This is a genomic window from Winogradskyella sp. PC D3.3 (assembly GCF_054366245.1).
Map to the genome: position 1 here is coordinate 70,172 of NZ_CM135962.1, position 57,671 is coordinate 127,842.

Annotated in this window: 58 protein-coding genes and 1 pseudogene (2 of these 59 running past the window's edge); 11 read left to right on the plus strand and 48 right to left on the minus strand. The window is 33.7% G+C overall.

The genetic code is table 11. The features are described from left to right. From paaZ to ACXGSQ_RS00380, 14 genes and pseudogenes are all read right to left on the minus strand, one after another. Window positions 1-2,111: the 5' portion of a phenylacetic acid degradation bifunctional protein PaaZ gene (gene paaZ / locus ACXGSQ_RS00315; RefSeq protein WP_458627678.1), read on the minus strand. The gene continues 391 nt to the left of window position 1, outside the view; the window shows 2,111 of its 2,502 coding nt (coding positions 1-2,111); it begins with the start codon at window positions 2,109-2,111; its stop codon lies off the left edge, out of view. 213 nt (window positions 2,112-2,324) lie between these two features. Next, a complete protein-coding gene (gene pcaF, locus ACXGSQ_RS00320) occupies window positions 2,325-3,539 on the minus strand; it encodes a 3-oxoadipyl-CoA thiolase (RefSeq protein WP_458627679.1) in 1,215 nt (404 codons plus the stop codon). Window positions 3,540-3,623: 84 nt separating this feature from the next. Continuing rightward, complete coding sequence (locus ACXGSQ_RS00325; RefSeq protein ID WP_458627680.1) at window positions 3,624-3,986, minus strand: four helix bundle protein; 363 nt, start codon at window positions 3,984-3,986, stop codon at window positions 3,624-3,626. Between the two features lie 92 nt (window positions 3,987-4,078). Next, window positions 4,079-4,492, minus strand: a complete 414-nt coding sequence (locus tag ACXGSQ_RS00330) for a PaaI family thioesterase (RefSeq protein WP_458627681.1) — start codon at window positions 4,490-4,492, stop codon at window positions 4,079-4,081. A 64-nt stretch (window positions 4,493-4,556) separates the two neighbouring features. Beyond that, the gene (locus ACXGSQ_RS00335; RefSeq protein WP_458627682.1) at window positions 4,557-4,886 is read right to left on the minus strand and encodes a four helix bundle protein; all 330 of its coding nucleotides are present in this window, start codon (window positions 4,884-4,886) and stop codon (window positions 4,557-4,559) included. Between the two features lie 38 nt (window positions 4,887-4,924). Next, window positions 4,925-6,112, minus strand: a complete 1,188-nt coding sequence (locus ACXGSQ_RS00340) for a 3-hydroxyacyl-CoA dehydrogenase NAD-binding domain-containing protein (protein ID WP_458627683.1) — start codon at window positions 6,110-6,112, stop codon at window positions 4,925-4,927. Between the two features lie 101 nt (window positions 6,113-6,213). Next, window positions 6,214-7,149, minus strand: a complete 936-nt coding sequence (locus tag ACXGSQ_RS00345; RefSeq protein ID WP_458627684.1) for a pyridoxal-phosphate dependent enzyme — start codon at window positions 7,147-7,149, stop codon at window positions 6,214-6,216. Window positions 7,150-7,203: 54 nt separating this feature from the next. Next, a pseudogene (locus tag ACXGSQ_RS00350) lies at window positions 7,204-7,985 on the minus strand (enoyl-CoA hydratase-related protein). 51 nt (window positions 7,986-8,036) lie between these two features. Beyond that, on the minus strand, window positions 8,037-8,537 hold the full coding sequence (gene paaD, locus ACXGSQ_RS00355) for a 1,2-phenylacetyl-CoA epoxidase subunit PaaD (RefSeq protein WP_458627685.1): 501 nt from the start codon (window positions 8,535-8,537) through the stop codon (window positions 8,037-8,039). Window positions 8,538-8,691: 154 nt separating this feature from the next. Continuing rightward, the gene (gene paaC, locus ACXGSQ_RS00360; protein WP_458629295.1) at window positions 8,692-9,453 is read right to left on the minus strand and encodes a 1,2-phenylacetyl-CoA epoxidase subunit PaaC; all 762 of its coding nucleotides are present in this window, start codon (window positions 9,451-9,453) and stop codon (window positions 8,692-8,694) included. Between the two features lie 83 nt (window positions 9,454-9,536). Further along, window positions 9,537-9,821: a 1,2-phenylacetyl-CoA epoxidase subunit PaaB gene (paaB, locus tag ACXGSQ_RS00365; protein ID WP_195871423.1), complete on the minus strand. Its 285-nt coding sequence runs from the start codon at window positions 9,819-9,821 to the stop codon at window positions 9,537-9,539. A 79-nt stretch (window positions 9,822-9,900) separates the two neighbouring features. Next, entirely contained in the window at window positions 9,901-10,857 is a 957-nt protein-coding gene (paaA, locus tag ACXGSQ_RS00370; protein WP_334467678.1) for a 1,2-phenylacetyl-CoA epoxidase subunit PaaA, read from the minus strand. A gap of 134 nt (window positions 10,858-10,991) precedes the next feature. After that, window positions 10,992-12,071 carry a 1,2-phenylacetyl-CoA epoxidase subunit PaaE gene (gene paaE, locus ACXGSQ_RS00375; RefSeq protein ID WP_458627686.1) on the minus strand — a complete coding sequence of 360 codons (1,080 nt, stop codon included), beginning with the start codon at window positions 12,069-12,071 and terminating at the stop codon, window positions 10,992-10,994. A gap of 68 nt (window positions 12,072-12,139) precedes the next feature. Further along, window positions 12,140-12,709, minus strand: coding sequence for a TetR/AcrR family transcriptional regulator (locus ACXGSQ_RS00380; protein WP_334467674.1), 570 nt, complete (start codon window positions 12,707-12,709; stop codon window positions 12,140-12,142). 111 nt (window positions 12,710-12,820) lie between these two features. Between ACXGSQ_RS00380 and ACXGSQ_RS00385 the strand changes: the two genes are divergently transcribed. After that, the gene (locus ACXGSQ_RS00385; protein ID WP_458627687.1) at window positions 12,821-13,129 is read left to right on the plus strand and encodes a rhodanese-like domain-containing protein; all 309 of its coding nucleotides are present in this window, start codon (window positions 12,821-12,823) and stop codon (window positions 13,127-13,129) included. 2 nt (window positions 13,130-13,131) lie between these two features. On the opposite strand, the gene ACXGSQ_RS00390 is transcribed toward ACXGSQ_RS00385, so the two are convergent. Then, the gene (locus tag ACXGSQ_RS00390) at window positions 13,132-13,755 is read right to left on the minus strand and encodes a DUF4230 domain-containing protein (RefSeq protein ID WP_458627688.1); all 624 of its coding nucleotides are present in this window, start codon (window positions 13,753-13,755) and stop codon (window positions 13,132-13,134) included. Window positions 13,756-13,986: 231 nt separating this feature from the next. Between ACXGSQ_RS00390 and ACXGSQ_RS00395 the strand changes: the two genes are divergently transcribed. Continuing rightward, a complete protein-coding gene (locus ACXGSQ_RS00395; protein WP_458627689.1) occupies window positions 13,987-14,757 on the plus strand; it encodes a hypothetical protein in 771 nt (256 codons plus the stop codon). A 277-nt stretch (window positions 14,758-15,034) separates the two neighbouring features. Further along, complete coding sequence (locus tag ACXGSQ_RS00400) at window positions 15,035-15,910, plus strand: hypothetical protein (RefSeq protein WP_458627690.1); 876 nt, start codon at window positions 15,035-15,037, stop codon at window positions 15,908-15,910. Between the two features lie 6 nt (window positions 15,911-15,916). Here the strand turns inward: ACXGSQ_RS00400 and gldC are convergent, their stop codons facing one another. Both gldC and gldB read right to left on the minus strand, forming a co-directional pair. Next, on the minus strand, window positions 15,917-16,252 hold the full coding sequence (gene gldC / locus ACXGSQ_RS00405) for a gliding motility protein GldC (protein WP_458627691.1): 336 nt from the start codon (window positions 16,250-16,252) through the stop codon (window positions 15,917-15,919). Beyond that, the gene (gene gldB / locus ACXGSQ_RS00410) at window positions 16,252-17,220 is read right to left on the minus strand and encodes a gliding motility lipoprotein GldB (RefSeq protein WP_458627692.1); all 969 of its coding nucleotides are present in this window, start codon (window positions 17,218-17,220) and stop codon (window positions 16,252-16,254) included. Before gldB ends, gldC begins: the two co-directional genes overlap by 1 nt. Window positions 17,221-17,304: 84 nt before the next feature. Here gldB and nadE point away from each other — a divergent pair, with 84 nt between their 5' ends. Together nadE and ACXGSQ_RS00420 are read left to right on the plus strand one after the other, a co-directional pair. Beyond that, the gene (gene nadE / locus ACXGSQ_RS00415) at window positions 17,305-18,093 is read left to right on the plus strand and encodes an NAD(+) synthase (protein WP_458627693.1); all 789 of its coding nucleotides are present in this window, start codon (window positions 17,305-17,307) and stop codon (window positions 18,091-18,093) included. Between the two features lie 151 nt (window positions 18,094-18,244). Continuing rightward, window positions 18,245-18,874, plus strand: a complete 630-nt coding sequence (locus ACXGSQ_RS00420; protein WP_458627694.1) for a response regulator — start codon at window positions 18,245-18,247, stop codon at window positions 18,872-18,874. A 12-nt stretch (window positions 18,875-18,886) separates the two neighbouring features. On the opposite strand, the gene dnaG is transcribed toward ACXGSQ_RS00420, so the two are convergent. From dnaG to ACXGSQ_RS00450, 6 genes are all read right to left on the minus strand, one after another. Then, the gene (dnaG, locus tag ACXGSQ_RS00425; RefSeq protein ID WP_458627695.1) at window positions 18,887-20,860 is read right to left on the minus strand and encodes a DNA primase; all 1,974 of its coding nucleotides are present in this window, start codon (window positions 20,858-20,860) and stop codon (window positions 18,887-18,889) included. A 359-nt stretch (window positions 20,861-21,219) separates the two neighbouring features. After that, a complete protein-coding gene (locus tag ACXGSQ_RS00430; protein WP_458627696.1) occupies window positions 21,220-22,317 on the minus strand; it encodes a hypothetical protein in 1,098 nt (365 codons plus the stop codon). 78 nt (window positions 22,318-22,395) lie between these two features. Continuing rightward, complete coding sequence (locus tag ACXGSQ_RS00435; protein WP_458627697.1) at window positions 22,396-23,190, minus strand: hypothetical protein; 795 nt, start codon at window positions 23,188-23,190, stop codon at window positions 22,396-22,398. Continuing rightward, the gene (locus ACXGSQ_RS00440) at window positions 23,177-23,740 is read right to left on the minus strand and encodes an RNA polymerase sigma factor (RefSeq protein ID WP_458627698.1); all 564 of its coding nucleotides are present in this window, start codon (window positions 23,738-23,740) and stop codon (window positions 23,177-23,179) included. Before ACXGSQ_RS00440 ends, ACXGSQ_RS00435 begins: the two co-directional genes overlap by 14 nt. A gap of 148 nt (window positions 23,741-23,888) precedes the next feature. Beyond that, a complete protein-coding gene (locus tag ACXGSQ_RS00445) occupies window positions 23,889-24,677 on the minus strand; it encodes a hypothetical protein (RefSeq protein ID WP_458627699.1) in 789 nt (262 codons plus the stop codon). Between the two features lie 83 nt (window positions 24,678-24,760). Then, the gene (locus ACXGSQ_RS00450; protein ID WP_458627700.1) at window positions 24,761-25,738 is read right to left on the minus strand and encodes a polyprenyl synthetase family protein; all 978 of its coding nucleotides are present in this window, start codon (window positions 25,736-25,738) and stop codon (window positions 24,761-24,763) included. A gap of 135 nt (window positions 25,739-25,873) precedes the next feature. Between ACXGSQ_RS00450 and ACXGSQ_RS00455 the strand changes: the two genes are divergently transcribed. From ACXGSQ_RS00455 to ACXGSQ_RS00465, 3 genes are all read left to right on the plus strand, one after another. Further along, window positions 25,874-26,707 (plus strand): T9SS type A sorting domain-containing protein, encoded by an 834-nt coding sequence (locus ACXGSQ_RS00455; protein ID WP_458627701.1) that lies wholly within the window; start codon window positions 25,874-25,876, stop codon window positions 26,705-26,707. A 101-nt stretch (window positions 26,708-26,808) separates the two neighbouring features. Further along, window positions 26,809-28,143, plus strand: coding sequence for an aryl-sulfate sulfotransferase (locus tag ACXGSQ_RS00460; RefSeq protein ID WP_458627702.1), 1,335 nt, complete (start codon window positions 26,809-26,811; stop codon window positions 28,141-28,143). A 245-nt stretch (window positions 28,144-28,388) separates the two neighbouring features. Next, the gene (locus ACXGSQ_RS00465) at window positions 28,389-28,478 is read left to right on the plus strand and encodes a hypothetical protein (RefSeq protein WP_458629296.1); all 90 of its coding nucleotides are present in this window, start codon (window positions 28,389-28,391) and stop codon (window positions 28,476-28,478) included. 163 nt (window positions 28,479-28,641) lie between these two features. Here ACXGSQ_RS00465 and ACXGSQ_RS00470 read toward each other — a convergent pair whose 3' ends face one another. The 14 genes from ACXGSQ_RS00470 to ACXGSQ_RS00535 all read right to left on the minus strand — a co-directional run bounded on the left by ACXGSQ_RS00470 (window position 28,642) and on the right by ACXGSQ_RS00535 (window position 45,093). Beyond that, window positions 28,642-29,703: a T9SS type A sorting domain-containing protein gene (locus ACXGSQ_RS00470; RefSeq protein WP_458627703.1), complete on the minus strand. Its 1,062-nt coding sequence runs from the start codon at window positions 29,701-29,703 to the stop codon at window positions 28,642-28,644. Window positions 29,704-29,777: 74 nt separating this feature from the next. After that, window positions 29,778-30,818, minus strand: a complete 1,041-nt coding sequence (gene rlmN, locus ACXGSQ_RS00475; protein ID WP_458627704.1) for a 23S rRNA (adenine(2503)-C(2))-methyltransferase RlmN — start codon at window positions 30,816-30,818, stop codon at window positions 29,778-29,780. A gap of 93 nt (window positions 30,819-30,911) precedes the next feature. Then, window positions 30,912-31,961 carry a tRNA preQ1(34) S-adenosylmethionine ribosyltransferase-isomerase QueA gene (gene queA / locus ACXGSQ_RS00480; RefSeq protein WP_458627705.1) on the minus strand — a complete coding sequence of 350 codons (1,050 nt, stop codon included), beginning with the start codon at window positions 31,959-31,961 and terminating at the stop codon, window positions 30,912-30,914. A gap of 68 nt (window positions 31,962-32,029) precedes the next feature. After that, window positions 32,030-33,256, minus strand: coding sequence for a 3-phosphoshikimate 1-carboxyvinyltransferase (locus ACXGSQ_RS00485; protein WP_458627706.1), 1,227 nt, complete (start codon window positions 33,254-33,256; stop codon window positions 32,030-32,032). A gap of 32 nt (window positions 33,257-33,288) precedes the next feature. After that, entirely contained in the window at window positions 33,289-33,615 is a 327-nt protein-coding gene (locus ACXGSQ_RS00490; protein ID WP_458627707.1) for a nucleotide pyrophosphohydrolase, read from the minus strand. A 2-nt stretch (window positions 33,616-33,617) separates the two neighbouring features. Continuing rightward, the gene (locus tag ACXGSQ_RS00495) at window positions 33,618-35,570 is read right to left on the minus strand and encodes a transglutaminase domain-containing protein (protein WP_458627708.1); all 1,953 of its coding nucleotides are present in this window, start codon (window positions 35,568-35,570) and stop codon (window positions 33,618-33,620) included. A 40-nt stretch (window positions 35,571-35,610) separates the two neighbouring features. Beyond that, the gene (locus ACXGSQ_RS00500) at window positions 35,611-37,407 is read right to left on the minus strand and encodes a DUF3857 domain-containing protein (protein ID WP_458627709.1); all 1,797 of its coding nucleotides are present in this window, start codon (window positions 37,405-37,407) and stop codon (window positions 35,611-35,613) included. Between the two features lie 365 nt (window positions 37,408-37,772). Beyond that, on the minus strand, window positions 37,773-38,225 hold the full coding sequence (gene dtd / locus ACXGSQ_RS00505) for a D-aminoacyl-tRNA deacylase (RefSeq protein WP_458627710.1): 453 nt from the start codon (window positions 38,223-38,225) through the stop codon (window positions 37,773-37,775). A gap of 37 nt (window positions 38,226-38,262) precedes the next feature. Next, window positions 38,263-39,216, minus strand: a complete 954-nt coding sequence (gene rsgA / locus ACXGSQ_RS00510; protein ID WP_458629297.1) for a ribosome small subunit-dependent GTPase A — start codon at window positions 39,214-39,216, stop codon at window positions 38,263-38,265. A gap of 89 nt (window positions 39,217-39,305) precedes the next feature. Beyond that, window positions 39,306-40,952, minus strand: a complete 1,647-nt coding sequence (locus ACXGSQ_RS00515; RefSeq protein ID WP_458627711.1) for a hypothetical protein — start codon at window positions 40,950-40,952, stop codon at window positions 39,306-39,308. 166 nt (window positions 40,953-41,118) lie between these two features. After that, window positions 41,119-42,201: a chorismate mutase gene (locus ACXGSQ_RS00520; RefSeq protein WP_458627712.1), complete on the minus strand. Its 1,083-nt coding sequence runs from the start codon at window positions 42,199-42,201 to the stop codon at window positions 41,119-41,121. Window positions 42,202-42,224: 23 nt separating this feature from the next. Continuing rightward, entirely contained in the window at window positions 42,225-43,076 is an 852-nt protein-coding gene (locus ACXGSQ_RS00525) for a prephenate dehydrogenase (protein WP_458627713.1), read from the minus strand. Between the two features lie 50 nt (window positions 43,077-43,126). After that, entirely contained in the window at window positions 43,127-44,269 is a 1,143-nt protein-coding gene (locus tag ACXGSQ_RS00530) for a pyridoxal phosphate-dependent aminotransferase (protein ID WP_458627714.1), read from the minus strand. Beyond that, complete coding sequence (locus ACXGSQ_RS00535) at window positions 44,266-45,093, minus strand: prephenate dehydratase (RefSeq protein ID WP_458627715.1); 828 nt, start codon at window positions 45,091-45,093, stop codon at window positions 44,266-44,268. The genes ACXGSQ_RS00530 and ACXGSQ_RS00535 overlap by 4 nt, the downstream gene beginning before the upstream one ends. 363 nt (window positions 45,094-45,456) lie before the next feature. On the opposite strand from ACXGSQ_RS00535, the gene gldA reads away from it, so the two are divergent. Further along, the gene (gldA, locus tag ACXGSQ_RS00540) at window positions 45,457-46,350 is read left to right on the plus strand and encodes a gliding motility-associated ABC transporter ATP-binding subunit GldA (protein ID WP_458627716.1); all 894 of its coding nucleotides are present in this window, start codon (window positions 45,457-45,459) and stop codon (window positions 46,348-46,350) included. A 51-nt stretch (window positions 46,351-46,401) separates the two neighbouring features. On the opposite strand, the gene ACXGSQ_RS00545 is transcribed toward gldA, so the two are convergent. The 9 genes from ACXGSQ_RS00545 to ACXGSQ_RS00585 all read right to left on the minus strand — a co-directional run bounded on the left by ACXGSQ_RS00545 (window position 46,402) and on the right by ACXGSQ_RS00585 (window position 54,544). Next, window positions 46,402-47,151: a head GIN domain-containing protein gene (locus tag ACXGSQ_RS00545; RefSeq protein ID WP_458627717.1), complete on the minus strand. Its 750-nt coding sequence runs from the start codon at window positions 47,149-47,151 to the stop codon at window positions 46,402-46,404. Between the two features lie 52 nt (window positions 47,152-47,203). Beyond that, complete coding sequence (locus tag ACXGSQ_RS00550) at window positions 47,204-48,295, minus strand: acyloxyacyl hydrolase (RefSeq protein ID WP_458627718.1); 1,092 nt, start codon at window positions 48,293-48,295, stop codon at window positions 47,204-47,206. Between the two features lie 320 nt (window positions 48,296-48,615). Then, entirely contained in the window at window positions 48,616-49,665 is a 1,050-nt protein-coding gene (locus ACXGSQ_RS00555; RefSeq protein WP_458627719.1) for an NAD(P)/FAD-dependent oxidoreductase, read from the minus strand. 3 nt (window positions 49,666-49,668) lie between these two features. Beyond that, window positions 49,669-50,247 carry a precorrin-2 dehydrogenase/sirohydrochlorin ferrochelatase family protein gene (locus ACXGSQ_RS00560; RefSeq protein WP_458627720.1) on the minus strand — a complete coding sequence of 193 codons (579 nt, stop codon included), beginning with the start codon at window positions 50,245-50,247 and terminating at the stop codon, window positions 49,669-49,671. Window position 50,248: 1 nt separating this feature from the next. Next, the gene (gene cobA, locus ACXGSQ_RS00565) at window positions 50,249-51,022 is read right to left on the minus strand and encodes a uroporphyrinogen-III C-methyltransferase (protein WP_458629298.1); all 774 of its coding nucleotides are present in this window, start codon (window positions 51,020-51,022) and stop codon (window positions 50,249-50,251) included. Window positions 51,023-51,032: 10 nt separating this feature from the next. After that, the gene (locus ACXGSQ_RS00570) at window positions 51,033-53,120 is read right to left on the minus strand and encodes a HEPN domain-containing protein (RefSeq protein ID WP_458627721.1); all 2,088 of its coding nucleotides are present in this window, start codon (window positions 53,118-53,120) and stop codon (window positions 51,033-51,035) included. A 10-nt stretch (window positions 53,121-53,130) separates the two neighbouring features. Continuing rightward, window positions 53,131-53,751 (minus strand): phosphoadenosine phosphosulfate reductase domain-containing protein, encoded by a 621-nt coding sequence (locus ACXGSQ_RS00575; protein WP_458627722.1) that lies wholly within the window; start codon window positions 53,749-53,751, stop codon window positions 53,131-53,133. After that, window positions 53,748-54,008, minus strand: coding sequence for a DUF2061 domain-containing protein (locus ACXGSQ_RS00580; RefSeq protein ID WP_458627723.1), 261 nt, complete (start codon window positions 54,006-54,008; stop codon window positions 53,748-53,750). Before ACXGSQ_RS00580 ends, ACXGSQ_RS00575 begins: the two co-directional genes overlap by 4 nt. A gap of 125 nt (window positions 54,009-54,133) precedes the next feature. Beyond that, a complete protein-coding gene (locus ACXGSQ_RS00585) occupies window positions 54,134-54,544 on the minus strand; it encodes an RrF2 family transcriptional regulator (protein WP_458627724.1) in 411 nt (136 codons plus the stop codon). 285 nt (window positions 54,545-54,829) lie between these two features. On the opposite strand from ACXGSQ_RS00585, the gene metK reads away from it, so the two are divergent. Next, a complete protein-coding gene (gene metK, locus ACXGSQ_RS00590) occupies window positions 54,830-56,083 on the plus strand; it encodes a methionine adenosyltransferase (protein ID WP_458627725.1) in 1,254 nt (417 codons plus the stop codon). 122 nt (window positions 56,084-56,205) lie between these two features. On the opposite strand, the gene ACXGSQ_RS00595 is transcribed toward metK, so the two are convergent. Together ACXGSQ_RS00595 and ACXGSQ_RS00600 are read right to left on the minus strand one after the other, a co-directional pair. After that, a complete protein-coding gene (locus ACXGSQ_RS00595; RefSeq protein WP_458629299.1) occupies window positions 56,206-56,688 on the minus strand; it encodes a dihydrofolate reductase in 483 nt (160 codons plus the stop codon). 2 nt (window positions 56,689-56,690) lie between these two features. Further along, window positions 56,691-57,140: a 2TM domain-containing protein gene (locus ACXGSQ_RS00600; RefSeq protein WP_458627726.1), complete on the minus strand. Its 450-nt coding sequence runs from the start codon at window positions 57,138-57,140 to the stop codon at window positions 56,691-56,693. 294 nt (window positions 57,141-57,434) lie between these two features. Between ACXGSQ_RS00600 and ACXGSQ_RS00605 the strand changes: the two genes are divergently transcribed. Continuing rightward, on the plus strand, window positions 57,435-57,671 hold the 5' portion of the coding sequence (locus ACXGSQ_RS00605; RefSeq protein ID WP_458627727.1) for an isoamylase early set domain-containing protein. The gene runs 66 nt beyond the window's last position; the window shows 237 of its 303 coding nt (coding positions 1-237); its start codon is at window positions 57,435-57,437; its stop codon lies beyond the right edge, outside the window.

Genomic DNA, 57,671 nt, shown 5'->3' on the forward strand with positions numbered 1-57,671 from the left:
GGTTTTGCATCAGCTGTTAGTTTAGACAAACATTCTTCAATTTTGTCCTCAGTCATTTCAACAAAAACCTCTTGCTTTTTTTGCACCATGGTTAAGACTGTCGCGAATGCTACTTTCTCATCGTTGTTTGCATCAAAAATTTCGGCATACCATTTTACAATACCACTTGGGTGTTCTGCTGAAGCCACATCGCGATCTACTTTTTGCTTACAGGTTAAGCGCACGTAAATGGTATCGTTGTGATATAATGGGCGAAGGAATCTGCATTCTTCTAATCCGTAATTGGCAGACACTGGTCCTTTATTTGGGTATACAAACAATCCTGCTGCTGCTGAAATAATAAAATACCCATGCGCAGTTCTCTTCTCGAAAATACTGCCATCTAATGAGGTGATGTCTGTATGTGCATAGAAGTGATCCCAAGTAAGATTTGAAAAGTTAATGATGTCTGTATCGGTGAAAGTACGGTTGTGGGTTTTCATAGACATACCTGGTTGGATGTCTTCCCAATGGTATTTAAATGGATGCTGCTCTGCTTCCTTATAGTTTGCATTTTGCTGATAAATACCAGTGATTTCCGTCAACGTTGTTGGTGACCCTTGGATGGCAGTACGTTGTAAATAATGCTTAATACCACGCATGCCTCCCATTTCTTCTCCACCTCCAGCTCGTCCAGGACCACCATGTACCAAATATGGTAATGGAGAACCATGACCTGTACTTTCTTTAGCCATATCGCGATTAACCACTAAAATTCGACCATGATGACTTGCTGCATTAACCACATACTCTTTGGCAATTTTATCGTCATAAGTTGCAATAGAAGACACTAAAGATCCTTTACCCATCTGCGCTAAAGTAATAGCTTCGTCTAAATTCTTATAAGGCATTATGGTACTTACAGGACCAAATGCTTCTGTTTCGTGAACGGCTAAGTTGCTAAATGGTTGATCCTCGCGAAGCAATATTGGCGCTAAAAACGCACCTTTTTTAGCATCAGCACCAATAGTTTTAATTTTATCTAAATCTCCATAAACAATACGAGCTGTTTTTGCTAATTCTTGTACACGTTCTCTAACTTCGGTAACTTGATCTTTACTTACCAAGGCTCCCATACGCACTTCTTTAAGTCGTGGATCTCCAATGGTAATTTTATCCAGGGCTTTTCCTAGAGCAGCCTGTACATCATCTATAAGATTTTGAGGTACAATAATTCTACGGATTGCAGTACATTTTTGTCCACATTTAACCGTCATTTCATTACGAACTTCCTTTATGAACAAATCGAACTCTGGTGTTCCAGGGACAGCATCTTCACCTAATATTGATGCATTTAATGAATCGGCTTCCATAGTAAAAGGCACTGCTTCATCAATGATACGTTTATGAGATTTTAAAAGTCTTCCTGTCGTAGCAGACCCTGTAAAGGTTACAACATCTTGAGACTCAACAGTGTCTAAAATCGTTCTTGCTGAACCTGTAATCAGTTGTAAAGCGCCTTCTGGTAAAATACCTGAAGCGATAATTTCTCGTACAACTGCTTCTGTTAAAAATGAAGTGTTTGTTGCTGGTTTAACCACAGCAGGCACTCCAGCCATCCAATTGACAGCACATTTTTCTAACATGCCCCAAACAGGAAAGTTAAAGGCATTGATATGAATCGCCACACCGCGTTTTGGCACCATAATATGATGTGCCATAAAGCGTCCACCTTTTGATAAATCTACAGGATCTCCTTCTACATGATAGGGCTGATTTGGGAATAATTTTCTTAGAGACGCGTTAGCAAACAAATTCCCGAATCCACCTTCAATATCAATCCAACTATCTACTTTAGTTGCACCTGTACGATAACTTAAGTCGTAGAATGCCGCTTTCTTTTTAACAAGATAAAGCGCTAAACTTTTAAGCATATTACCTCGCTCTTGAAAGGTCATTTTACGAAGTTTCTCACCACCTTTAGTTCTTCCGTATTGAAGAATTTCGGCAAAATCTAAGCCTTCGGTATCTGAAAGCGCGACAACTTCTCCTGTAATGGCGTCGAACATTGGAACTCCTTCACCTTTACCTTCGAGCCATTGTCCTGTGACGTAATTTTGTATTTTTTTCATCGATACGTTTATTTATCATTTCCTTAAAAACGGAAATCTAATTTATGTCTTTTCGATACGATTTGTTTATTCTTCTCAAATCTCTCGAAGTGACGTTATTTTTATTCAATTAACTGCGCACGCGTTAGCGATTGCAGCGGCATCCTTTTTTGCCATTAAAAGCAAAAAAGATATAGCGGAAAGCGCGACCCTTGTGGTAACGCCCAAATGATGTTACAAATTCACATTCTCAATAATCGCTGCATAACCTTGCCCAACTCCAATACACATAGTGATTAAGGCATAACGTTTGTTTTGCTCCTGCAACTCCAAAGCGGCAGAATACGCCACTCTTGCACCTGTTACTCCTAAGGGGTGACCAATAGCGATAGCACCACCATTTGGATTTAATCGCGGATCATTGTCTGCTAATCCCCAAGCTCTAGTGCATGCTAATGCTTGCGCAGCGAACGCTTCGTTAAGCTCGATAATATTCATATCTTCCATGGTTAATCCTGCTTTTTCTAGCGCTTTGTTTGAAGCTGTAACAGGGCCAATTCCCATGATTCTTGGCTCGACACCAACCACAGCAGAACTTACGATTCGTGCTAAAGGTTTGAGATTGTATTGTTGCACAGCTTTTGCTGACGCGATAATGGTTGCTGCTGCGCCATCGTTTAAACCGGAAGAGTTTCCAGCAGTTACGCTTCCTCCATCTTTTTTAAAGGCTGGTCTTAGTTTTCCTAATACCTCTAAAGAAGTTGTTGGTTTTACAAATTCGTCTTTAGAAAAAAGGATGGGATCTTTTTTGCGCTGTGGAATTTCAACGGTTACAATTTCTTTTGCTAGTCGACCGTTTTCTTGTGCTTTGGTTGCTTTCTGCTGGCTCCAAAGTGCAAACTTATCTTGGTCTTCTCTTGAAATATTATATTTCTCAACAAGATTTTCGGCTGTATTTCCCATGCCGTCTGTGCCATACATTTGTTGCATTTTCGGATTGATAAAACGCCATCCGAAAGTAGAATCGTATAGTTTTGAATCGCCTCCAAAAGCCGTAGATGGTTTTGCCATGACGTATGGTCCGCGTGTCATGTTCTCGACTCCACCAGAAATAAACACATCGCCATCTCCTGCTTTTATAGCACGATTGGCGTGAATGATTGCTGATAATCCAGAACTGCATAAACGGTTTACGGTTTCTCCTGGTACTGTAAATGGCAATCCGGCTAATAGTGATGACATTCTCGCAACATTACGATTGTCTTCACCTGCTTGGTTAGCGCAGCCCATAATCACATCGTCATACGCTTCTTTTGGGATGCTTGGATTACGTTTTACTATTTCTTTAATTACTAAAGCGCCTAAATCGTCTGTACGAACAGCGGATAATGTGCCTTTGTAGTTTCCTATTGGTGTTCTAATGCCGTCTATTATATATGCTTCTTTCAAATTAAAAATTTTAAATGATAAATGTAAAATGCAAAAGGAACACAGTGCTCAACTTTCAAATTTATAATTTTACATTTTTCTGTTTTACATTTTCTTTTGTGTTGTTTTTATACTAGATGTAAATATTGCTACTAATTCAGAATTCTCCTTTAATACTTTTTTAAATTCTTCTTTATCATTAATTAGATTTGCTTCTATAAGTATTTCAATATTAACCTGAGATTCTCTAAGTTCTTTTAAACAAATTTTCATTTTATGAATAAAATCTCTTTTAGATTCAGCACTTTGTGCTTCTCCGTAATTTAATGCAGCAGAAGTGGTTGAACGAATTAATTGTTTTGTCAAATGTTCTGATGCAAATTCTTTATTTAGTGATTTAATACTACTTATAATTAAAGCCGAAAATTTGACTAATCTTATCTGTAAATCATATTTTGAATCACTCATTTATTTTAAATTTTAAATGATAAATGTAAAAGGAAGACAGTGCTCAACTTTTAAATTTAAAATTTTACATTTTTCGGTTTTATACTTTCTTTCTATTCTTTCCAATCTTTTTGTGTACGATAAACCACACCTTTAAAAAGCGCGACTAATTCCTCACCGCGTTTGACTTCAATAATATTAAAGCCTAATCTATTTTTTACAGATTCTATTACCGATTCTGCTGTAATATAATCTCCTTCGTTTAAAGCTTCAATATGGTTAATGCTTGTTTCGATAGAGACTGCATATTTTCCATGGGTGTTGGCAGCAAAACCGAAAGCGGTATCTGCTAATGAATAACTGATACCACCATGAGCTTTATTCATGCTGTTTAGCATTTCCTTTCTAATGGTCATTCCGACTTTACAGCGTCCGATTTCACATTCTAGAATTTCTATGCCTAGCCAGGTGCTGTAAGCGTCTTGGGAAAGCATTTTGTGTGGAATTTTATCACCGATTAAAGGCATTAGATTTTTGGTATTAGGGATTAGTTTTTCGTTCTAAAATTTTCTTCCTTAATGAGGACATCATTTATGTTAATTTGGAAATTAATTTTCGGTTATTTTCATTCGCTTCAAAGTTAATATACTTTCTCCTATTAGCTTTTGTGCTACAACTTACACATTCATTAGCACTATGAATTGCATGATTAATGTGCTTTACAAATTGCGCATCAGATCCTGGACAACCTTCAGCAAGATTTAAGGCAATAGAATCAGCAGCTCTTCTGAATTGCGATGACAAAGCATATAATTCGTGACTAGGAAAGGACTTAACTTGGTGATCAACCACTTCTCCAAAGTCCATAGCCTTTTGATACACTAATAAATCTTCAAATTTAAAATGATAATCACTTTTCATACTAATACCTAATCCCTGTTTAACTAATACCTCATCTATTAAAAAAAGGTTTGGTTTTCTCTATTCATTTTACGCAATAATGGACTACAACGGTATCTATCTTCGTGATATTCGTTATACAATTCATCCATTTTACTGACACACCAATCTATTCCTTTTTCATCTGCCCAAGCCAGTAATCCTTTTGGATAATTAACCCCTTTGGTCATGGCATTATCGATATCCTCAGCGGATGCAATGTTTAAAAATAAGGCATCTGCTGCTTCGTTGATGAGCATGACTAATACACGATCGAAAATTTGATTTTTAAGCCCCATTTCCTCTTCATAGGTTTCAAAAGTTCTTGAATTAGTGTGATTAGTGTTAATTATTTTTCCATTTTGATCGTAATCATAATAACCTTTTCCTGATTTACGTCCTAAATACCCTGCTTCTGCAAAGCGTTTTTGGGTTAATGAAGGCTTATATCTTGGGTCAAAATAGAATGCTGTAAAAACGGTTTCGGTTACGGTATAGTTTACATCGTTTCCTATGAAATCCATCAATTCGAATGGTCCCATTCTGAAATCACCTAAAGACTTTAAACTATGATCTATAGTCGCAAAGTCTGCTAATCCTTCTTCATAAATACGTAATGCTTCACCATAAAATGGTCTTGCCACTCTGTTTACTATAAATCCTGGTGTGTCTTTGGCAACTGCGACTACTTTCTTCCAATCTTTAATGGTTTGTATGGCTTTTTCAAGAACTTCAGTTGAAGTTTGAATTGCTGGAATAACCTCAACCAACTTCATTAAAGGTGCTGGATTAAAAAAGTGAATCCCTACACAACGTTCTGGTTTATTCAGCGATGCAGCGATTGATGCTATAGATAAACTTGATGTGTTTGATGCAATAATACAATCCTCAGCCACATAGCTTTCTAATTCTGAAAACACTTTTTTCTTGACGTCTAGGTTTTCAATAATAGCTTCAATAGTCAGGTTTGAGTCGGCTAAATCTTTTAGGTTATTGACGTAAGCGATGTTTGACTGAATTCTATCTTTTTCAGACGTATCAATTCTTCCTTTTTCAATTAAGCGATTCAATATTTTTTCTAGTGAAGCTTTTGCTTTATCTAAAGCCACTTGATTTGTATCGTATAATTTTACTTGACACCCCGAAGTTGCAGCAACTTGTGCGATGCCGCTTCCCATGGTTCCTGAACCTATAATTCCTATTTTCATATTAATGCCTGCGAAAGCAGGTATCTTATTAATTAAACTTTGTTCTTATTTCATTTTAAAACACACCTAAAGTCCCCTCAAGGGGACACTACTCAGACGAATTAAAATGGCAGATTTTTCACATCTACATTACCACCAGAAATAATAATTCCGATGTTTTTGGATGCAAATTCTTCTTTATTTTTTAATACAGCTGCCAAAGCTACTGCACTTGATGGTTCTACAATGATCTTCATGCGTTCCCAAATCAATTGCATAGCATGGATAATTTCCTCCTCCTCTACACAAATTATTTTCTCTACATGCTTTTGAATAATTGGAAAATTACGATCACCTAAATTTGTTCTAAGTCCATCTGCAATAGTTGCAAACGTAGTATTCGTTTCTATTTTACCCGAAATTAATGATCGATATGCGTCATCTACAGCTTTAGGCTCTGCACCAATTACTTTACATTTTTCTGAGAAATAATGTACTGCCAAAGCAGTTCCTGCAATGAGACCTCCTCCACCAACAGGTGCTAGGATAATATCTAAATCTGGTTGCTCTTCTAATAATTCAATTGTTGCTGTACTATTACCATAAATCACCTCATCTTGATTTGATGGGTGTAAAAATGATGCTCCTTTTTCTTCTTTAATTTTATTAGCTGTTGCTTCTCTTGCTTGTGGTGTTGATTCGCATTCTATGATTTCTCCTTCATATGTTTTAACGCCATCTTTTTTAACTTGAGGTGCATTTTCTGGCATTACAATATAAGCTTTAACACCTAATTTCTGTGCTGCCAATGACACCGCTTGCGCAAAATTACCAGACGAATGTGTCACTACGCCTCGTTGTCTTTCTTCTTCTGAAAGTGATAAAATGGCATTTGCAGCACCTCGCATTTTAAAGGCTCCCATTTTCTGGAAATTCTCACACTTAAAAAACAAATTACAACCTGCTTTTTCATTTAACAATTGTGAGGTTAACACAGGTGTATTGTGAATAAAGGGTTTTATTCGGTTGTGGGTCTGTATGAGGGTTTGTTTATTCATATTTGTTCTCGATACAAAATTGCAAAAAGCAATTTCACTCGAACTGACGTTAATCTAGTTCCCTTTAAAGTTTGGTTGACGTTTTTCTATAAACGCAGCAACACCTTCTTTATAATCGTCACTTTGTGCGGCTTCTATTTGTAATTTAGATTCTAAAGCTAATTGCGATTCTAAATCGTTAGTCATAGATGTATTGAACAATTCTTTAATCATACCCAATGCTTTGGTTGGCATGTTTGCGAGTTTCAAAGCTAGTTTACTAATGGTTTCATCAAATTCTTCCGTTGGGACACATTTGTAAATCATGCCCATTTTTTCCGCTTCTTCAGCTCCAATTTTGTCTCCTAGCATAGCCAATGCTAATGCTTTTTGAAAGCCTATTAATCTTGGTAAAAAGAACGTACCAGCACTATCTGGCACTAAACCTATTAAACTAAAGGCTTGAATAAAACTTACTTTTTCGTGAGCAACTACTATATCGCAAGCCAAAGCGATATTTGCACCAGCACCAGCAGCCACTCCGTTAATTGCACCAATAATTGGTTTTTTAATGGAACGTATTCTGGTGATGATTGGGTTATAATGTTCTTCTAGTATTTTTTTGAATCCCGGATTTAAATCAGGATCGTAACTTCTTTTAAATCTTGACCAGCACAAAATGCTTTCCCGTTTCCGGTTAAGACAATAGCTCTAACATCTTTATTTGCTTCGCAAGCATCCAAAGTTTCTTGTAAACTAAATGCCATTTCACGATTGAAACTATTAAATACTTCTGGTCTATTGAACGTGATGTACGCTACTTTGTTTTCAACTTTAAGTTGTATGCTTTTGCTCATGTTTTATTTTTTTAGACCTGTCAGGTTTTTAAAACCTGACAGGTCTGTTTCTTACTTTAAACATTTGAAATAATCAAAAGGCTCTTGGCAATCGTCACACTGAAATTGCGCCTTACAAGCTGTGGAACCAAACTGACTCACTAATCTTGTGTTTGTTGAACCACAATTAGTACATTTTACGATTCGCTTTCCATTAAGCAATACATCTTTATCCGCCTCTGCGTTTAAAGGTGCTGCAATTCCGTAATCTTCTAATGCTTTTCTTCCTCTTGGTGTAATCCAATCGGTTGTCCATGCAGGATGTAAAATCAATTCTATTTTAGACTCGTATCCTGCGATTTTTAATGCTAATTTTATATCATCACCAATCACGTCCATTGCTGGGCAACCACTGTAGGTTGGTGTGATTTTAACATTAACGATATTATTTTTTATAACCGCAGAACGTACCACACCCATATCCATGATGGATAATACGGGGATCTCGGGATCGGAAACTTTTTCCAGAATTGGAATTAAGATTTCGTCTATATTTTGTTCTGTTGTTGTCATATTCATTTCCCGTGAAAACGGGAATCTTGTTTTATTTCTTCTCGATACGATTCTAATGAAAAATCGGAATCACTCGAAGTGACATTTTGTATTAATTTATGAGATTAGCTTCGCTAAACCTAAAGGTTTATCTGCCTTCTCAGGAATTAATTTGTTACCATTCCATATTAGGGTAGGCGCGTTGCATATACTGAAGCTCTGCTAATAAATAGCCCATATGTTCTGTATGAATACCTTCTTTTCCACCTTTTTGGAACCATTTTGATTCTGGTGTTTCAAGCGTTGCTTCTTCTAAAATTTCATTCACTCTAGCATAATAAGCGTCTTTTAGTTTCGTAACATCCACACCGATTCCTTCTGCAACCATAGCTTTATCGGCTTCTGTTTGATGAAATAATTCATCAGTGTACGTCCATAAACCATCAATAGCTTCTTGCATTTTTACTTTGCTTTCTTCTGTGCCGTCACCTAAACGCTTTATCCAATCTGAAGAAAAACGTTCGTGATAACTGACTTCTTTAATACATTTATTAGCAATTGCAGACAATGTTAAATCGGTACTTTTTTGTAATTCGCTAAGAAAAGCTAAGTGGTAAACATCAAATAAAAACTGACGCGCCATAGTGTAGGCAAAGTTGGTGTTTGGTTGTTCTACCAATAGTACATTTTTATAATCGCGCTCTTTTCGAAGCATAGCAATATCATCTTCTGTTCTGTCGTCACCTGCTATTTTTGCTGCATATTGAAAATAGCTTCGCACTTGACCAAATAAGTCTAACGAGATATTAGTACAGGCGATATCTGTTTCTAGGCTTGGACCATGACCTGTTAATTCTCCTAGTCTTTGACCGAGGATTAGGCTGTTGTCTGCTATGCCAAGTATGTAGTTGTATAAGTTTTCGTTTTTCATCTTCAGTGCCCACGAAAGTGGGTATCTATTAATTAAACGTTTTTTAGTTTCCCACTTTCGTGGGAATTGTAATTAGAGCACAGCTCTAATTACATATGTTTCACCTCATCTGGCAAATCGTAAAATGTTGGATGACGATACACCTTGTCTTGAGCAGGCTCAAACATTTCACCATTGTGTTCTGGATTTGATGCTGTGATATTTTTAGATTCTACAACCCAAATGCTTACACCTTCGTTTCGTCTAGTGTAGACATCTCTTGCATTTTCTAAAGCCATTTCTGCATCTGCAGCATGAAGGCTTCCGAAATGACGATGCTCTAATCCATTTTTACTTCTAACGAAGATTTCCCAAAGTGGCCAGTTTTTACTCATTATGAAATTGAATTTATCTATTAAAAACACCCCTAAAGTCCCCTCAAGGGGACAATACTCGTATGAGCACCGAGGTTAATTAAATTGCTTGTTTTTGTTTTCTTGCTTGTTTCTTTTCAGCGTAAGCCATTGCGGCATCACGAACCCATTCTCCTTCTTCCCATGCGTTCACTCTAGCTTTCATGCGTTCTTTATTCATTGGGCCATGACCTTTGACGACTTGCCAAAATTCATCCCAATTAATCTCTCCGAAATCATAGCTTTGGCGTTCCTCGTTCCATTTTAAATCGGGATCTGGAATGGTCAGTCCAATTAATTCTGCTTGAGGAACGGTTTGATCTATAAATTGCTGACGTAAATCGTCATTAGATTTTCGTTTTAATTTCCATTTCATGGATTGCTCGGTGTGAATAGATTCCGCATCTGTTGGACCTAACATCATTAAGCTTGGCCACCACCAACGGTTTAAAGCGTCTTGTGCCATATCTTTTTGCTCTGGTGTTCCATTTGCTAGTTTCATCATAATCTCGAAACCTTGTCGCTGATGAAAACTTTCTTCTTTACACACACGAATCATAGCACGTGCGTAAGGACCGTATGAGGTATTACAAAGTGGTACTTGATTAATAATGGCTGCACCATCTACCAACCAACCAATGGCTCCCATATCTGCCCAAGTAATGGTTGGGTAATTGAATATGGACGAATATTTTGCTTTTCCGGAATGCAATTGCTCATATAACTCATCGCGAGAAACTCCTAAGGTTTCACAAGCAGAGTAGAGGTATAAACCATGACCTGCTTCATCTTGAACTTTAGCTAATAAAGCTACTTTTCGTCTTAACGAAGGCGCTCTTGTAATCCAATTACCTTCGGGAAGCATCCCTATAATTTCGGAATGTGCATGTTGCGACATTTGTCTTATATGCGTCTTGCGATATTTTTCAGGCATCCAATCTTTAGGTTCGATTTTCTCGTCTCTTGCGATACGTTCTTCGAACTGCTTTTCTAGATTTTTTATTTGTTCTTCACTCATCTTTATAGCTATTAGCTATTGGCTTTTGGCCTTTAGCTCGTTGAACTTTATTTTTTATTAGCTGTGGCCGTTGGCTTTTTGCTGTTGGTGCGTTAAGGAATTTGCTTTATGAGATTCCTGTCTTCGCAGGAATTTTACACATCAAAGTCGACCACTACTTTCTCAGATGTTGGCACGGCTTGACAGCTTAATACCAAATTTTGAGAGACTTCTTTTTCGTCTAGAGCGTAATTGATTTTCATTTCCACAGCCCCTTCAACCACTTTACATTTGCATGTACTGCAAACACCGCCTTTACATGCGAAAGGCAAATCGGCTCCTGCACCTAAGGCTGCGTCTAAAATATTATCATATTCTTTGGTCATGGTGAAAGCAAATTCTTTTCCTCCATCAACAATAGTGACCTCTATTCCTTCAACATTTTGTTGCGCTAAGCGTTCAGCTCGTTTTATATCTTCATCTGAAAGTCCGGTGACAAACAATTCAAAATGCACGAGTTCTTTTGGTAATCCGGCATTAATGAGGTATGTACTAACATAATTTACCATTTTTTCTGGACCACACAAAAAGACTTCGCTAGTATCTGGAATATCGATAAACGTTTGCGTTAAAATTCGCATCTTTTCGTCATCGAATCTTCCATTAAATAGCTCGATATCTCTTCGTTCTTTGGTTAAGAAGTAATAGATTTCGAACCGTCCAAAGTATTTATTTCTGAGCTGTTCTAGTTCTTCTTTAAAGATAATGGATTTTGCGGTTTTATTGACGTAAAATAACTTACATGTTGCATTAGGCTCTGCTGCTAAATGCGTTTTTATCATAGAAAGCACAGGAGTGATACCACTTCCTGCAGCAAAAAAGAGATAATTTTTAGGTTTATTTGCATTGACATTGACATTGACACCAAAGGTTCCACTTGGCGCCATGACTTCTAATTGATCTCCCGCCTTTAATTCCTCATTTATGTAAGTTGAAAATTTTCCGCCAGGAATTAACTTTACAGCGACTTTCCATTGACCATCTAATGGACTTGAACAAAGCGAATAGGAACGACGTACGTCTTCTCCGTTAATGTCTGCTTTTAAGGTTAAATGCTGACCTTGCCTAAATTGAAACTCTTTTTTTAATTCTGAGGGTACTTCAAAAGTAATTACAGAAGTGTCTTCTGTCTCCTTATAAATGTCTGCAACTTTTAAGATGTGAAAATCTGCCATATGTTTTTCTTAAACATTTAACTAACACTTGTTAGTTTGTTCAGCAAAGTTATAAAATATATTCTAAACTATTTGTTAATGCCTTTTATCAGTATTTGATTTAGGGTATGAGATAATTCTTCAGGGTTAATGTCTTCTTTTTTAGGTATCCAGATATAGAGGGAGCGTAAGGTTGTTAAAATAGAAAACATCATTACGTCTGGTTTGGTGTCTACGATTTCGCCAGATGCTATTCCTTCTTTGAGAATTGCCCTAAAATCATTTTCGTAATCAATTCTTAATTTTTGGTAATAATTAAGTTTGTCTTCTAAGTGCATCCAATCGTTATTAAGCGATGCCATACCGTAAATATTTTGGCTAGAAATACGCACATGTAGCTCTATAATTTTTTTGAGTTTTTCAATACAACTAGCATCAGAAGATTGAATGGATGTCATCCCTTCTGTAAATTCTTCAGCTAATGAAATTATAATTTTATTTAGGATGTCTTGTTTAGAATTTATATGATTATACAGGCTTGCTGCTTTTATACCAATGGCTTTGGCTAAATCTCGCATAGTGACAGCACTATAGCCTTTTTCTTTAAAAAGTTTGGCTGCAACTCTTAAAATTTCTTGTTGACGCGTTTCTTGTCTCATGTGTATGCAAAGTACTAAAATAAGAAGATTTTAATGTATTAATAATTATAATGTAACTTTGGTTACGCAATGTTCTTAGGATTATTTAGAATTTTGCTCAAAATTAAAATTATGGGATTATTAAATACTTTGTTTGGAAAATCGACGAATAACGTTGCAGACTATATTGAAAAAGGCGCAGTTATTTTAGATGTGCGAACACTTAGTGAATACCAAGGCGGCCATATTAAGAATGCTATTCATATTCCTGTACAGGAATTGGGTAATAGACTTAATGAAGTTAAAAAGTTAAATAAACCTGTGATTGCCTATTGTGCTAGCGGCATGCGTTCTGGTAGCGCCGCGAGCCTCTTAAAATCTAAAGGTATTGATGCTATTAATGGCGGAGGTATAGGGAGTTTACAACGTAAGTTGGGATAAATCTATTCTAAAACCCCTTTCAAATCCTGTAATTGATTAAAATCATCAACAGGATTATCATTATACTGAAGTGTCCACCCTAAAGAATTAGTAAGAATAAAAAATTTAGAAAGTTCACTTATTAACCTGTTTTGAGCATTAGATTTTAAATCGGACGCTTCGATTTTTTTCATTAGTGATTCTTTAACTGTATTTTTAATGGTATTATAATCTTTGGCTTCAAATGGATTTAGGAATTCGGCTTGTACATCATAATATTCGAAATCAGGATTTATTTTAATTTCTTCCTTCGGAATACTAATGATTCGGAGTGTCTTGGCAACTTCATCAATCTTATATTCGATCTTACTTAAATCGTAAGCCACAGTAACATCGGCATTAACCACAACTAATGCTTTCTTTTCTGCAGACATTAAATCTCCAAAAACAGCTTTAGAATTCTCATAACTAAAGACTTCTGAAAAATGGCCTTCCGTAACGACTAATTTCCCCACATTTTTAATCTGTTCTTGAATTAAAGCACTATGCGCTTTAATAGCCATTTTATCTTCTTTCTTGTCTTCACAATACTTAAAGGTCAATAGAACAATTAATGTTATAACAACACCAAATAAAATTTTTCGCATAGGCAAATTTAGTAAAATTCAAACATAAACTAGCTTAAAACCAGCATGCAATTCAGTTGCGTTTTTTTACCTTATATCGTAATTGACAGTCTGTTATCTATAAAAACAGCAAAACGTCTTATATAAATGTAAAATACAGCTCTAGGCTTTAACTTAGCCCTAAATAAGCAAATATTAACCTTTAAAACACAGATTATTTGTAAGTCCTCTAACCTAAAAAAAATGATTATTATGATTAAAAACATAAGTACATTTCTAGTCCTACTTTCAACCTCTATTAGTTTTAGCCAAAACGTCATTTTATTTCAAAACACAAACCCAAATGCGAAAGAGCTAAAACACCATTTAAACGTCACAAAAGATAGTTTACTATTAGAATGTGAATCTAAAATTAAAAAAGTCGAAATTTTCAATGAAGATTTTGAACAAATAATTATAGTCGATGCTCATAATATTCAAATTTCCTTAAAAGATATTCCTAAAGGTAATTTTAATATAGAAACCAAACTCGATCAAAAAATTATTGTTTTAGAATTAGTCATACAAAACACCATTAATGACATTTCTAGCACAAACCTGTATCACAACAAAGAGTCTATAATAGAAGGCAAAGGCATGATGCTAGATGAAGAACTAAAGGTGATTAAGAGTTCCCCAAATAAAAGTATAGAATTTATTTTAACTGGAGGAAAAACAAAAAGTCATCACAACAAAAATCAAAACTATTTTTGGACAGAAACGCAGATTAATAATGAAAGTGGCTCAAGCAAAACAATGCGATTAGTAGACCAAAAATCAGCTGAAAAAATGATTCGCAGACATCAACTTGAAATTAATAGCAACCCTGGGAAGTTTAATAAATTAACAATATGGGAAGTTTACAACAAGGAATCATTTATGGAGAATCAAGTTTCAAATCCTGATTTTATTTACTCATCACAAACCGATTCATTTAATCCCAATCCATATTATTCAACGACAAGTAGTCTTCAAAGTTTATAGAGTTATTTTCAGTTAAACCACTAGTAATTAATACAGCATTTATACTATTTTAGTCGTTGTATTTTAATGGATTACAACAAAAACAGACAACACTTCATAGGATGATTTAAGTGTTTTACCGACTAACACAACACATCAACTAAAGAAAGCCACCACGCATCTAAATTTTAATGTCATAGACTTTAAAGCCTATAACTTTGTGAGTAACATTAAGGCAATCTAATTAATTTGCTTTGTGTTAAAATTGTTTCCCAAAACAAAAAAAACCTACTTTATTATGAGACAGTTATACTTTATTGTATTGTTATTTTTGTCATCATTAGTTTATGGCCAAAAATCAGTATTACTTCAAAACGTCAACAATAGAGCAAAAGAGCTCCAACACCGTCTTAACAAAACGGAAGACAGCATCCTCTTTACAGCAGAACGTACCATATACGAAATCATGGTTTTCAATGATGATTTTGAACGTATCATAAAAGTAAAAGATTCTGAAGCCAAAATTTCAATTGCGGATATTCCCGTAGGACGCTATGCTATTGAAGTCGTCCTTAAAGATAAGCTTATCATTATTACCTTACTGAGGAACGAAACTTATGATCTAAAAGAGTCAAAACCAATCATCACTAACCTAGAAACAAAAAAAGCCGAACCTAAATTAGTTGCACATCAAAAACCATACAAGTCAGTAAATTTGCCACAAACCACACCTTTTGGATCTGAAAATGATAGTGGCCAAACCAATTTGAGATTACCAGGAAAAAAGGAAACACCAACAGTTTTTGCACATCCTTCATCCTTAAATGAAGATATCAATCCTAAAATACAAAGTGAATCAAAGAAGAACCTATCGGTTTCCACAAATGCAAATGCAAAGTATTGGGTACTTTACCAAACAAATAATGGCTCAGGTTCTGAAAAAATTCTAAAAATGGCAGATCAAAAAACCGTTGACCGCATGATACAAAAAATCGAGATTGACTTAAAAACAAAGACCGGTCGATTCAATCAACTTACAGTTTGGCAAATTTATAATCCCACTAATTTTGTAAGACACAAGAGAAAAAACGGACACAACTATATGAATGTTGCATCAGATAGTTTTAACCCAAAACCTTATTACCAGATAGATAACAAATCAAAAAAACCGTAAAGTATCTTATTTTTTCAACTCTAGTTTTTCAGCAAAATAATCGCAAAAATCTTTCATTGTTGCCGTCATTTTTTCATCTTGTGTTGCTCTTAAAAATGAGTCACTCATTGTTACCAAAGTTTGATGAAAGAAGAGTTTCATTTCATCTACAGGCATATCTTTAGTCCATAAATCTATTTTCAAGGTTTCTTGGGCATTACTATCCCAAACAGATAGCATAATCGCCTTAGCTTCTTCGTTATCCACTCCACCATCTTGAGCCGACCAATTTAATTTTTCTGGCACTCTATTTTCATCGAGTTCAACGTTTAATACTATTTTCGATTTTATAACTTTAGACATTACTTTTTGGGTTTAAAATTTGATTTTCTAAATATCTCTTCAGGTTCCGTTTGCATAATAGCCATTACATCCGCATCTGTACGCTCTGCGTATGCCTTTACAATTTGCCAGCCAATATATTGACCTAATCGTCCTGGCGACTCATTATCAAGTTCTAAATAAAACTTAGAAAATGGAGCATCTGCAATAAAACGGTTTGGCAATTTAGGATCCGTACTGTACAACAATTCCTTTTCAATAAAATAACTCCAGATTTGACTTTCATTAGCTTCCGCCCATTGTAGTTGTAGATCCGAATAGCCCATTTTTTCCGCATCTGTTTTAAATGGAATTATCACATCTTTAAAATAAAGCAATTTTCCGAAATAAATCATCTCTTCTAAAAATGCTTTTCTTTTAGATTGAAAGGCATATTTCTTTGCATAACCATTAGCTAAATCCACTACAATTTGACTTTTTGTAAAGTTCTTAGCTAAATACATAGGAATGTTACCATCGACGTAAAACCGATGTGTTTCACCCAAATAATTATCTAGCGCTATTAATGCAATAGTATCTGTAACAATAACCCTATCTCTATACTGAACATCATTGGTTAAAGTTATTACTCTTGGTAACGCAAATACTTTATCGTAATACTTAAGATGCTGAAACATCGCAACCATCTCTTCTTTTACATCTTTAAAATCTCCAAAAACCTTATTAACTTCTTGCGAAATCTCATGCTGTAAAGTATCATTCATTCTATTAACCCAAATAGAATCTGGGGTATGTTTAGAAAACAAAAATGGATAGACCGTTTTTAACTTTGGCAAATCGCTAGGTATTGCTTCAGAAAAGGCTCTATCAAAGCGTTCTACCGTAAAATCAACATCAATTTTAGCAATTTCTTGTTCAACTTTAGATTCCTCTTCACAAGAAAACATCATAAATCCTAGTAACAAAATAAAGTAAATTCTGATCTGCATTTGATAAAACATTTTTAATCCTAACTCGATTGCGTTATTTTTGTTGTACAAAGGTACACTTCTTTGTTTTAAAAATTAAAAATTATGCAAACCGAAAAAGTAATAAATCATATTGTAAAATGGCTAAACGACTATGCTAAAAAAGCAAACGTTAACGGTTTTGTTATCGGCATTTCGGGTGGAATTGATTCTGCTGTAACCTCTACGCTTTGCGCAAAAACAGGTTTAGATGTTTTGTGTATAGAAATGCCAATTCATCAAGCTCCTAGTCATGTTACAAGAGCACGAGAGCATATTTCCTTTTTAAAACGCGAATTTCCCAATGTAAAAGATACCGTTGTTGATCTAACTCCTGTATTTGAAGAATTTAAAACAGAAGTAAGCCTAGACGGAGATCAAGCCACTGTAGATATGGCTTTAGCAAATACCAGAGCACGTTTACGTATGACCACCTTATACTATCACGCAGGCCTTTTAGGCCTCTTAGTCGCAGGCACAGGAAATAAGGTTGAAGATTTCGGAGTCGGTTTTTACACCAAATATGGCGACGGAGGAGTCGATTTAAGTCCTATTGCTGATTTAATGAAGTCGGAGGTTTACAACATTGGTAATTATTTAAACGTCCCAGAATCAATTATTAATGCCGCGCCAAGTGATGGTTTATTTGGAGACGCTCGCAGTGATGAAGATCAGATTGGCGCTTCTTACCCTGAGTTAGAATGGGCTATGAAAGTTACTAAAAACGGAAAAACCGTAGCTGATTTTGAAGGAAGAGAACGCGAAGTAATTGAAATCTACCTCCGTTACAACTCCTCAAACAAACACAAAATGAACCCGATACCTGTTTGCGAAATTCCCAATAATTTAAAATAATTATTGCGTTTTACTAACAAAAACTGCTAATTTATTTAATTTTTAATTACTTTTACATAACAAATCTCCCCATTTTTTTTTGACCACACCATTTTATTAATAAGTATTACCCTAATAATAAGTATTAACCAAAGCCAAAAATACAAATATCATGATACATATTCTGATTGTAGATAGTCATCCTATCGTAAGAAAAGGATTAGAACTATTCTTAAACAGTAAAGCAGATTTTAAAGTCATCGGTAGTTTGGGAAGTGGAATTGAGATATTTGAATTTGTAAGACGTAATAAAGTTGACGTTATTATATCTGAAATCGATTTACCAGAACTTAACGGAATCACTGCACTGCGAGCCATTAAAAAAGAGAATAAATCAGTCCAAGTCTTAATGTTTAGCCATCAACCTGAAGAAATTTACGCCATAAGCACAATTAAAGCAGGCGCCTCTGGTTATTTAAACAAAGAAGCTAGTGTCGATGAAATAGAAGCCGCTGTGCGAAAAATTAGTGCTGGCGATATATCATTAAGCGAAAAAATGGACAAACATTTTCGTTATGAAGATACACGAAAAAGTAGAAGTCGTATGTTTAAAAAACTATCCACTAGAGAAGTTGAAGTTTTAAAACTACTTTCTATTGGTCGTAAAAACAAAGAGATAGCGCAAGAATTAGATATAAACGAAAAAACAGTCAGTACATATAAGGCCCGATTGTTTAAGAAATTAAATGTTACAAATATTGTAGATTTAATTCACCAAGCCAAGCACCACAATTTAACTTAATTCAATATGCAATCAACCAAGAACCTTACCTAGTTTACGAGACAACAACATCTTAAGACCAACGTAGTCTTTTACATCCTCCATTACTGCACGTATATCAACATCTTCCTTTAAGGTGTCATTTTTATATTCGGCAACTTTTTGGTCAATTAAATGACAACGCAAACTTAAGATGGTTTGACTCACCAATTGTGAAACCGAATCTTTCTTTTCTTTAGGTATAATTAAATTCCGCTCCCAATCGTGAAGACTATAACGTTCATCTTCCATTAAAATACTCGTTACTAAGCTTGCTGACTCTTGATCTAATTGGTTGATAAAATTTTTGGTAGAAAACCCTTCTTCCTGGTTCAATTTATCGATTATGGAATAATACAGCACTTTAAACTGTGGATTAGAGAACTGCATTTCATCCTCTTGAAGATCTAAATAAATTTTTTCGAATACCCGTGCTTCGTGTTTTGTTGGCTCCAGCACTAACTCACCTGAACGTTCATCTTCTTGTAGAATTAAATCTTCAAATTGTTCGGTTCTATCACCATAAAGCATCAATATTTCAATAATTTTCTTTTCTAATTCGTATTGAACATCAACTTTTGCTTTATTTTCAGGTTCATTCCTTACAACTTCAAATGGTGGTTGTTCAGGATAAAAGGACGGTTTTGATTTACTATTATCCTTAGCTTCTTTATTATTGATTTGCGCCAAAGTACTAAACAGTACATTCTCACTAATATCCATAATTCGCGCACATTCCTGAATATAGATTTCGCGTTTTATTTGATCTGGAATCTTAGCAATACTATTTACAATATCGCGAATCGTTTCTGCTTTCTTAATAGGATCATTATTAGCTTCTTTTACTAAGAGCGACGCTTTAAATTGAATAAAATCTTTAGCGTTATTCTTAAGATACTCCGTCAGCTCTTCTAATGTATTTGATTTAGAAAAACTATCCGGATCTTCACCATCTGGGAACGTACATACTTTTACGTTAACTCCTTGCTCTAATATTAAATCAATACCACGGATAGAAGCTCTAACCCCTGCTGCATCACCATCAAAAAGTACCGTAATATTATTTGTTAAACGGTTTATTAAGCGAATTTGATCTGGAGACAAAGCCGTCCCTGAAGAAGACACCACATTAGTAATACCTGTTTGATGAAATTGAATAACATCAGTATAACCTTCTACCAAATAACAATTATCCTCCTTCGCTATACTTTGTTTAGCATGATACAACCCGTATAAAATCTTACTTTTATGATAGATTTCGCTTTCTGGTGAGTTTAAATATTTAGCTGCTTTTTTATCATTAGTTAAAATACGTCCACCAAACCCAAGAACGCGCCCACTCATACTCTGAATAGGAAACATGACCCTACCTTTAAAGCGATCGAAACGTTTCTCGCCTTTTACGATTGTTAAACCTGTTTGTTCTAAAAATTTAAGTTGATACCCTTTACCCAAGGCATCATCTGTAAAGGCTTGCCACTCGTCTAATGAATAACCTAGGTCAAATTTCTTAATTGTTTCTTCCGTAAATCCACGCTCTTTAAAATAGCTTAAACCAATTGCTTTACCTTGATTGGTTTTATGCAATACATTCTGAAAATAACTACTTGCATACTCACTCACCAAATACAAACTTTCTCTCGTATCGGCTTGCGCTTTTTCTTCGTCAGTGCGTTCCGTTTCTTCTATTTCAATATTATATTTTTTAGCTAAATATTTTATAGCCTCAGGATAAGTAAAATGCTCATGCTCCATTAAAAAGGTAACCGCATTACCACCTTTACCACTCGAGAAATCTTTCCAAATTTGCTTTACTGGAGATACTACAAAACTTGGAGAACGTTCCTCACTAAACGGACTTAAACCTTTAAAATTCGTTCCTGATTTTTTAAGTTGGACAAAATCTCCAATAACCTCTTCTACACGAGCGGTTTCAAAAACTTTTGCTATGGAATTTTGTGATATCATACTTCAGAGTATTCCTGTACAGACAGAAAAACATTTTATTAAAATTTACAGCATATTGAGGCTTCTTGTCGATTTAAGAATAACCCATTTGCAAATTTAATATAAACCAAGGGTATTAAAAATTTATCATTGAATTAAACTTTTTTCATTCTTTAACGATGACCATGTATATAGTGTTACAGCCTCTACTCTATTTTATCTCCTTTTTCACCTCGTCATAACACTTTCAACTATTGAACTAAAAATAGTAGCACATAGCCCTCAAATAAAAGGCCTTAACCTAAACTAGACTAAGACCTTTCTAACACTCAAAAATTGATTGATTGATTGATTGATTGATTGATTGATTGATTGATGACTTAATCCATATCAAAACGCAATCCTACTGAAATATTATTTTGATCTATAGCTTGGTTTTTAAATATTGGATTCAGGTCGTACTTTACATATAATGCGATATCTCCCAAAGCCACATAACCACTTAAACCATAAACAAATTCGCTTACTTCAAAACCATCACGTTGTTTATTTTTTACTTTATTCCCATCTTCTTTGTATCTTAATTTTTGCATATTGCCAATATTAAGTCCGGCGTAACCACCTAAACCTACTTTTAATTTTTTATAAGTAGAATATCTAAAGTAATCCTTTTTTTCAATCTTTTTAGATGGTCCAAATTCTATATGCACAGGGAATACTAAGTTTGTAGTTCTAAACTTAGCTTTAGTTAAATCTAGAGGAAATTCTTGAAGTGCAATCTCACCATCCGTATTCACTAAATAATTGTTGTCTTTCATCTCAAATTTATTCCACTGAAATGAAAACCCATACTTTAACCTCCAGAAATTAGTATTCTCAAAAATTCTTGTTTTCCAGGCATAACCTAATTCAAAGAAATCTGAACGCCCTATTTTATACGGTGAATCATCTAGACTCTGACCTTCAATTAAAGCATTATTAAAACCTAAAGCAAACACCACATTAGTTGTTGTACGTCTATCGTATTTTCTAGGCTTATCATTTGATTTCTCACCAAAATAAATAAAGCTTTCTTTCTCTTCTTCACTTCCACCAATTCTAAGGACTAATCCATCTCCTTCCCCATCTTCAACATTATAGTTATCTTCATTTCGTTCGAGCAACGCAATTTTATTATCTATAATCGCTAAACGGTTTTCGATATTTAAAGCTCTATTTTTCGCAGCCTCTTTTTTCAATTTTTCAGCTTCTGCTGCTGTGATATCACCTTCATCTAAACGACGGTTAATCACTGCTATTTCAGCCTTTAAAAATTCACGTTCCTCATTCTCAATATTTGTTTTGAGCTCATTCAGTGCGTTAATTTTTAATTGATTTGTTGATGTTTGCGTGCTGTCAATCTTAACCTCTTGTCCTTGTAGTGTTGTAAATATTAGTGCGATTACTAAGCTGACTACTAATCTTGTAATTGTGTTCATAATTGTTCGTTTTTTGATTTAATGATTATTGATGTTTACTTCGGCCACGCTAGTAACCCAATTAATTTAATTCTTGATTTAATTATTTCGATCTGCAACTGCCGTTTTTACGGTTTCATAACTCTCTTTTAAAGCCTCAAACACTCTACTTCTAAACGATTGCCCCATTTCGTCTTCTACACTCATTAGTAAAGCGTTGGCATCTACTGTTTTGGTAGTTTCGCTACGTAAGGTTTCTTTAAATAATTCTTTGCTTACCACTTTCAATAAAGAATCAATTTCTTGATCCGTAACTGCGACTTCTTCAGTCTTTAAACTTGCTATGGCATCGGAGACAGCTAGTTTCAACTTAGCTTCTTCTAACAGGTCCTGAGCTTCATTATTAAGCGATCTATCCTGATTTACACGCCCCCCTTCATCGGTGGAATTAGTTTGATCTGCTAATTGTGTTTTGGGTTCAGACTTTTTAGATACAACGGTTTTATAGTCTATAATTTTAGAAGTCTTATTAATAGGTAACTCTGCTTTTTTAGATTCACTCCGTTCTACGCTATTGTCTTCATTTGCAATTTCAATAGATGCTTTAGGACTTGATTTAAGCATTTCATTATTCAATTGGTTATCAACAGACTCTTCTTCAACAATTTGAGGTCTCACGTTTTCCGATTCATTCGAATTAAAAAACTGTACTGATATCGCAACCATAATTAATAAGCCTGCAGCAATACTTAACCACCAAAAAATTGGTGCTTTAGATTTTTTTTCATCAGCCTCTAGTCGTTCGGATAGTTTTGACCAAGCTTCTGATGATGGAGATAAGGTTCGTTTCTCGAGCTTATCTTTTATATTTTCCTCAAACTTAATTGGTGCCATAACTGTTGTTATTTAATTCTTTTAATTTTTTCTGAAGCATCTGTCGTGCTTTAAATAATTGCGATTTAGAAGTCCCTTCAGAAATTTTTAATAATTCGCCAATTTCATTGTGTTTATACCCTTCTATCGCATACATTACAAAGACCATTCGGTAACCTTCTGGCAAACCATCTATAAGTTGTTGTATTTCTGCAACTTCAATATTTGTATTAATGTTGTTTGATGAACCTTGATCTAAAAAATCATCTTCAACAGCGAATTCAATTTTCTTTTTTTTCCTTAAATAGGATATGGATTCTCTTACCATAATTCGTCTTATCCAACCTTCAAAGCTGCCTTCATGTTTATAGGTCTTCAAATATTTAAACACTTTAAAAAAACCATTCAACATTACCTCTTCAGCTTGGTGCACATCCTTAATATAGTATCTGCAAACACTCAACATTTTTGGAGCATGCAACTCGTACATTATATGCTGTGCTTCACGATTTTTGTTCGCTGCACGCTCTATGAGTTTTGTTTCGTTTTTATGAAGTTGTATAACTTTCATGGTTGGGTTTAAATTCTGAATACGTTCAGATGCCTTTCTATTTATAAAGACGCAATATTGTAGCCAAGGGTTGCCTAGTTAATAAAAAATAATTACATTAATTTCTAAAAACCTAACAATCAACTAAATACCAATAAATTAATCTAATTTATTTTTTAGTTTTCCAATCACTATGCCATTTAGTAGAAACTATTGTTTTCATTTTGGGCTCCTCATTTGAAAACATCATTTTAAAATACCCTAAAGTTCCAAGCCCAAGCATCACTGAAAAGAAGACTAGTAAAAGGGTTACCCAGGAAGGTACTGTGTTACCAAAGAATATTCCATAGATCAGTAGTACATTAAAACCAATCATAAGAAATGGAATAAAAAAGTAAAGTCCAACCTTGGCAATTGTATCTTTATAACCTGTCATATCAAAATTAAAAGCATACATAACAATACCTACACATAGAAATGAAAACATAATACAGAAGATAAATGCACCTATAAATTTAATTACGAGATTAAAACCAAGTGTAATAACCTTATCTGATGCTTTATCATAATTAACCCTATAAACATCTCCAATTTGCATCTCTGACGCAGAAAAATCTAATTCTCGCTGAATCAACTCATTATCATGCGTCACAAATCTTACTGTTGGAGTGTACATCATATACGAGCTACCATCATCTGAATCGTGATGTACTTCGGACGTAAAGCTAACGACTGTTGATGTATAATTTTCACCCGACGTTAGCACGGCGTACACATCAGAACCAGCACTATACATAAAGAATAATGAACCGATAGCCAAACTATTAACAGAAAGTATAACTAAACCTATATAACCAAAAGTCATACAGCCACTTTTACCTAATCTTTTTACAAAAAAATAAGTGAGTACTAAGGATACCAGTACCCCAAACAGAAGATAAACAGAATTGACACTCATAGCGTTCGCTTTATAAAAAAGCACTAGTTCATAGCGCGAATTATAACATATAGATTGTTTAATTACTTAGATATAATAAAACCTTATTTCTTACGATCAATTACATAATCGACCATTAGCTTTAGAGAAGCTCTATATGGTGACTCTGCGTAATTTGCTAATATCGTTAAGGCCTCTTCTTGAAACGCTTTCATTTTAGCTACTGCATAATCCAAACCTCCATTAGCTTTTACAAAAGCAATAACCTCGTTGACTCGTTTCTTATCTTTATTATGATTTTTAACCGAATTAATTAACCACGACTTCTCTTTTTTAGAACAATTATTAAGGACGTAAATAAGAGGTAACGTCATTTTTTGCTCTTTAATATCGATACCTGTTGGTTTGCCTATAGCCTCTTTTCCGTAGTCAAACAAATCATCTTTAATCTGAAATGCCATACCAATTAATTCACCAAACTTTCGCATCGATTCTACTTCTGGCGAATTTGGTTTTACAGAAGCAGCCCCCAAACTACAACAAGCCGCAATTAGAGTGGCTGTTTTCTGCCTGATGATTTCGTAATATATGTCTTCAGTAATATCGAGTTGTCTGGCTTTTTCAATTTGAAGTAATTCTCCTTCGCTCATTTCACGAACAGCGACAGAGATAATTTTTAGTAAATCGAAATCATTATTATCTATAGAAAGTAATAACCCTTTGGATAGTAAAAAATCACCAATAAGAACGGCTATTTTATTTTTCCAGAGTGCGTTAATAGAAAAGAAACCACGTCTTCGGTTACTATCGTCCACCACATCGTCGTGAACCAATGTTGCCGTATGAATAAGTTCAATAACCGAAGCCCCTCTATAGGTGCGTTCACTTACCTCACCATTATTCATCATTTTTGCGACTAGAAACACAAACATTGGTCGCATTTGCTTTCCTTTTCGGTTAACAATATAATGCGTAATCCTGTTGAGAAGCGCCACCTTACTAGCCATAGAGAGTTGAAACTTTTGTTCAAAAAGATCCATCTCGTAGGCAATAGGTAATTTTATTTGTTCGGTTATCTTCATTTTTAGTTTAAAATAATGCGAAATTACAAATTCTATTAGTATTTATTCCTAATAATAGGAATTATAGGATTTTAACTTTTATTAGTCAAAAAAAACTGTAATTTAGTATCACTATTAACTAAAACATTAAAACACATGAAAAAAATTACATTATTCGCATTAGCTTTAGGCTTAAGCTTTAACACTTTCTCACAAAACATTGTTTGGTCAGATGACTTTAACGATCTTGACATCTCAGATTGGACTTTAATTGATGCCGATGGTGACGGGTATAATTGGGATGTTGTTCAAATTGTAGACTTAAACGATCTTCCTGTAGGCACACCTCAATTAAGGTCAGCATCATACATAGGTGGATTAGGAGGTCCAGGTGCAATTAATCCTGATAATTGGATTATAACACCAGCTATAGACTTAACCTCTGCTTCTGGTACAATTGCATTCAACTGGCAAGTTAAAGCTAGTGACGCTGACTATGACGCAGAAAACTACACGGTGTATGTGTCTACAGGAAACACAATTACTGAATTTATGGCTTCTGCCACATTATTTAACGAACCGACCTTAGACGGAGTTAACGAATTAACAGACCGAACTCTAGACATCTCTTCTTTTGCAGGAGAAACAGAAGTATACATTGCTTTTAGACACTTTGGAGTATCTGATGAGTTCACAATGGAAATTGATAATGTTGAAGTAAACGCTGAAACAGTATTAAGTATTGATGATGAAGAATTAAACACTTTTAGCTACACTTATAATTCTACTAATGATCGTTTAAATTTAACATCGGTTAATTCTTCATTTGAAAGTGTTCAATTATTTAACATTACAGGACAGCAAGTTTTAGATTTGAAACTTTCAAATACTAACGAATCTATTGATTTTTCTAATTATTCGAATGGTGTTTATTTGGTTAAAGTAAATACAAACAATAGCTCTAAAACTCTTAAAATAATTAAAAGCTAATAAAGCGCTTATATTTTAATCTTTAAGAACCACGAGAATATTTACAATTATAAATATTTTCGTGGTTTTATTTTACTCCTAATAACCGTTAAGCTTCACTAATGAAAAAAAATATCTTACTTTTTTTGATATCCTCTCTTCTATTTCTTCAATGCAAATCTGACGTAGATGAAATTGAAACATTACCAGAACTCAATGATAACATTACAATTTACAATCAAGAAAGATTTCTTGATGGCTACACATTAATAGCACCTGTTACTTCAAAAAGCACATACTTAATAGACATGGAAGGATATGTTGTAAAAAAATGGACCTCAAATAATCTTCCCCTATCTGTCTATTTAAATGAAGATGGTACATTAATTAGATCCTATAAAACAGACAACCCAAATTTTCTTGTCGGTGGAAAAACAGGTGGAATAGAAATGTTTGATTTTGAGGGTAATATTATATGGGACTGGCAATATTCTACTGAGAATTATATACTTCATCACGATTTAAGTGTATTACCTAATGGACATATTCTAGCTACAGTTTGGGATAAAAAAAACGCATCTACTTCTATAAATAATGGTCGTAATCCTAATTTATTGTTAGATGACTCGGTATTAGCTGAGCGTATTATAGAGGTTAAACCTATAGGATCTAATAATGCCGAGATTATTTGGGAATGGAGTATTTGGAATCATCTCATTCAAGATTACGATAGCACAAAACTTAATTATGGAAATATTTCTGAACACCCAGATCTTATAGATATTAATTTTACAAATGGCTACAGTAACCTAAGTCACTTCAACTCTATTTTCTATATCGAAGAATTAGATCAAATAGTCGTCAGTAGTAGAAAATTTAATGAATTAATGATTATTGACCATTCTACCACTAGTACAGAAGCAGCTTCTACAACAGGTGGTAACTATAATAAAGGCGGACGTTTACTATACAGATGGGGGAACCCTTTAGCATATAAAAGCGGCACTATCGAAGATCAAAAATTATTTGGCCAACACGATGTAAGATATATGAACAACACAACACCAACTAATGGCGGTAATTTTTTAATATTTAATAACAATATTTCGTCTAACATGTCTAGCGTTGTTGAGATACTAATACCTCAAAATACTGATGGATCATACAATTTGTTACCAAATTCTAATAACTTACCATTAGATTACTCATGGTCTTATCAAAGTACCGCAATCTACGCACCTCGAGTTTCTGGAGCACAAAGACTAAGTAATTATAATACACTAATTACAAGAGGTACCGAAGGTCGGATCATTGAAATTGATATAAACAAAACCATTGTTTGGCAATATGACATCCCCTTAGAAGTTAATGATGTTTTCAAATCTTATAGATATGCAAAAAATTATCCTGCATTTGAAAATCAAGACTTATCAAAATTAAATATTGAAATAGAATAATTAACTTCATATCTAAGTTACTACACAAAGCAAAGCGTACCTTAGAATTCTTTCAAGACTGCTTAATCCCAACAGACAAAAAGTTAAATTTTAAATAGATTTTCACTTTTTGTAATTATCATCAGCACCATATTTCAAAGTTATAAACTTAGAATCCTCTAATATGGCTATGACTAATATTAAAATCTACTCCCTACTAGGCGAACCTGTTATTTCTAGATTATTGTCCTAACACACCTGAAGCTATTAATGTTTCGTCTTTAACAGATGGTGTTTATTTAACTAAAGTAACTATTAATGATCATTTTAAAACGATCAAATTCGTTAAGAACTAATCTCTATTATATAAATTAAAAAAGCGGCAATTGCCGCTTTTTTTTATGCCTTGTTACACAACGACTGTCGCCGTAAAATACAATTTAGACATTCTTAAAAAAAAACAGAGGGCTTAATTTTTTAAGCCCTCTGTTATACTATTAATAAAAAATAATAAAATTATTATTCTTTTATAAACCTCTTAGTTTGAGAAGCACCATCAGTTGAGTTAATAGTCATAATATAAACTCCTGAAGTTAGATTAGAAATATCAAATGTATTTGTATTGCTAAAATCAGAGTTTTTTTGTAACACTACTTGACCCAAGTTATTAAAAACTTCAACACTTTTAATTGAGATATCAGACGCTAAAGTAATTGATCCTTTTGCTGGATTAGGAAAAAGCGATACACTAGCAAGTTCTAACGCAACAACATCATTTAAACCTAACAACTGATCTGTAGCTGAAGCTTTAAATTTATAATCATCTATTGTATAATTTGCTGCAATAGTGTTTCCTGTTGTACCAAAGCTAAGAAAATCAACTTCATCTATTGTCATACCAGGTAGAACATTAGCTGCATTATTAAAAAAAGCATTAGTATCATTAAAGCTCGTTTTCCATCTTATTTCACCCGTAAGTGTGTTGTAAGAACATCCCACTGATAACCATGTATTAGCTGGTAATATCAGATCGCTATCATCAGCGCCTAATGAAAAACCATAAAGGTCTGGCACGCCGCCAACTGCTAAAGTTGCCAATCCTGAAAGCTCCATAGTAGCAGGATCAAACTGTATCGCTACAGCACTAGCAGCTGCACCAGCATTTGTACCAGCAATTACAGCTCTAAATGGTGCAGCACTTGAAGAACTACCCGTATAAAACATAAATTCTAGCTCGGCGATATTATTACCTAATGTTCGTCCGCTCCATTCTGTAGCAACCGGCTTGAATAAATAACGCACACCTGCGTCACCATTAGGACTTACAATCTGAGCTCCTTGAGAACCATTGTATCCTGACGCTATAACTTGAAAATTAGAACTAGCAGAATTTGTTGTTGTTGTTGGGTCAGCACCATTAGTTCCAAAAACGTAAAATCCACCTTGACCAGCAGTCGCACCAGTAAGGTCTTCACTAATGTTACCTAGGGTTAAACCATTAAAGTCTTCAGACTGTAATGTCTGTGAAAAAGCTGTTAAGCTAAATGCAAATAATAAACTAAAAAGTAATTTTGTTTTCATAATGTATATGTTTTTTTCTTAATTAAAACGAAAGGTAAAATAAAAAACTAGTGCGCAAAAAAAATACTACAACTTTAACTTTTATTTGCCAACTGTCCGCATGCCGCGTCTATATCCTTTCCTCTACTGCGTCTTACCGTTACAGTGATGTTATTAGCCTCAAGAACACCAACATACATATCTATAGCTTTTGAACTAGCTTGTTGAAATTCGCCATCATCAATTGGATTGTATTCTATAAGATTAACTTTACTTGGTGCGAATTTGCAAAACTCAACTAAGGCTTCAGCATCTTTACGCTTATCATTAATACCGTCCCAAACTACATATTCGTAAGTAATTCTATTACTCGTCGCCGCGTACCAATATTGTAGGGCTTCTCTTAAGTCGTTAAGCGGAAATGTAGCATTAAAAGGCATAATAGATGTACGAATCTCATCTATTGCAGAATGTAAAGACACCGCTAACTTAAATTTCACATTATCGTCTGCCATCTTCTTAATCATTTTTGGCACTCCAGAGGTTGATACCACAATTCGTTTTGGAGACATGCCTAAACCTTCAGGTGACGTAATTTTATCGATTGCTTTAAGAACGTTATTATAGTTCATTAAAGGTTCTCCCATTCCCATAAAAACGATATTACTCAATGGTCTGTTGTGGTATAATCTGCTTTCATTATCGATAGCAACTACTTGATCGTATATTTCATCTGGATTAAGATTTCGCATACGTTTTAAACGCGACGTTGCACAAAACCTACAATCCAAGCTACAACCGACCTGAGACGACACACAGGCTGTTGTTCTGGTTGCTGTTGGTATAAGTACTGATTCTACAATTAAATCATCGTGAAGCCGTACAGCGTTCTTAATCGTACCATCAGAGCTACGTTGCATCTGATCGACTTTAATATGATTAATCACAAAGTTATCTTCTAGCATTTGCCGTGTTTCTAAAGATACGTTAGTCATATCTTCAAAACTATAGGCCGACTTTTGCCATAACCATTCGTACACCTGATTACCTCTAAAAGCTTTATCTCCTTGCTTCACAAAGAAATCTCTCAATTGATCTTTAGTTAACGCTCTTATATCTTTCTTTTTTACTTCCATTGTATGCAAAAGTACTTAAATGAATTTGGTTTTCTCTTAAAATAAAAAAGCCTCAATAAAGAGACTTTTTTTAATATTTTATGATTGTTGTGCTTAGATGATTAACATAGCATCTCCATAAGAGTAAAATCTATACTTCTCTTTTACGGCTTCTTCGTATGCTTTCTTCATAAAATCATGACCAGCAAATGCTGATGTCATCATTAGCAACGTCGATTTTGGTGTATGGAAATTAGTAATCATACAATTAGCAATACTAAAATCGTAAGGTGGGAATATGAATTTATTCGTCCACCCTTGAAATTCATTCAATCGACCATTAGATGACACCGAACTTTCAATTGTACGCATCGACGTTGTACCCACAGCACAAATACGTTTTTTCTTTTCGATACCTTCATTAACAATATCTGCGGCACTTTGTTTAATTATAATTTCTTCACTATCCATTTTATGCTTAGATAAATCTTCAACCTCAACTGGGTTAAATGTACCTAAACCAACATGTAAAGTAACTTCTGCTGTTTTAACTCCTTTGATTTCTAAACGTTTCAATAAGTGCTTAGAAAAATGCAACCCTGCCGTTGGTGCGGCAACAGCTCCTTCATTTTTTGCATAAATTGTTTGGTAACGCTCTTCATCTTCTGGCTCTACCTCTCTATTGATATATTTTGGTAATGGTGTTTCACCGAGTTGCGTCAATTTTGTTCTAAAGTCCGTGTAAGATCCATCATAAAGGAAACGTAACGTTCTACCTCTAGACGTAGTGTTGTCTATAACTTCAGCAACTAAAGTCTCATCGTCACCAAAATATAATTTATTACCAATTCTTATTTTACGAGCAGGATCTACTAATACATCCCAAAGACGTTGATCTTGATTTAACTCACGTAGTAAAAACACTTCAATACGTGCTCCGGTTTTTTCTTTATTACCAAATAAACGTGCAGGAAACACTTTGGTATCGTTCATAATCATCACATCACCTTCATCAAAATAATCGATAAGATCTTTGAATTGTTTGTGTTCAATAGTTTGTTCCGCTCTATTAAGCACCATTAGTCTTGATTCATCTCTGTGTTCTGCAGGATGCTCAGCTAATAATTCGTCTGGAAGGTCAAAATGGAAATGTGATAATTTCATGTATATTATATTTTTTTCGAATTGCAAAGATACAATCTCAACATAGGCCTTGTCAAGTAAATAAGGGTTTATTTTAAATTGAAGCCAATCGCTTTAAAATCTTTCCAAAATTGAGGATACGATTTACTCACAACATCAGCGTTTTCAATTACAATTGGCACTTTTAAACCCAATGGAGCAAAAGCCATTGCCATTCTATGATCATTATAGGTTGCTATTGCAATATGACTATTGCTTTTTTCTGACGGTTTTAAGTGTAAAGACAGATCCGTAATAATAACGTGCGCACCTAACTTTTCAAGTTCCGTTTTAAGTGCCACTAAGCGATCTGTTTCTTTTATTTTAAGCGTATGTAAACCTATCATATAACATTCTAAGCCTAAACCAAACGCTGTTACAGCTATGGTTTGTGCAATATCTGGTGCGTTTTTTAAATCTAATTCAATTTTAGAATTAAGGTCTATATTTGACACTTTTCGAAGTATAATTGATTCGTCTAAAAACGTCGTCGTGACTCCAAATTTCTCATAAATATCCGCTAATACAGAATCTCCTTGTAAACTCTGATTTTTATATGCTGCAATCGTAATTTCTGTATCAACATCACTTAAAGCTATTAGACTATAAAAATAGGAAGCTGAAGACCAATCAGATTCAACCGTTAGTGTTTGAGGTTTTAAATCAGTAGTATTAGGTTTTACTGAAATGATATTTTCTACAAAACTAGTTTCTATACCTATACTATTTAGCAGACTCAAGGTCATATTAATATATGGCACAGATGTTATTTTCCCTTCTAATGTTAATTCTAAACCGTTTTCTAATTTTGATGCGATTAGCAATAACGCCGAAATATACTGACTGCTCACATTAGCGGCCAACGTAACTTTATGTTTTGTAAGTTCTTTACCTATTATTTTTAGCGGTGGAAAACCTTCATTTTCCAAATAAGAAATATCTGCACCCAATGCCGTTAAAGCATCGACCAATATTTTAATAGGTCGTTCTTTCATACGCGGTGATCCCGTGATAATTGTTTCTCTATCCTTCTGAATTGAAAAATAAGCCGTTAAAAATCGCATGGCTGTACCAGCATGATGAATATCTATGAGTTCTGCTTCTGAAATCAATGCTTTTCTCATAAGTACTGAATCATCAGAATTAGACACATTATTGATACTCATCTGAGGATACAAGGCCTGAAGTAATAACAAGCGATTAGATTCACTCTTAGATCCTGTAATTTGAATCTTCTGATGATTATGTAGTTTTGATTTTTGGATACTAATGTCCATAAAAAAGCTTTAAATAAAAATGAATAACAAAACTACTTTAATTTATCATTATTGTGATGCCTGTTATGATCTCGTTTTGTTTTTTTATCCATTTTCTTATCAAAAGCAGCTTGTAAATCTATACCTGTTTGATTTGCTAAGCATAATACGACAAAGACAACATCGGAGAGCTCTTCGCCTAAATCCTTATCCTTATCACTTTCTTTTTCACTTTGTTCCCCATAACGTCTTGCAATTATACGTGCAACTTCACCAACCTCTTCAGTTAACTGCGCCATGTTTGTAAGTTCATTAAAATAACGTACACCGTGTTCATTAATCCAATCGTCTACTTCTTTTTGTGCATTTTTAATATTCATATTTAAACTTTAGTTAGTACAATTTGTTCTGCTTGTTTTTCTACAATTTTACTATAAAAGGCTTTAAACTCCTTGTAATCTGCTGGCAAAATTAACGGATTAACAATATCGAATTGCGTTTTTAATTGTAGATATTTTCCATTTTGCTGCACAAGGTAAGAAAATGTGACGTTAGCATTTTTAAAATCAAACACTTCCGACTTTGGTAATGACTCTACATCATAGCCTTCTGGTAGCATAATATTAACCATATTTTTGTCGGTATATGGAATAATAAAATCAATTGGATACTCGCGTTCTTCTAATTTAAATGGATTTTCTTTTGTTGCTAAAAATAACAGTGGAGAAAAATAGAGTTTATCACCAACTTCATCAATACCATCAGATAATTCATATTGGTAAGTGATTTTAATTGGTTGCGTTATATCTTTATTGTTTTCAACAATTAGCTCGCTAATTTCGATATCTCCTTTATCTTTTTCTAAAGATATAATATGATCTTCTTCCGTTAATACGGCATATCTATTTCTATGGAAATAAGCCATATAATCTGTAAGATGTTGGGCTACTTTTCCAGACACTGAGAAATCCTCATTAATAGTTACATTGAGCATTGAAGACTCTAAAGACTTTTTGTTAGGTTGAACAGAAATCCATCGTGATGCTTTATTCTCTTCAACCAATCGACCTTGCCAGTTTAATACACGCTGAGGCAATATGTTATTAGTACTGTATTCTTCTGTAGCATCTATTAACAGATACTCTTCTCCCTTCTGAACACTACAAATCACATAATTAAACCCTTCTCTTGTTGGAAAGAGTGGAATACCATTATTTCTTGTACTTACCAATACCGGATTTGCGTTTACACCTTGAGAACGCAACATTGAAACCATCATTAGGTTAATATCGGCAACATTACCTTCTCCATCTTTATAGGCTGATCTTATTCCTTTTTGAGCATACTTTCCATATCGACCATTCCACTTTACTTTAGATTTTACTAATCGCTCTACTGTCTTTGCTTTTTCAAAATCGTCATCAATACCAACCAATGCCGCTTCTAGATCATTTTTATAAATATTAAACCTTACCAATTGCCCTCCAAAATCATCACTATCATAAATGGTTTTTGAAACATCTTCCCAAGTCATTGAATATGTCTTATTAAGAATTTTCATATTATTTAAAGTCGCGGTCAACTCCATTGCCATTTTACTTCTGTAATTGTTAATACTACCAGCAAACGCCTCAGATTTTATGGCAGGAACATGCTCTTCATTAATATTAAGAATATTGATTTTATAATCAAATGGCGTACTTGTATTTTTAAAAGTTTCATTTATTTTAGGTCTAAATTTTGCTCGAAAATTAAGCTGCTTTTTATACACATAATACTCAGGTGTTGCAATACGAATATCCAATTTATTGACAGGAATGCTGAATTGAAAAATAATATCATCTATACTAATTCTAGGAGATGTGACCTTGTATTTATATTCAATTACAGTACCTTCTTTTACATTTGGCAAGGTAAAAGAACTAATTTTTGTAAACTCACTATAATCTTCCTCAAATTTACCATCACTTTTTAATTTATCTTTTTCAATTTTACCATCGACCATGTTATAAGAGAATCCTTTTAAGCCACTTAACGTCTCTCTTTGTCCTGTACCTTGATATAAATAGATTTTTTTAGTCGCCCATTCAAATCCATCCTTGTTGTATATTTTTATACGCTCATGGACTTCACGTTGTTGTATAAATCCTTCATTTGACGAAAAATAGAAACTAATATCTTCATTTCGATACAAAATGGCTGCAGACGATGCAGAATCTTTTGGATGATATTTTTCTTCTAATTCGGCATTTGAAATTTTTCCAAAATCATAATCCTGAGCACTTAAAAAATTAAAACTTAAGACTAATGTTAAGGTAAATAATAGATGTTTCATTCTTAATTTAATTGTTACAGTTGATTTTAATTGATAATTATTAAGCTTTAATTAAAACGATTTTACTTTTATCGTATTTTACAATTTGCTTTCTAAAATTTCTAAATGCTTTATAATCTTCTTTTGGGTAATTTCCTTTTAGTAAAATATAAGTTCGTGTATATTTTAATTTATTGCCGTCTAAGGTTTTTATATTAAAACTATACGTACCGAATTTGGTTTTTATTTCTTTAGAATCCGTCATAGCCTCGACGTTTAAACCTTCAGGTAATTGAATAATATACTCATCTGTATCTTTAAACGAACGGTCTATTTTAAATTCTAATTTTCTATCAATATATCTTGAAGGAATTGTTGTAACGGTATTAAACATATTGGGTTGAAAAATAAATCTATCACCACTCTTTGAAGCATAATTTGCGGCTAACAATTTAATGTTTTCCGTAAGTACAATATTCTCTTTATCATTTTCAATACTTATATTTTCAATAGAAATATTATTAATATTATCCCAATAGTCTTTGTAATGAATATGCTGATCGCGTTCTGTTTCATTTTCAATACCTTCATGAAGGCTATACTGATATCCTGTTGTTTTAATAGTTACATCTGCAGTAAATCCACCTGATGCGTCCATTACAACTGAAGCCTTAGTTTTCTGCACGCTATCATCTGCATCATAGATTTTAGTACGTACAATTTCACCACCTTCTGGCTTTACAAGTAGCACATCTCTATCATCTGTAAATCCCGCAGAAAATCCAAAAGGATTTGTTTGACTGGTACATTCTAAAAAAATATTATCACCATTATTAGGCACACACAAAATGGCATGATTACCCTGAGCTGATGAAAATTCGCTATCAATATCCAATAAGTTTCTTCCGCCATAAACCAAGGTATAATACGCAGGTACATCTACAGCTTCTAACAGTGCTTTTGTATAGTTCGTTAATCCTTTACAATCTCCATAACCCAGTTTATTAACATCATCTGCCATCATAGGTTTCCATCCACCTATACCAATCTGTACACTGATATAGCGTGTTTTATCTTGCATATATTTATAAACCAATTTAGCACGTTCAATTTTATCATCTACACCATGGGTCAATGCTTTTACATCGTCTATCGCAGATTGCGGCAATATATCTGTACCGGTTAACAGTTCTTTATAAACCCATTTTCCAAAATCTTGCCAATTGGTATTTACACCTTCCACACCATTCATATTAAATTTGGTCAATGCTGGTTTTACATTAGGAGTAAATGTGACGAGAGATGGGCTATACGATTCGTAATTAACACCAGGTAAATTCTCAATTTTAAAATGGTGTTCTGAAACTTCAATGACATTATTCGCTTCAAAATTTTCTTTTTTTATTTTTAGAGGGATTCCTGAATTATTTTCAATCTTATATTCAGCGTGCTGAATGGCTAAAAAATAGCCATTAACAGGCCTCCACTGTGGCATAAAGGCTGTTGTATTATGTCTAACTTCAGATAGAAATTCAATCGTATAAGGATAACTTATGGGTGTGTAATCGTAATATTTAATACGACTATCAGAGTATAATGTGCCACCGCTTACTGCACTATTATCCGTAAAATCATTCTTTCTTATCTTCTTAATTTCTTTTCCAAAACTGTCGTAAATCTTAGCTTCTATTGTTTTAATACTAGAATTTTCACTATAGAACTCTAATAAGTTAGCGTGCTTATCACCATACTTGTTGTAAATGGTAACAATACGCTTTGTATGTACCACCATATCATCAATAGCATTAATTTCTACTTTTTGATTATCATACCTGACGACAGCATTAACTTTTGTCATTAATTCTTGCGGAGCAAGCAGTGCTACATAGTTGTCTTGAGACTGAGAAAAGCTAAAAATAGAAACAAAAAATAAGTAAGAAATAAGGCTAATCTTTCTGGGTATTGACCTGAGCATTAGATAGTTTTATTCGGGTTAAGTTTTACAATATATGAAGGAATAATAAATTGCCAAACTATTTCCAATATAAATCTCTTACGTTTCTAAATTATTTAATGGCAGCCTATTTGTTTCAAAATTTAATTATTGAATTTCGATTTATAATTAAATACTGATGCCTTTTAAATCGTATTAGGCCATTGCTACTAGCAGGAATTACAAATAAAACATTTAGAATTATATGCGCTATAATTTGCACTTAGATATTACGCTTTGTTTTTTGAATCGATAATGATAGTGACTGGACCATCGTTAACCAAATGGACTTTCATGTCAGCACCAAACTCTCCAGTTTGTATGGATTTTCCTAATGTAGTTTGAAGTGTTTTAATAAATTTCTCATACAATGGAATAGCAACATCTGGTTTTGCTGCTTTGATGTAACTTGGACGATTTCCTTTTTTTGTACTGGCGTGCAGTGTGAATTGACTTACCAAAATCACATCGCCTTGAGCATCTTTTAAAGATAGATTCATTACATCATCCTCATCGGGAAAAATGCGAAGATTAGCTACCTTATTACAAAGCCAATTGATATCGTCTTGAGTATCGTCGTTTTCAATACCTAAAAGAATGAGAAGGCCTTTTTGTATGGAAGCTACTTTTTCATTATGTATTACTACTGATGCTTCTAAGGTTCTCTGAATTACTATTTTCATTAATTGATGATTTACTTCAACGATTAATTTCTACTGACTACTGAGCATCGTCCCAATTATCTGATCTGTAATGCTCATCTTCTCCTTCTAAAATTTGAACATAACTTTTATATCTAGAATAGGAGATTTCGTTTGCTTCTAAAGCCTCTTTAACCGCACATTTTGGTTCGTTTAAATGGATACAATTATTAAACTTACAATTTTGCTTTAGTGCAAAAAACTCAGGAAAATAATCACCAACTTCTTCCTTTTCCATATCAACAACACCAAAGCCTTTAATTCCTGGTGTATCAATAATAACCGCATCAAAACTGAGGTCGAACATTTCTGCAAATGTTGTGGTATGCTGTCCTTGGCTATGCTGAGAAGAAATAGCTTTGGTTTTTAGATCTAAAGATGGCTCAATAGCATTAACTAAAGTTGATTTACCTACTCCTGAATGACCAGCAAACATACTTACTTTGCCTTTCATAAGGGTTTTTACTTTATCTATATTTTTTCCTGTTGTTGCAGAAATCCCTATACACTCATAACCAATAGCTCTATATATACTGGCAAGGTATTTCACCTCTAATAAGGTCTCTTCGCTATAAGTATCGACCTTATTAAACAGTAAAACCGTTTTAATAGAATAGGCTTCTGCTGTGACTAAGAATCGGTCTATAAACGTGGTAAACGTTGGTGGGTTATCGATGGTTACTAACAAAAACACCTGATCAATATTTGAAGCAATGATATGTGTTTGCTTAGAAAGATTTACCGACTTACGAACGATGTAGTTTTTACGTTCTACAATTCTGTGAATTACACCAGTTTCGGTATTGTTTTTTGTTTCCAATTCAAACTCCACTTTATCGCCAACAGCAATTGGGTTGGTGCTTTTTATACCATCCAGTCTAAAACGGCCTTTAATTCTGCATTCATAGAATTTACCGTTCAGCGTTTTAACTGTGTACCAGCTACCTGTAGATTTATATACTGTTCCTGTCATTACTACAAAGATGGTCATTATTGTTTAATGGAACAAAAAAAGGCCATCTAATAGACCGCCTTTTTTTATTAAGTTACTTATAGGTGCTCTTAATTGATGGTCATTCTACCTAATTTATCCTTTGATTTTCTCGAAGAGTAAATAATATACTCAGAAGGCGACGTTCTAAAAAACACTCTTGGACGTAAGACCAATTGATATTTTTCAATATTTTCTTGATCTAATCGCGTAAAGCTACCGTCATCATTAAACGTCATAGCAGCAGGTACAGCCTTATTATAATTCCCTAACCATTTAATGTCTTCGATATCTGTTACCCCATAATTTTTAGTATTGTCATTAAAAATAACCGTTAATTTATTATTATGATAAATAGGCATTGCACTTAAATATTCTGGCCCTTTCCCCATAACCGTTAATGGAATCATAATGCCTGCGCTAACAGAAAAATTTCCTTGATTTGAAAAGCCAAATATACCTAAAGACAATGTTGTGTAACTTGCTTTTTGTTTTTTAGGAATAACATTAGACCATGCTACTGTACCATCTGGATTTAATGAGGTTACAATAATTTCATTGTTTACAAACGTAATTGGTGTAAATGCTAAAGGACCAATTCCTGAAGATTGTCCTTGGATTACCAATTGATACTCTGACAGCAGTATTAAACCTCCATCATTTTTCTCAATTAAGCTATGGGTTACGTATAATGGTTTTACATCTTTTCCTTTCTTAGCACGACGTTCTCCAATTAATTTAACTTTAGTCTCATAATCAAACTCATTAAAATTAAGACGTTCAATTTCATTAGTCTCCACTATTATAGATGCGGCATAAATTCCTTTTAACTCCTTATTTGCCTTACCATTCTTTCTTACGCTCGAATAAAAACCAACCAAATGAAGCTTACCCTCTTTATTAGCTAACATTTCACAATTAATAATTTCTTTATCGGTAAACTTTATATCGATAACTTCTTTAGCATAACCTTTAGCACTTTTAAACGCATGCACCTGAAATTTCTCATTATTTGTTTTTGTTTTTCGGTCTCTAAAACTTTCATTAATAACCAAAAACACATCATCATTTACACTTACATCATAATCTGATATCGTAAACTCAAGATCTTTTCTATCTTCAAAAGGCACTTTTTCTATATGAGACATTGCTGTATCTAAATTCTCATCTAGTAATTTAATTTCATACTGAATCACCTCTTCTTTATCAAAAAGTGCTGCATGCATAATTAAAAAACGATCTTTAGTAGGAGAATCCTTGAAATAAAACGCCCCTTGTTCTCTTTTCTTCGTAACTTGAGTTGAAAATATTTTTACAAAATCTGTAGAAAGCTTTCCTGTAGACAATACTTCAACACCAAACAAATGTGCCGTTTTATCTTTTTTAGCATAAACACTTCCAAAAACATAAATTTTAGTGCCAATGATGGCTATTTCTTCAAAATCTATAGATCGGTCTTTAAAATCAGAAAGGTCGATTTCATTTGTAGAAATAAGTGACATATCTGTCGACTTGAATACTTTAATAAAGTATTTTTTCTTTTTGTTGGCGAGGGCAAAAACTTTGCCATCAACCTCTCCTGCTATTCTAACTATTTTTTGAGAATTATCTTCTATTTCGGTTCCATGGGTAAACGTAAAATCTCCAACTTGAATTTGAGAAAATGCGAAAATGGTAAACAACAAGGTAATGGTAAGCGTTAGGTAATTTTTAAACATCCTAGTAGATTTAGTGTTAAGTTGACAATTATAGGTGTTTTTATTCCCAAATACTTTATTAATTGAAATTATTAACCAAAACACTAGAGATTTATCAATAGCACAAAAAAAAGGCTCGCAAATTGCGAACCTTTTTTATTTCTAATATTTCTAATACTACTTAGACTTAACTATTAACTATTTTTTCTTGATGATTAATAGATTCTTGATGAATCGCCTTAAACATGCGTAAAATAAACTCTTCACTTAGTCCTCTTTCATCACCTTCTAATACCATTTTACCTAAAATTTCATTCCAACGTTTATTTTGTAACACGGCCACGTTCTTTTGTTTTTTAAGTGTTCCAATACCATCAGCCACCTTCATACGTTTACCTAATAAATCAATGATTTGATTATCGACAACGTCTATCTGAGCCCTTAAATTATTAAGCTCTTTATTATACTCTGCTTCAGGATCTGATTCTTTTCTTATTCTTAAATCATCCATAATTTGCACTAAACTACTTGGTGTAACTTGTTGTGCAGCATCACTCCATGCATTATCTGGGTCAAAATGTGTTTCTATCATTAAGCCGTCGAAATTAAGGTCTAAAGCCGTTTGAGAGACCTCTAAAATCATATCTCTATTTCCTGTAATATGCGAAGGATCATTAATTAAAGGCAAATCTGGAAATCTATTTTGAAATTCAATTGCCAATTGCCATTCTGGTATATTTCTATATTTAGACTTTTCATACGTAGAAAAACCTCTGTGTATAGCACCTAAATTTTTAATTCCTGCAGAATATAAGCGTTCAATACCACCTAACCATAACGATAAATCTGGATTTACTGGATTTTTAACCAATACAATTTTATCAGTGCCTTCTAATGCATCAGCAATTTCTTGCATAATAAATGGACTCACTGTAGAACGTGCTCCAATCCATAATAAATCGACATCATACTCTAAAGCTAATTTTACATGCGCTGCATTTGCAACTTCTGTACAGGTTTTCATTCCTGTTTCTTCCTTAACTTTTTGCAACCATTTTAAACCTAAAGCTCCGACACCTTCAAAATTTCCGGGACGTGTTCTGGGTTTCCAAATACCTGCTCTATAGTAATTAACATCAGTATCTTTTAGCTCGTGTGCTATTCTTAATACTTGCTCTTCAGTTTCCGCACTGCAAGGACCTGCAATTACTAATGGATGATCTAGATTCATATCATCTAACCAGGTTCTCATTTCTTTCTTGTTTTCCATTTTTGCTTTTTTAATCTTAATTACTATTGTATTCCGTTTAATATGTCTTTTATATAATTTGTTTTTTCCATTTCGTTATAAACCGCTTCAAAATCTCCTTCTTCCATTAATTTTTTGAAGTGTTGTAAATTCAATATATACTCATCCAATGATTCAATGACATTGGTGCTATTCTGTTGAAAAATTGGTGTCCACATCGCTGGTGAACTTTTCGCTAAACGCACTGTGCTAGCAAATCCACTTCCTGCCATATCAAAGATATCGCGTTCATTTCTTTCTTTATCAATCACTGTTTTCCCTAGCATAAACGCACTGATATGTGATAAATGCGATACATAAGCAATATGCTTATCGTGTGCTTTGGGATTCATATAACGAATTCGCATCCCTAAATCTGAAAATAACTTCAATGCTTTTTCTTGAAGCTTAAAGGCTGTTTCCTCTACTTCACAAATAATATTAGTCTTGTTCTTATACAAATTATGAATTGCCGCTTTTGGACCCGAATGTTCTGTACCTGCAATTGGATGCACCGCTAAATAATTTCTACGTTTAGGATGCTCTTTTACAACATTACAAATATCCTCTTTCGTAGATCCTGCATCAAAGACAATAGCATCGTCCGAAATATAATCTAAAACTGTAGGTAAAACTTTTAATGTTGCATCTACAGGAATGGCTATAATAACTACATCTGCAATATTTAAATCTTCATAATTTGCTTTTGCATCAATCACTCCTAATTGCAAAGCTTCATCTAGATGTGCCTCAGTGGTATCAATTCCAAAAACCTTACAATTTGGATGCAAGGCTTTTATATCTAAAGCAAAACTTCCTCCTATTAACCCTGTTCCTATGATAAAAATATTATTCACTTTACTTTTTTTGTTTTTTAATAATCATTGCATTACGCAACTAAATATTGTCACACTCTCGCAATTGCTTCTTCAATAATTTCTTCAGAAGCACATAACGAAAACCGCACATACCCTTCTCCATTGCTGCCAAAAACAGTACCTGGAGTAATAAATATAGAATACTCCTTTAATACCATATCTGTAAATTCTTCAGATTTCACATGTGGTGGTAATTTTCCCCAAACAAACATACCTGAAGCATGCGTATCATAAGTACAATTGAGTCCGTCTGCTAGTTTCCATACTAATTCTCTTCGGTTTTGATATACACTATTTAAACTCTTAAACCACATTTCTGAACATTTTAAAGCCTCAATAGCTCCTTTTTGTATGCCGTAAAACATACCAGAATCCATATTACTTTTAACACGTAATACAGCACTTACAAAATCGTAGTTACCAACCAACATCCCAACACGCCAGCCTGCCATATTAAATGTTTTACTTAAAGAGTTCAACTCTAAACACACATCTTTTGCATTCTTATAACGTAAAATACTAATTGGTTTATCGTTGAGAATAAAACTATAAGGATTGTCATTTACGATTAATATATCGTGTCGTTTCCCAAATTCAATTACCTTATCATAAAACTTATTAGTGGCATTTGCACCTGTTGGCATATGGGGATAGTTAATCCACATAATTTTTACACGTTTTAAATCTAAACGCTCTAAGGCTGCAAAATCTGGCTCCCAATTATTGTTTTCTTTTAAATCATAAAACACAGGTTTTGCTTCTAACAGTTTCGTTACAGAAGCATATGTTGGATACCCTGGATTTGGGATAAGCACTTTATCACCTTTATTTAAAAACGCCATCGAAATATGCATTATCCCTTCCTTGCTTCCCATTAAGGGTAATACTTCCGTTTGCGAACTTAAGTTTACCTGATAATGCGTTTTATAAAATTTTGAAATCCCTTCTCTTAGTTCTGGTAATCCTTGATAACTTTGATATTGATGTGCTTTTTCATCGATTAAACTATCTTGAAGCAACATTGAAGCTTTAAATGGTGGCTCTAAATCTGGACTACCAATACCTAAATTAATAATTGGTTTTCCTTGTGATTTTAAAAGTGCCACTTCTCTCAACTTCTTAGAAAAGTAGTATTCTTCAACATTTTGTAAACGTTTTGCAACTTCTATCATGGTCTTGCATTTTTATATTCTCCTAATACTTTAAAATTCTCAGCCATTAAACTTATAATAGACTTGGCTTTATCATAATTTTTATAATCTTCAAATGTTACATCTACAAAAAAAGCATATTTCCAAGGTGTATCTATTTTTGGTAACGATTGAATTTTGGTTAAGTTAAGTTTACAATCACTCAACACATTTAATAAGGCTGCTAAACTGCCACGCTTATGGTCTAATTCAAATTTTAAAGAGGCCTTATTAATCTGCTCTTTTTCTGCTTGGTTATTTTCGCGTTTTACAATCACAAAACGGGTCTCATTATGTTGAATCGTCTGAATACTTTCTGCCAAAATATTAAGATTGTATAGTCGCGCGGCATTTTTACTCGCTATGGCTGCTATTCCTTTTATATGTTGTTCAGAAATTTGCTTCGCCACATCTGCTGTATCTTTAGCTTCTACCAATTTGATATGTGGGTAATCTTTAAAAAACACTTTACATTGTAACAACGCCATAGGATGTGAATGTACCTCTAGAATATCTTCAATAACTTGATGCTCTAAAGCCATTAAATGATGCTGAATATCTAAATAACATTCACCAACAATACTTAACTGATGATTATCTATTAATGCATAATTGGGTATAATTGAACCTGCTATAGAATTTTCTAAAGCCATAACTATTTCGTCCGTTTGCTTCTCTAGCAATGTATCAATTAAGCTATCAAAAGTCATACATTCAACCACATCAGATTCATTATTAAAATAATGCTGTACAACTTCGTGATGGAATGACCCCTTTATTCCCTGTATGGCTATTGGTTTTTTCAAAATTTACTTTTATTATTTTATGTCCTGAAAACCCTTCAGGTACTTTTAACTTCAAAATATCTTAAACAAAAAAAGTCTCGATTAAATCGAGACTTTTAAAACTATATTTTTAAATAAAACATACTCAGTCTCGTTCCTTTAGCTAAAAAAGAAATAAAACCAGTTATAATATGCTCTAGATATGTTCATATTCATTTTCCACATCAGTGGAAATCTTTAATTATAGGGCTAATGTAATTATTATTTTGTCAAATCAAAATTGTTGAATTAGTTTTTTCCAGATAATTGCATAATTTTAAAGAATTAACAATAATTGCAATACAATATTCGGAATTACCTATTTTTGAATAAATTACTATCTGTATGTCTATTGAAGTAAAAAATATTACGAAACTTTATAAAGAACAAAAAGCACTTAACAATGTTTCTTTTAAAGTCAATGATGCCGAAATTGTTGGTTTTTTGGGCCCAAATGGTGCCGGAAAATCGACTATGATGAAAATTTTAACCACTTATATAGAAGCTTCTGAAGGCTCCGCTACCGTCAATGGTTTTGATATCACTTCAGAAAAGAAAAGTGTTCAAAATAGTGTTGGTTATTTACCCGAACACAATCCTCTTTACACCGATTTATACGTAAAAGAATATTTAAATTTTAATGCTAATGTTTATGGTACACCGAAATCGCGTATTGACGATGTCATTGAATTAACGGGATTACAACCAGAAGCTCATAAAAAAATCAATCAACTTTCTAAGGGTTACAGACAGCGTGTTGGTCTAGCAAATGCTTTGTTACACAATCCTGATGTGTTAATATTAGATGAACCTACAACAGGCTTAGACCCTAACCAATTAGTTGATATAAGAAATCTCATCAAAAGCATTGGCAAAGAAAAAACAGTGTTTCTATCTACACATATTATGCAGGAAGTAGAAGCGATGTGCGACCGTGTCATCATCATTAATAAAGGTGAAGTTGTTGCCGATAAATACTTGAAAGATTTACGCGATGGCCAAGAACAAATTGTGATTGTTGAATTTGATTTTAGAGTGGAAGATGCCTTTCTTTTAAGACTACCAAAAGTAGAATCTGTAAAAAACACATATGGCTTTGTTTATGAAATTACGTTTTCTACCAAAGAAGATATGCGCTCACATGTATTTGATTTTGCACATGATAATGAACTAAAGATTCTACAACTGAATCAGAAGAATGCCAGTTTAGAGAGTTTGTTTCAAGAACTCACTAAATAGTTTAATCGCTGAAATTATATAAAATTGTATTTTACAGCAATTTTTTAATCTTTATTGAAACAATAACTGCCCCGTGTAGATGCGTTCAACATCTACAGTTGGTGGCTCATTTACAGAAATTAAATCTCCTGTACCTTTAAGGCTTCCGGTTAGGCTTTGTTGCGGATTTACAATCATATCGTTACTACCTCGATGATAAACATTAACGTTCTGAGCCAATAAACTTTCGCCTTCAAAACGACCTGAACCTGAATAAAAGCCAACATATAAATTCTCAACAACTCCATTTATATAGTAGAATGATAAGTTATTAGCCTCAATATTCAGATTTTCGGAATTGATACTGAGTCTAAAATCACCTATGGTAAATTGATTCTCTTGATTGTAGTCTTCTGAAATTAAGGTTAACGCTTCATAATTTAAAACACCATCAGAAGACACCTCATACTGTGTGGACGATCTAATTTCATTAAGGCTTGGTGTTTCAACATATATTTTTGTAATTCCATAATCTCTCACATAATTACAAGTATTATTATCTGTTAAGACCAACCTGTTTCCAACAACTTCTACTGTAACATCGTTAATTAGATTTTCACCTGTTTCTATGGTAACCTTATAATTTGGTGCTTCCTTAATAACCAATTTAATATCTCTATGAACAAGAATGCGTTCAAAACTTGACACAGAAACTTCTTGCTGAATGATACGTCCTGAAGTTTGAAAACAGTCATTAGCATCTTCACTATTACAAGCAAAAATCAAAAAAAATAGTGGTATGTATAAATGTATTTGTTTCATGTTTTATTATTGAATTACGCTGTTGTAATCTAATTTTCTACTTTTATAAGAATTACAACCTTACTCCTATCCCGAATTCTACCGCCTCCGCCTTTGCTCCATGTGATTTTAAGGTTATAGCACCAAAAAAATGATCTCCAAAATACCGTTTTAAACCAATTCTTAAATACATTCTACCCTCAAAATCAAACGGATAATAAACATAATACCCTAATTGTGTTTCAACAGACATACGATTAATAAACAACTCATGACCAGCAAAAAGTCCGACACGTTTGTAATCCTCATCTCCACTCACATCTTCTTCAGGAAATGACACCGATTGATAGTAAATTAATTCCTTTAAAAAGTTGGAAAAAAACACATCAGCACCAAACTGAATGGCACTAACATGACTTAAGCGTTTATCTGCATAAGCTGACAAAACATAAAATGGAAATTGCCCACTACCGATAACGTCACTTTCGTTAATTCCAGATCTCAATGCAAAGTTATATCTTAGCTTTTCAGTAAATTTTTCCTCGTCAACAGTTTCAACAAATTCTGGGTCTTCTTCATCTAACTGATACGTCACTCCCAAATTAAAAGCTATGGTATTTACACTTGTATTAGGGGCTTTTACATTCGCATTAGAATAATGTATTAACGACAAACCTGTTTGAATCCCTAAACGATTAAAAAGGCGGTCTTTTTTGTAATTAATCATGACATAGGTAGAACTCAAAATATCTGATCCAAAAGCCACATTTTTCGGATTTTCAATCTTATCATATGGGTTACTGGTATAAGCTAATCCTTGACCAATACGCAACATGACGTTGCGTTTAAAAAAATAAAAATTATAGTGTGCGTAAAGTCCAATATTATTCCCCAATTTTTCATTCTTTAGATCTTGAAAAATTAAAGACGCTCCATAATCTGGATAATTAAAACGATGCTCCCAAGCTTCATTTCCAAACGTTCTTTTATTCCAACTGAATAAAACCCCTTCGGGATGCCCCTTTATTAAGTGAAGAATACTGTTATTATGGAGTGCTATATTTCCACCAAAATAATTGAGATCAAAATATGTACGGCTCCCTTTTTCCTGTGCATAGAGTCCTACAGATACTACTATTAAAATTGTACTTATTAGATTTCGCATTCGCAATTATTGAGGTGCAAAAGTAGTCAATAATTACAATTAGAAGCTTAAGTCTTGTACAAGTTTGTTATACAAAAAAAGCTGCTAAAAATGCGATAGCTGTTAAGACTAAAAGCTGTACAGCAAATCTAAAATCGGATTTATATTTATTTATTAATTTCATGATTAAGGGCTTAATAATACAATGCAAATATCTAACTTAAACACGATTCTTTTGTTAATTAAAATCTAAGAAATGGTTATGTAATTAACATTGAATTTCTAACAGCGTTTTGAAACTATTGAAACACCTACTTTAGTAACTTAATCACTTCTTATGTTTACAAAATGGTTTTTACCACAGCTTTTGGTGATTCTTTTCTTGTGCCATCAAAGCCATTGATACCACTTACCGTTGTGTATTTTAAGACAAACTTCTTATCTGGGTTTAGTCGTTTGTAAGCCGATTGACACATTAAAGTTGCTTCGTGAAAACCACAAAGAATCAATTTCAATTTTCCTTCATACGTATTAACATCTCCAATGGCATAAATCCCAGGAATATTAGTTTGATAGTCTACCGTATTAACTTTAATTGCATTTTTTTCTATCTCAAGTCCCCATTCTCCAATAGGCCCAAGTTTTGGCGATAATCCAAAAAGCGGAATAAAAGCATCTGCTTCTAATACTTTAGTTTTACCATTCTTAGATACCGAAACCCCTTCAATTTTATGCTCCCCATGCAAAGCTGTAATTTCTGCTGGTGTGATAGTCTTTATTTTATCAATCAACTTTAATTCCTGAACACGTTCTACAGAATCTAAAGCACCTCTAAATTCATTTCGTCTATGGACTAATGTCACTTCTGAAGCCACATCAGCGAGGAAAATACTCCAATCTAAAGCAGAATCTCCTCCTCCAGCTATTACTACTTTTTTATCACGATAGACTTCTGGATCTTTTATAAAGTAAGCTAAACCATGATCTTCATACTTATCCATATTTTCTAATGGCGGCTTTCTTGGTTCAAAACTCCCCAATCCACCAGCAATAGCAATGATCGGAGCCTGATGTTGTGTGCCTTTATTTGTAGTTACGATAAAACTTTCGTCTTCTAATTTTTCGATGGTTTCGGCGCGTTCACCTAACGTAAAACCTGGCTGAAACTGTTTTCCTTGCTCTAATAAATTAGAGGTTAAATCACCTGCTAATATTTCTGGAAAACCCGGAATATCATAAATTGGTTTTTTGGGATATAATTCGGAACACTGACCACCAGGTTGCGGTAAAGCATCAATTAAATGGCACTTTAATTTTAGCAATCCGGCTTCAAAAACGGTGAATAAACCTGTTGGTCCTGCTCCAATAATTAATATATCTGTTTGAATCATAATCTATATTTTTTCGACTAACCCCTTAGTGAATTCATTTAACTTTTCGACTTTCTGCTCAAAATCGCCTTTTATTGTTTTTCGGTATATATTGAGGTTTTGCACTAAATCATCAATATTATCTGGAATCACATCTTCAAAAAATTGACGTAAGCGTTTTGCTGTTGTGGGTGATTTTCCATTTGTAGAAATCGCGACCTTTACATTACCTTTAGTAACTATTCCGCCCATATAAAAATCGCAATACGGTGGGTTATCTGCAACATTGACCAGTTTATCTTGTGCTCGGCAATCCTTATATACCTTTACATTGACCCCTGGAACATCTGCAGTAGCAATTATAATTTGATGCCCTTTTAAATACGATGGATTGTAATGGTCTGTAATTCGATTGACCTTCCCTGTATTAGCCACAGTAATCGTACCTTCTCTATACATAGGAGATACCATTGTAACATTAGCATCTGGACTAGACTTTAATAAAAACCTTAACTTCTCTTCTGCCACGTAACCTCCACCAATAATTAAAACTTTGAGCTGTTTCGCTTTTAGAAAGACGGGATATAAATTATTCCGCTCCATACTACGCAATTTGTTTTTGGCGTTTTGCTAAATCAGCTTCAACATAAATATCAGAAAGGTCCACACGTTGGTTAACAACCTCTCCTATAATAATGACAGCCGGATTAGACAATTGTTTTTCTTCTACAATTGCTTCAATTGTTGCTATTGTACCAATGCCCACGGTTTCATTTATTCGGGTTCCATTTTGAATGACAGCAATAGCCGTTTCCGACTTACCTTCTTTAATGAAAATCCGAGTGATTTCCGAAAGTTTACTCATCCCCATTAAAATAACCACTGTTCCCGTAGACTTTGCTGCCAGTGCTATATCACTAGAAATTTGATGTGATTTGGTGGTTCCGGTGATGACCCAAAAACTTTCAGAAGCATGTCGTTTGGTTAATGGAATACCTTGATAAGCTGGAACAGCTGAAGACGACGAAATACCTGGCACAACAGCAACTTCAATAGCATAATCTTTAGCGTATTCTAACTCTTCAGCTCCACGACCAAAAATAAAGGGGTCACCACCTTTTAAACGCACCACATGTCCATATCGTAAGGCGCGTTCTACAATTAATTCATTAATTTGACTTTGTTGATACGCATAATAGCCTTTGCGTTTGCCAACAAAAACCAATTCTGCTTTTGGAGAGGCATACACTAACAAGTCTACATTTACTAATGCATCATATAAAATGACATTTGCTGATTTTATAGCTTTAATTCCTTTTAGAGTAATTAAATCTATATCTCCCGGTCCTGCGCCTACTACGGTTAATCTTGGTGTCATCATTTAAGTTTTATGCAACAACTTGTTTTTCTCTAAAAGCCCTAACGTGTTTTAAAAATTGTTCTGCTGCGTTTATATAATTCGTGGCAAAGTCTTCCGTTGGAGGAAATACTTTTATTTGATAAATAAGATCTGAAAATGAAGTTCCTAATTCTATACGTTGGGTTTCTACAAAAAATTCTTCAAATTGTTTTATAATACCAGCCTGTGTATTGGTACTGATATTTTCTGAAAGTAAAATAGCTTTTGCCGAATTTACCATTGAACGATAAGCTTCGTAAATAGCACTTGAATACACTTTATTATTAAAAGCGTCTTTAGCTTCTTCAATTTTCTCATCACTTTCTAAGAACAGTGTGGCAATTAAATCGATAACCACACCGGCACATTCTCCAATACCAATTGCTTTTACATATTGTTCTTCAGTCCCCCAATCAATAAAATCATCTTGAGTAAGGTTGTCAATATCTGATAAGTCTGTTAGTAACTGATAAAAGTATTTTTCCCCTTTTTCTTTATAATAATCGACAAACAATTTTCCGTTGGCATTTGCTTCAAAATCGTTTAAGATTCTTCGTAATGCTTCAGGGCCTCTTCTGCTCGGCACTTTCACCACTTTATCTGCAAAATAAGCATTCCCGTTTCCTAAATTTCCACCACCTAAAAGCACTTGTAATGCAGGAGCTACGCGTTTATCTTTAGTTCTAATTGACATGCCTTGAAAACCAATGTTTGCCATATTATGCTGTCCACAAGCATTCATACAACCGCTAATTTTAATAACTAAATCATTATTTCTTAAATACTTAGGATACTCCGTTTTAATGATGCGTTCTAACTCTTCAGCAATACCTGTACTGCTCGAAATCCCTAAATTACACGTATCTGTACCAGGACAAGCGGTAATATCTACAGCCTTATTATAACCAGCTTCTACAAAATTTAGTTTTTTTAATTCGGTATAGAAAAAAGGAACTGCCTCTTCTTTTACAAAAGGAATTAATATATTTTGACGTAAGCTCAATCTTATTTCACCAGCAGCATATTGTTCTACCAAATCTGCTAACAATCTCGCTTTATCTGTATAAAAGTCACCTAAAAGTACTTTTATTCCGATGGCCACATATCCCTTTTGTTTTTGAGGAATAATGTTAGTCGATTTCCACAAATTATAAGCTTTCATATCGTGAATAGTAACGTTTGGTGTAATCACTGCAACAGGTTTTGAAGCCTTATAATTAGATTCGTCAATAGGTATTGATTTGAATGCAATAGCTGTTTGTTCATCTTCAACTAGTGTTTTAAAAGCCTCTACACCTATATCTTTTAGCAAAAATTTCATTCGGGCTTTAGCTCTACTTTTTCGTTCACCATATCGATCAAACACTCTTATAACACCTTCCATTAGAGGAATGATTTTATCTGATGGCAAAAACTCATAAAATAAATCTGCATGTCTCGGTTGGGACCCTAGTCCACCACCTAACATCACTTTAAAGCCTTTAACTCCGTTTTCAATTTTAGCTATAAACCCTAAATCGTGCATATAGGATAATCCGGTATCTTCATCTGAAGCTGAAAATGACACTTTAAACTTTCGTCCCATTTCTTGACAAATTGGGTTTCTTAAAAAGAATTTAAATAAAGCATCAGCATAAGGCGAAACATCAAAAGGTTCATTGATATCAATGCCTGCTGTTTCACTAGCTGTAACATTTCTCACCGTATTACCACAGGCTTCTCTTATCGTTACATTATCACGTTCTAATTCTGCCCAAAGTTCTGGAGTGCGGTTAAGATCCACATAATGAATTTGAATATCTTGACGTGTGGTAATATGCAATCGACGCCTTGAATATTTGTCAGACACTTCAGAAATTCGACGCAATTGATGACTCAAGACCTTACCGTAAGGCAATTTGATTCTAATCATTTGCACCCCTTCTTGACGCTGCCCATAAATACCTCTAGCTAAACGAAGACTTCTAAATTTTTCTTCATCAACTTTTCCATTTTGAAAAAGCTCAATTTTCTTAGCTAATTCTATGATATCCTTTTGTACTACCGGATTCTCTAACTCTGTTCTAAAACTTTGCATCTGCTCTCAATTATTGAAAATGTATTCCACATTCCCTATTGAGAAGTGCTTTTATTGGATCGAAGTAATAACTGTTTTTTAGTAATTTATTATCTTCTATATACTGATCTAAATCAGCATCACTCCAATAATAAAATGGACTCACTTTAAGAATCCCATCTTTACTATAACTTAAAATGTCTTTCTTATCTCTATATTCAGTTTGTCGTATTCTAATATTTGTAAACCAAACATCTGGGTTTTGTTCTTTTAATGCACGCCTAAAAGGTTCTAACTTTACGGCTTCTGAAAAAATCGCATGATTATCATCTTCTAAACTTGGTAACCCTATGGTAGAATCAATTTCTTCTTTGGTATATAAACTTTGATATTTGAGAATATTCAAATTGTATTTTTTTATCAAATGAGCAGCATGTGCGTAAGTAGTTGGTTGATTATATAATGTATCGCACCAAACCACTCTGATGTCTTTATCTAGTTTAGCCATTGTGCTCAATAAAACGGAAGAATACACTCCAAAGCTAGTCGTTACAATTTTATTGTCCGACAACGTCAAAGCCCATTCAGCAATTTCAACTGGAGATTTATCTCTTAATTTCTTGTTCCAAACGTCTATATTAATATCTATCATTTCCCCCATTTTATATTAGTCCAAGCCCGTTCATGAAAGAAATAAAGTATCATTTTAGAAACTAATTCTATACCTCCAATTGAAAATGCCAATGCTAAAGTTCCTGTAATAAGGTAAGAAATCGTAACTGTAGCCAATGTTCCTACAACTCTCCAACTTATCGTTTTTACGATACTTCTTTTAATATTCTCTTGAGGTGCAGAAGAAACGTTTTCTTCTTTTTTTAGACTTACATTTGTCTGTATTACACTTTCCATAATATGCTATTAATTTAGTAATCCTTATACCCTATGGATTTACTAGGGTAATGCAAACATATAAATTAATTCTAATTAAGCACCTAATTATTTAAAAAAAATAAGGGTAAAAAAATGGGAATCTGCTAATTGGACAAATCAGCTAAAGTGGTATTACGGAATATTTGTAGTGTATTATCTCGGACTTTCAACATTAATTTATTGACTGCACAGGCTTCTTCATCCAAACAATCCTCACACTTTTCGTAAAAATTCAAGCTCACGCATGGCACCATAGCAATAGGGCCTTCTAACAATCTCATCACTGTTGTCATCGGAATTTCTTTTGGGTCTTTTAATAAATAATACCCTCCACCTTTTCCCTTCTTAGAGCCTAACATTCCATTTTTTCTTAACGTTAACAGTATACTTTCTAAGAATTTTTGAGAAATATTTTCAGCTTTTGAAATTGCAGAAATCTGCACAGGAAGTCGATCTTTTTGACGTGCCAAATGAACCAAGGCTTTTATTCCGTATTTTGTTTTCTTTGAAAGCATAATGTAAATCTAGTACTTTTTTATATATCTTGAAGATTAAATAGTATTTCTAAAAATTTCAAAAACCAAATAAAGTCATAAAAAAAGTAAATTAAAATTGCATTCCATATAATTTATATACTTTTGTAGCATAAATTTTAAGAGGAAAAATTTGTCTGATTGCAACCTCTTATTCTGAAAGAAATTCAATTCAGAATAAAAAAAATGCTAAAGCAGTAAGTTTTGTACTTCTCTAGCGACCTTGTAATCTCATGTTTTTCCGTAAATAACCTAAACATAGGAATTATGCCATATTTATTTACTTCAGAGAGTGTTTCTGAAGGCCACCCAGACAAAGTAGCAGATCAAATTAGTGATGCACTAATCGATAATTTTTTAGCTTTTGACCCAGAATCTAAAGTCGCTTGCGAAACCTTAGTCACTACAGGACAAGTTGTACTTGCTGGCGAAGTAAAATCAAACACTTATCTCGATGTGCAAAAAATTGCAAGAGATACCATTAACAAAATAGGCTACACAAAAAGTGCTTATATGTTTGACGGTAATTCTTGTGGAGTTTTCTCTGCAATACACGAACAGTCTGATGATATTAACCGAGGAGTAGACAGAGCTACAAAAGAAGAACAAGGAGCGGGTGACCAAGGTATGATGTTTGGTTATGCGACCAACGAAACGGATAACTATATGCCTTTGGCTTTAGATTTATCACACAGAATATTAAAGGAACTAGCCGAATTGCGTCGCGAGAATAAAGACATTACTTATTTAAGACCCGATTCTAAAAGTCAGGTAACAATAGAATATAGTGATGATAATACACCACAACGTATTGAAGCCATAGTTGTGTCTACACAGCATGATGATTTTGATGCTGAAGAAAAAATGTTGGCTAAAATTAGAAAGGATATCGTTGACATTTTAATGCCTAGAGTTATTGCTAAATTACCTGAGCATATTCAATTGTTATTTAATGATGATATTAAATATCACATTAATCCAACAGGTAAGTTTGTAATTGGTGGTCCTCATGGTGATACTGGCTTAACAGGTCGTAAAATTATTGTAGATACTTACGGAGGAAAAGGAGCACATGGTGGTGGTGCTTTTTCGGGGAAAGATCCAAGTAAAGTGGACCGCAGTGCTGCTTATGCCACAAGACATATTGCTAAAAATTTAGTGGCTGCAGGTTTATGCGACCAAATATTAGTACAAGTATCTTATGCTATTGGAGTTGCAAAACCAATGGGTATTTTTATTGATACTTACGGAACTTGTCCTTTTAATTTAACAGACGGAGAAATTGCGAAACAAGTTGAACAACTTTTTGATATGCGACCAGCGGCTATTGAAGAACGATTAAAACTGCGTCAACCAATGTATAGTGAAACAGCTGCTTATGGCCATATGGGAAGACAACATGAAGTTGTAAACAAAACCTTTGAACAGCCTAATGGAGCACCAATTTCTTTAGATGTAGAGTTATTTACATGGGAGAAACTAGACTATGTTGACCAAGTTAAAGCAGCATTTAATATCTAAACTGAACAAAACGGATTTTAACCTTAATTTATAAAAAAGCCCCTAACTTAGTTTTAAGTCAGGGGCTTTTCTTTTTAATTAGATTTAAAAAAAACAACTAAAGGCTTTCTATATAGCCCTTGCTATCTCATTCTCACATAGGTTATAAACGAAAATGCATACGCATGCTTTTCATCAGCTTCATGTTTTGTCCGACTCACTTCTTGCCATTTTGTTTCATCAATTTGAGGAAAGAAGGTATCTGCATTTTCAAATGTAGCATGGACCCGTGTAATTTCAAGTTTATCAACTAAAGGCATGGCTTGTCTATAGATTTCACCACCACCAATAATAAAAGGCTGCTTGTCTTTTCTCGCGGCATCTAAAGCATCTTCTAAAGAATTAACAACAATAACTCCAAGTGGAGCTTTATAATCTTCTTGTCTAGTTATAACAATGTGTGTTCTATTAGGAAGTGGTTTAGGAAAACTCTCAAATGTTTTTCTACCCATAATAATATGATGTCCGTTAGTAAGCGCTTTAAAATGTTTTAGGTCATCACTTAAATGCCAAATTAAGTCATTATCCTTACCAATAGCATTATCCTCACCTTCAGCAACAATTATGGTTAATTCAGATGTCTTTTTTTTTTCAAAATTTCAGAACTTTCTTTAGCTTTCGTATAGGCTTGTGTTTGTGCTATTTTAGTTTCTTCTTTAATAAAATTCTGCTTGAGTTTATCAATACGAGTTTGTTGCAAATTAACTAACTTTTCAAGTTGTTGTTTTTCCCAATCCTTACCCATAAACTTATGAGTAATAAAAACGCTGACAAAATGGTAAATAAATAAAAAGAACCATACAATTATAGCATACACAAACCAATCAACACCAGCTATTTTAAAATTCTTACCAATTCCTAAAACTGTATTTGCCAAAATTAAAAAGACTGCACCAATTAAAAAGATAACAAAATGAACATATAATCGCTTCTTTTGCTTGATACGTTTTTGTGCATTTTCTATCAATTCTAATTGATCTTTATCTATAGCTGAAACTTGTTTTTTCTTACCAAACATAATCGTAATTTAATAAGTTAAAGATACTTGTTTTTTACTAAATTGAAATAAAGATTTAAGGAGTTTCATACCTCTAAACTCCCGAAAACGATATCGTTGATTATCAGAGACCAAGCAATAACATTTAATTTATTAATCCAATAATATAAATGTGCAAAAATTACATTCTTAAACAAAAAGCAAATAGGATAATACGAAATCGATAATTATTTAGTTTTTAGACATTTAATAGATATTATTTGGGGTTTTCTTTTATACTTTTGTATCTATAAATAAATTATATTTTATACGATTATGGCAATTAAAAAACAGTATTTAAAAAGTAAGCCCGTTTGTAAAGTAACATTTTCTGTTCCTGCAGAAGATGCTCAAAGCGTGGCTGTCGTTGGTAGTTTTAACGCGTGGAATACTAAAAACGCTACTGAATTAAAGAAACTAAAAAACGGAACCTTTAAGGGTACAGTTGATTTAGCACGTGACAATTCTTATGAATTTAGATACTTAGTTGATGGTAAATCATACATTAACGAT

Excerpts from the sequence above, each read along its gene's own strand:
- ACXGSQ_RS00395 (WP_458627689.1), top strand. The coding sequence starts at position 13,987 with ATGATTAAAAACATAAGTACATTTCTAGTCCTACTTTCAACCTCTATT.
- paaB (WP_195871423.1), bottom strand. The coding sequence starts at position 9,821 with ATGAGTAAAAACTGGCCACTTTGGGAAATCTTCGTTAGAAGTAAAAAT.
- gldC (WP_458627691.1), bottom strand. The coding sequence starts at position 16,252 with ATGTCTAAAGTTATAAAATCGAAAATAGTATTAAACGTTGAACTCGAT.
- ACXGSQ_RS00390 (WP_458627688.1), bottom strand. The coding sequence starts at position 13,755 with ATGCGAAAAATTTTATTTGGTGTTGTTATAACATTAATTGTTCTATTG.
- ACXGSQ_RS00600 (WP_458627726.1), bottom strand. The coding sequence starts at position 57,140 with ATGTTTGGTAAGAAAAAACAAGTTTCAGCTATAGATAAAGATCAATTA.
- gldB (WP_458627692.1), bottom strand. The coding sequence starts at position 17,220 with ATGCAGATCAGAATTTACTTTATTTTGTTACTAGGATTTATGATGTTT.
- ACXGSQ_RS00500 (WP_458627709.1), bottom strand. The coding sequence starts at position 37,407 with ATGACAAAAGTTAATGCTGTCGTCAGGTATGATAATCAAAAAGTAGAA.
- ACXGSQ_RS00400 (WP_458627690.1), top strand. The coding sequence starts at position 15,035 with ATGAGACAGTTATACTTTATTGTATTGTTATTTTTGTCATCATTAGTT.
- ACXGSQ_RS00555 (WP_458627719.1), bottom strand. The coding sequence starts at position 49,665 with ATGATTCAAACAGATATATTAATTATTGGAGCAGGACCAACAGGTTTA.
- ACXGSQ_RS00560 (WP_458627720.1), bottom strand. The coding sequence starts at position 50,247 with ATGGAGCGGAATAATTTATATCCCGTCTTTCTAAAAGCGAAACAGCTC.
- queA (WP_458627705.1), bottom strand. The coding sequence starts at position 31,961 with ATGAAATTATCACATTTCCATTTTGACCTTCCAGACGAATTATTAGCT.
- ACXGSQ_RS00460 (WP_458627702.1), top strand. The coding sequence starts at position 26,809 with ATGAAAAAAAATATCTTACTTTTTTTGATATCCTCTCTTCTATTTCTT.
- ACXGSQ_RS00495 (WP_458627708.1), bottom strand. The coding sequence starts at position 35,570 with ATGAAACATCTATTATTTACCTTAACATTAGTCTTAAGTTTTAATTTT.
- ACXGSQ_RS00325 (WP_458627680.1), bottom strand. The coding sequence starts at position 3,986 with ATGAGTGATTCAAAATATGATTTACAGATAAGATTAGTCAAATTTTCG.
- ACXGSQ_RS00380 (WP_334467674.1), bottom strand. The coding sequence starts at position 12,709 with ATGAGACAAGAAACGCGTCAACAAGAAATTTTAAGAGTTGCAGCCAAA.
- rlmN (WP_458627704.1), bottom strand. The coding sequence starts at position 30,818 with ATGGAAGTAAAAAAGAAAGATATAAGAGCGTTAACTAAAGATCAATTG.
- ACXGSQ_RS00450 (WP_458627700.1), bottom strand. The coding sequence starts at position 25,738 with ATGAAGATAACCGAACAAATAAAATTACCTATTGCCTACGAGATGGAT.
- dtd (WP_458627710.1), bottom strand. The coding sequence starts at position 38,225 with ATGAAAATAGTAATTCAGAGAACCTTAGAAGCATCAGTAGTAATACAT.
- ACXGSQ_RS00345 (WP_458627684.1), bottom strand. The coding sequence starts at position 7,149 with ATGAATAAACAAACCCTCATACAGACCCACAACCGAATAAAACCCTTT.
- ACXGSQ_RS00490 (WP_458627707.1), bottom strand. The coding sequence starts at position 33,615 with ATGAATATTAAAAATGCACAAAAAGAAGTAGACGATTGGATTAATGAA.
- ACXGSQ_RS00335 (WP_458627682.1), bottom strand. The coding sequence starts at position 4,886 with ATGAAAAGTGATTATCATTTTAAATTTGAAGATTTATTAGTGTATCAA.
- rsgA (WP_458629297.1), bottom strand. The coding sequence starts at position 39,216 with ATGACAGGAACAGTATATAAATCTACAGGTAGCTGGTACACAGTTAAA.
- paaA (WP_334467678.1), bottom strand. The coding sequence starts at position 10,857 with ATGAGTGAAGAACAAATAAAAAATCTAGAAAAGCAGTTCGAAGAACGT.
- ACXGSQ_RS00585 (WP_458627724.1), bottom strand. The coding sequence starts at position 54,544 with ATGCTTTCAAAGAAAACAAAATACGGAATAAAAGCCTTGGTTCATTTG.
- ACXGSQ_RS00520 (WP_458627712.1), bottom strand. The coding sequence starts at position 42,201 with ATGGAAAACAAGAAAGAAATGAGAACCTGGTTAGATGATATGAATCTA.
- dnaG (WP_458627695.1), bottom strand. The coding sequence starts at position 20,860 with ATGATATCACAAAATTCCATAGCAAAAGTTTTTGAAACCGCTCGTGTA.
- ACXGSQ_RS00470 (WP_458627703.1), bottom strand. The coding sequence starts at position 29,703 with ATGAAAACAAAATTACTTTTTAGTTTATTATTTGCATTTAGCTTAACA.
- ACXGSQ_RS00485 (WP_458627706.1), bottom strand. The coding sequence starts at position 33,256 with ATGGACATTAGTATCCAAAAATCAAAACTACATAATCATCAGAAGATT.
- metK (WP_458627725.1), top strand. The coding sequence starts at position 54,830 with ATGCCATATTTATTTACTTCAGAGAGTGTTTCTGAAGGCCACCCAGAC.
- ACXGSQ_RS00550 (WP_458627718.1), bottom strand. The coding sequence starts at position 48,295 with ATGCGAAATCTAATAAGTACAATTTTAATAGTAGTATCTGTAGGACTC.
- ACXGSQ_RS00580 (WP_458627723.1), bottom strand. The coding sequence starts at position 54,008 with ATGGAAAGTGTAATACAGACAAATGTAAGTCTAAAAAAAGAAGAAAAC.
- cobA (WP_458629298.1), bottom strand. The coding sequence starts at position 51,022 with ATGACACCAAGATTAACCGTAGTAGGCGCAGGACCGGGAGATATAGAT.
- ACXGSQ_RS00420 (WP_458627694.1), top strand. The coding sequence starts at position 18,245 with ATGATACATATTCTGATTGTAGATAGTCATCCTATCGTAAGAAAAGGA.
- gldA (WP_458627716.1), top strand. The coding sequence starts at position 45,457 with ATGTCTATTGAAGTAAAAAATATTACGAAACTTTATAAAGAACAAAAA.
- ACXGSQ_RS00435 (WP_458627697.1), bottom strand. The coding sequence starts at position 23,190 with ATGGCACCAATTAAGTTTGAGGAAAATATAAAAGATAAGCTCGAGAAA.
- ACXGSQ_RS00455 (WP_458627701.1), top strand. The coding sequence starts at position 25,874 with ATGAAAAAAATTACATTATTCGCATTAGCTTTAGGCTTAAGCTTTAAC.
- nadE (WP_458627693.1), top strand. The coding sequence starts at position 17,305 with ATGCAAACCGAAAAAGTAATAAATCATATTGTAAAATGGCTAAACGAC.
- ACXGSQ_RS00515 (WP_458627711.1), bottom strand. The coding sequence starts at position 40,952 with ATGTTTAAAAATTACCTAACGCTTACCATTACCTTGTTGTTTACCATT.
- ACXGSQ_RS00545 (WP_458627717.1), bottom strand. The coding sequence starts at position 47,151 with ATGAAACAAATACATTTATACATACCACTATTTTTTTTGATTTTTGCT.
- paaD (WP_458627685.1), bottom strand. The coding sequence starts at position 8,537 with ATGACAACAACAGAACAAAATATAGACGAAATCTTAATTCCAATTCTG.
- ACXGSQ_RS00530 (WP_458627714.1), bottom strand. The coding sequence starts at position 44,269 with ATGATAGAAGTTGCAAAACGTTTACAAAATGTTGAAGAATACTACTTT.
- ACXGSQ_RS00445 (WP_458627699.1), bottom strand. The coding sequence starts at position 24,677 with ATGAGTGTCAATTCTGTTTATCTTCTGTTTGGGGTACTGGTATCCTTA.
- ACXGSQ_RS00575 (WP_458627722.1), bottom strand. The coding sequence starts at position 53,751 with ATGATAGATATTAATATAGACGTTTGGAACAAGAAATTAAGAGATAAA.
- ACXGSQ_RS00340 (WP_458627683.1), bottom strand. The coding sequence starts at position 6,112 with ATGAAAATAGGAATTATAGGTTCAGGAACCATGGGAAGCGGCATCGCA.
- ACXGSQ_RS00570 (WP_458627721.1), bottom strand. The coding sequence starts at position 53,120 with ATGCAAAGTTTTAGAACAGAGTTAGAGAATCCGGTAGTACAAAAGGAT.
- ACXGSQ_RS00440 (WP_458627698.1), bottom strand. The coding sequence starts at position 23,740 with ATGAAAGTTATACAACTTCATAAAAACGAAACAAAACTCATAGAGCGT.
- ACXGSQ_RS00385 (WP_458627687.1), top strand. The coding sequence starts at position 12,821 with ATGGGATTATTAAATACTTTGTTTGGAAAATCGACGAATAACGTTGCA.
- ACXGSQ_RS00330 (WP_458627681.1), bottom strand. The coding sequence starts at position 4,492 with ATGCCTTTAATCGGTGATAAAATTCCACACAAAATGCTTTCCCAAGAC.
- ACXGSQ_RS00430 (WP_458627696.1), bottom strand. The coding sequence starts at position 22,317 with ATGAACACAATTACAAGATTAGTAGTCAGCTTAGTAATCGCACTAATA.
- paaE (WP_458627686.1), bottom strand. The coding sequence starts at position 12,071 with ATGGCAGATTTTCACATCTTAAAAGTTGCAGACATTTATAAGGAGACA.